This window comes from Chryseobacterium indologenes (assembly GCF_002025665.1).
In the GTDB taxonomy this organism is placed as follows: domain Bacteria; phylum Bacteroidota; class Bacteroidia; order Flavobacteriales; family Weeksellaceae; genus Chryseobacterium; species Chryseobacterium metallicongregator.
Genome location: NZ_CP018786.1, coordinates 3,056,305 through 3,113,975 on the forward strand (window position 1 = coordinate 3,056,305; position 57,671 = coordinate 3,113,975).

At 36.0% G+C, this 57,671-nt stretch carries 62 protein-coding genes (1 of these 62 running past the window's edge); 17 read left to right on the top strand and 45 right to left on the bottom strand.

The window, feature by feature from the left end:
• Window positions 1-1,833: the 5' portion of an alpha/beta hydrolase family protein gene (locus tag BUE84_RS13875; protein WP_079242143.1), read on the bottom strand. Its footprint begins 168 nt before the window's first position; only the first 1,833 of its 2,001 coding nucleotides appear in the window; it begins with the start codon at window positions 1,831-1,833; its stop codon lies off the left edge, out of view.
• Window positions 1,834-2,001: 168 nt separating this feature from the next.
• On the opposite strand from BUE84_RS13875, the gene BUE84_RS13880 reads away from it, so the two are divergent.
• Both BUE84_RS13880 and BUE84_RS13885 read left to right on the top strand, forming a co-directional pair.
• The gene (locus BUE84_RS13880) at window positions 2,002-3,342 is read left to right on the top strand and encodes a sensor histidine kinase (protein ID WP_079242144.1); all 1,341 of its coding nucleotides are present in this window, start codon (window positions 2,002-2,004) and stop codon (window positions 3,340-3,342) included.
• Window positions 3,332-4,015, top strand: a complete 684-nt coding sequence (locus tag BUE84_RS13885; RefSeq protein WP_079242145.1) for a response regulator transcription factor — start codon at window positions 3,332-3,334, stop codon at window positions 4,013-4,015. Before BUE84_RS13880 ends, BUE84_RS13885 begins: the two co-directional genes overlap by 11 nt.
• 40 nt (window positions 4,016-4,055) lie before the next feature.
• Here the strand turns inward: BUE84_RS13885 and BUE84_RS13890 are convergent, their stop codons facing one another.
• The 23 genes from BUE84_RS13890 to tpx (BUE84_RS14000) form a co-directional block, all read right to left on the bottom strand.
• Entirely contained in the window at window positions 4,056-5,009 is a 954-nt protein-coding gene (locus tag BUE84_RS13890) for a pepsin/retropepsin-like aspartic protease family protein (RefSeq protein WP_158521367.1), read from the bottom strand.
• A 152-nt stretch (window positions 5,010-5,161) separates the two neighbouring features.
• The gene (locus tag BUE84_RS13895) at window positions 5,162-7,165 is read right to left on the bottom strand and encodes a S9 family peptidase (protein WP_079243946.1); all 2,004 of its coding nucleotides are present in this window, start codon (window positions 7,163-7,165) and stop codon (window positions 5,162-5,164) included.
• A 173-nt stretch (window positions 7,166-7,338) separates the two neighbouring features.
• The gene (locus tag BUE84_RS13900) at window positions 7,339-7,797 is read right to left on the bottom strand and encodes a DoxX family protein (RefSeq protein ID WP_079242147.1); all 459 of its coding nucleotides are present in this window, start codon (window positions 7,795-7,797) and stop codon (window positions 7,339-7,341) included.
• A gap of 109 nt (window positions 7,798-7,906) precedes the next feature.
• Window positions 7,907-8,365 (bottom strand): SRPBCC family protein, encoded by a 459-nt coding sequence (locus tag BUE84_RS13905; RefSeq protein ID WP_079243947.1) that lies wholly within the window; start codon window positions 8,363-8,365, stop codon window positions 7,907-7,909.
• 90 nt (window positions 8,366-8,455) lie between these two features.
• The gene (locus BUE84_RS13910; protein WP_079242148.1) at window positions 8,456-8,884 is read right to left on the bottom strand and encodes an ATPase; all 429 of its coding nucleotides are present in this window, start codon (window positions 8,882-8,884) and stop codon (window positions 8,456-8,458) included.
• A 119-nt stretch (window positions 8,885-9,003) separates the two neighbouring features.
• Window positions 9,004-9,870 carry a VOC family protein gene (locus BUE84_RS13915; protein WP_079242149.1) on the bottom strand — a complete coding sequence of 289 codons (867 nt, stop codon included), beginning with the start codon at window positions 9,868-9,870 and terminating at the stop codon, window positions 9,004-9,006.
• A 141-nt stretch (window positions 9,871-10,011) separates the two neighbouring features.
• Window positions 10,012-10,251 carry a hypothetical protein gene (locus BUE84_RS13920; protein ID WP_238594261.1) on the bottom strand — a complete coding sequence of 80 codons (240 nt, stop codon included), beginning with the start codon at window positions 10,249-10,251 and terminating at the stop codon, window positions 10,012-10,014.
• Between the two features lie 34 nt (window positions 10,252-10,285).
• Window positions 10,286-10,699, bottom strand: a complete 414-nt coding sequence (locus BUE84_RS13925) for an SRPBCC family protein (RefSeq protein WP_079242150.1) — start codon at window positions 10,697-10,699, stop codon at window positions 10,286-10,288.
• A 75-nt stretch (window positions 10,700-10,774) separates the two neighbouring features.
• A complete protein-coding gene (locus BUE84_RS13930) occupies window positions 10,775-11,206 on the bottom strand; it encodes a VOC family protein (RefSeq protein ID WP_079242151.1) in 432 nt (143 codons plus the stop codon).
• Between the two features lie 89 nt (window positions 11,207-11,295).
• Window positions 11,296-12,075, bottom strand: coding sequence for an alpha/beta fold hydrolase (locus tag BUE84_RS13935; protein ID WP_238594262.1), 780 nt, complete (start codon window positions 12,073-12,075; stop codon window positions 11,296-11,298).
• The gene (locus tag BUE84_RS13940; protein ID WP_238594263.1) at window positions 12,075-12,575 is read right to left on the bottom strand and encodes a DinB family protein; all 501 of its coding nucleotides are present in this window, start codon (window positions 12,573-12,575) and stop codon (window positions 12,075-12,077) included. The genes BUE84_RS13935 and BUE84_RS13940 overlap by 1 nt, the downstream gene beginning before the upstream one ends.
• Window positions 12,576-12,801: 226 nt before the next feature.
• Window positions 12,802-13,263: a hypothetical protein gene (locus BUE84_RS13945; protein WP_079242153.1), complete on the bottom strand. Its 462-nt coding sequence runs from the start codon at window positions 13,261-13,263 to the stop codon at window positions 12,802-12,804.
• A 29-nt stretch (window positions 13,264-13,292) separates the two neighbouring features.
• Window positions 13,293-13,703, bottom strand: coding sequence for a VOC family protein (locus BUE84_RS13950; protein ID WP_079242154.1), 411 nt, complete (start codon window positions 13,701-13,703; stop codon window positions 13,293-13,295).
• 97 nt (window positions 13,704-13,800) lie between these two features.
• Window positions 13,801-14,208, bottom strand: coding sequence for a VOC family protein (locus tag BUE84_RS13955; protein ID WP_079242155.1), 408 nt, complete (start codon window positions 14,206-14,208; stop codon window positions 13,801-13,803).
• 77 nt (window positions 14,209-14,285) lie between these two features.
• Window positions 14,286-14,876 (bottom strand): Crp/Fnr family transcriptional regulator, encoded by a 591-nt coding sequence (locus BUE84_RS13960; protein WP_079242156.1) that lies wholly within the window; start codon window positions 14,874-14,876, stop codon window positions 14,286-14,288.
• Between the two features lie 255 nt (window positions 14,877-15,131).
• Window positions 15,132-16,343, bottom strand: coding sequence for a DUF763 domain-containing protein (locus tag BUE84_RS13965; RefSeq protein ID WP_079242157.1), 1,212 nt, complete (start codon window positions 16,341-16,343; stop codon window positions 15,132-15,134).
• Between the two features lie 63 nt (window positions 16,344-16,406).
• Entirely contained in the window at window positions 16,407-17,537 is a 1,131-nt protein-coding gene (locus BUE84_RS13970) for an FAD-dependent oxidoreductase (RefSeq protein WP_099049846.1), read from the bottom strand.
• A 49-nt stretch (window positions 17,538-17,586) separates the two neighbouring features.
• Window positions 17,587-18,420: a helix-turn-helix domain-containing protein gene (locus BUE84_RS13975; RefSeq protein ID WP_079242159.1), complete on the bottom strand. Its 834-nt coding sequence runs from the start codon at window positions 18,418-18,420 to the stop codon at window positions 17,587-17,589.
• A 36-nt stretch (window positions 18,421-18,456) separates the two neighbouring features.
• Complete coding sequence (locus tag BUE84_RS13980) at window positions 18,457-18,861, bottom strand: glyoxalase superfamily protein (RefSeq protein WP_079242160.1); 405 nt, start codon at window positions 18,859-18,861, stop codon at window positions 18,457-18,459.
• A gap of 11 nt (window positions 18,862-18,872) precedes the next feature.
• Window positions 18,873-19,220 (bottom strand): VOC family protein, encoded by a 348-nt coding sequence (locus BUE84_RS13985; protein ID WP_079242161.1) that lies wholly within the window; start codon window positions 19,218-19,220, stop codon window positions 18,873-18,875.
• A gap of 86 nt (window positions 19,221-19,306) precedes the next feature.
• Window positions 19,307-19,996, bottom strand: a complete 690-nt coding sequence (locus BUE84_RS13990) for an alpha/beta hydrolase (RefSeq protein WP_079242162.1) — start codon at window positions 19,994-19,996, stop codon at window positions 19,307-19,309.
• 77 nt (window positions 19,997-20,073) lie between these two features.
• On the bottom strand, window positions 20,074-20,649 hold the full coding sequence (locus BUE84_RS13995) for a Crp/Fnr family transcriptional regulator (RefSeq protein ID WP_079242163.1): 576 nt from the start codon (window positions 20,647-20,649) through the stop codon (window positions 20,074-20,076).
• 84 nt (window positions 20,650-20,733) lie between these two features.
• Entirely contained in the window at window positions 20,734-21,234 is a 501-nt protein-coding gene (tpx, locus tag BUE84_RS14000) for a thiol peroxidase (RefSeq protein ID WP_079242164.1), read from the bottom strand.
• A gap of 356 nt (window positions 21,235-21,590) precedes the next feature.
• Here tpx (BUE84_RS14000) and BUE84_RS14005 point away from each other — a divergent pair, with 356 nt between their 5' ends.
• Window positions 21,591-23,810 (top strand): NADP-dependent isocitrate dehydrogenase, encoded by a 2,220-nt coding sequence (locus BUE84_RS14005; RefSeq protein ID WP_079242165.1) that lies wholly within the window; start codon window positions 21,591-21,593, stop codon window positions 23,808-23,810.
• Between the two features lie 209 nt (window positions 23,811-24,019).
• On the opposite strand, the gene BUE84_RS14010 is transcribed toward BUE84_RS14005, so the two are convergent.
• Entirely contained in the window at window positions 24,020-24,355 is a 336-nt protein-coding gene (locus BUE84_RS14010; RefSeq protein WP_047377604.1) for a winged helix-turn-helix transcriptional regulator, read from the bottom strand.
• 101 nt (window positions 24,356-24,456) lie between these two features.
• On the opposite strand from BUE84_RS14010, the gene BUE84_RS14015 reads away from it, so the two are divergent.
• The 7 genes from BUE84_RS14015 to BUE84_RS14045 all read left to right on the top strand — a co-directional run bounded on the left by BUE84_RS14015 (window position 24,457) and on the right by BUE84_RS14045 (window position 30,162).
• A complete protein-coding gene (locus BUE84_RS14015) occupies window positions 24,457-25,203 on the top strand; it encodes an SDR family oxidoreductase (RefSeq protein ID WP_167595392.1) in 747 nt (248 codons plus the stop codon).
• 172 nt (window positions 25,204-25,375) lie between these two features.
• Window positions 25,376-26,347 carry a heme-binding domain-containing protein gene (locus BUE84_RS14020; protein ID WP_079242166.1) on the top strand — a complete coding sequence of 324 codons (972 nt, stop codon included), beginning with the start codon at window positions 25,376-25,378 and terminating at the stop codon, window positions 26,345-26,347.
• Window positions 26,344-26,787, top strand: a complete 444-nt coding sequence (locus tag BUE84_RS14025; protein ID WP_079242167.1) for a hypothetical protein — start codon at window positions 26,344-26,346, stop codon at window positions 26,785-26,787. The genes BUE84_RS14020 and BUE84_RS14025 overlap by 4 nt, the downstream gene beginning before the upstream one ends.
• Window positions 26,788-26,867: 80 nt before the next feature.
• Window positions 26,868-27,881 carry a sensor histidine kinase gene (locus tag BUE84_RS14030; protein WP_079242168.1) on the top strand — a complete coding sequence of 338 codons (1,014 nt, stop codon included), beginning with the start codon at window positions 26,868-26,870 and terminating at the stop codon, window positions 27,879-27,881.
• Window positions 27,862-28,620: a LytR/AlgR family response regulator transcription factor gene (locus BUE84_RS14035; RefSeq protein WP_079242169.1), complete on the top strand. Its 759-nt coding sequence runs from the start codon at window positions 27,862-27,864 to the stop codon at window positions 28,618-28,620. Before BUE84_RS14030 ends, BUE84_RS14035 begins: the two co-directional genes overlap by 20 nt.
• 336 nt (window positions 28,621-28,956) lie before the next feature.
• Entirely contained in the window at window positions 28,957-29,733 is a 777-nt protein-coding gene (locus BUE84_RS14040) for a DUF1223 domain-containing protein (RefSeq protein ID WP_079242170.1), read from the top strand.
• A gap of 36 nt (window positions 29,734-29,769) precedes the next feature.
• A complete protein-coding gene (locus BUE84_RS14045) occupies window positions 29,770-30,162 on the top strand; it encodes a DoxX family protein (RefSeq protein WP_079242171.1) in 393 nt (130 codons plus the stop codon).
• 341 nt (window positions 30,163-30,503) lie between these two features.
• Here the strand turns inward: BUE84_RS14045 and BUE84_RS14050 are convergent, their stop codons facing one another.
• The 4 genes from BUE84_RS14050 to BUE84_RS14065 all read right to left on the bottom strand — a co-directional run bounded on the left by BUE84_RS14050 (window position 30,504) and on the right by BUE84_RS14065 (window position 34,148).
• Entirely contained in the window at window positions 30,504-31,496 is a 993-nt protein-coding gene (locus BUE84_RS14050; RefSeq protein ID WP_079242172.1) for an MBL fold metallo-hydrolase, read from the bottom strand.
• A gap of 85 nt (window positions 31,497-31,581) precedes the next feature.
• Entirely contained in the window at window positions 31,582-32,583 is a 1,002-nt protein-coding gene (locus tag BUE84_RS14055) for an aldo/keto reductase (RefSeq protein WP_079242173.1), read from the bottom strand.
• A gap of 86 nt (window positions 32,584-32,669) precedes the next feature.
• On the bottom strand, window positions 32,670-33,575 hold the full coding sequence (locus BUE84_RS14060; protein WP_079242174.1) for a helix-turn-helix domain-containing protein: 906 nt from the start codon (window positions 33,573-33,575) through the stop codon (window positions 32,670-32,672).
• Between the two features lie 114 nt (window positions 33,576-33,689).
• On the bottom strand, window positions 33,690-34,148 hold the full coding sequence (locus BUE84_RS14065) for a hypothetical protein (RefSeq protein WP_034697280.1): 459 nt from the start codon (window positions 34,146-34,148) through the stop codon (window positions 33,690-33,692).
• 529 nt (window positions 34,149-34,677) lie between these two features.
• Here BUE84_RS14065 and BUE84_RS14070 point away from each other — a divergent pair.
• Window positions 34,678-34,965 carry a GNAT family N-acetyltransferase gene (locus BUE84_RS14070; protein ID WP_034697278.1) on the top strand — a complete coding sequence of 96 codons (288 nt, stop codon included), beginning with the start codon at window positions 34,678-34,680 and terminating at the stop codon, window positions 34,963-34,965.
• Here the strand turns inward: BUE84_RS14070 and BUE84_RS14075 are convergent, their stop codons facing one another.
• Entirely contained in the window at window positions 34,966-36,063 is a 1,098-nt protein-coding gene (locus BUE84_RS14075; protein ID WP_079242175.1) for an MBL fold metallo-hydrolase, read from the bottom strand.
• 172 nt (window positions 36,064-36,235) lie between these two features.
• Between BUE84_RS14075 and BUE84_RS14080 the strand changes: the two genes are divergently transcribed.
• On the top strand, window positions 36,236-37,774 hold the full coding sequence (locus BUE84_RS14080; protein WP_079242176.1) for a S41 family peptidase: 1,539 nt from the start codon (window positions 36,236-36,238) through the stop codon (window positions 37,772-37,774).
• 41 nt (window positions 37,775-37,815) lie between these two features.
• Here the strand turns inward: BUE84_RS14080 and BUE84_RS14085 are convergent, their stop codons facing one another.
• The 6 genes from BUE84_RS14085 to BUE84_RS14110 form a co-directional block, all read right to left on the bottom strand.
• Entirely contained in the window at window positions 37,816-38,406 is a 591-nt protein-coding gene (locus BUE84_RS14085) for a hypothetical protein (RefSeq protein WP_079242177.1), read from the bottom strand.
• A 13-nt stretch (window positions 38,407-38,419) separates the two neighbouring features.
• Window positions 38,420-38,929, bottom strand: coding sequence for an RNA polymerase sigma factor (locus tag BUE84_RS14090; RefSeq protein WP_079242178.1), 510 nt, complete (start codon window positions 38,927-38,929; stop codon window positions 38,420-38,422).
• 269 nt (window positions 38,930-39,198) lie between these two features.
• Complete coding sequence (locus BUE84_RS14095) at window positions 39,199-39,558, bottom strand: hypothetical protein (RefSeq protein WP_079242179.1); 360 nt, start codon at window positions 39,556-39,558, stop codon at window positions 39,199-39,201.
• A gap of 62 nt (window positions 39,559-39,620) precedes the next feature.
• Entirely contained in the window at window positions 39,621-40,436 is an 816-nt protein-coding gene (locus tag BUE84_RS14100; protein ID WP_079242180.1) for a hypothetical protein, read from the bottom strand.
• Between the two features lie 10 nt (window positions 40,437-40,446).
• Complete coding sequence (locus BUE84_RS14105; RefSeq protein ID WP_079242181.1) at window positions 40,447-40,956, bottom strand: RNA polymerase sigma factor; 510 nt, start codon at window positions 40,954-40,956, stop codon at window positions 40,447-40,449.
• Between the two features lie 155 nt (window positions 40,957-41,111).
• On the bottom strand, window positions 41,112-42,740 hold the full coding sequence (locus tag BUE84_RS14110; RefSeq protein ID WP_079242182.1) for an NADP-dependent glyceraldehyde-3-phosphate dehydrogenase: 1,629 nt from the start codon (window positions 42,738-42,740) through the stop codon (window positions 41,112-41,114).
• 283 nt (window positions 42,741-43,023) lie between these two features.
• Here BUE84_RS14110 and tpx (BUE84_RS14115) point away from each other — a divergent pair, with 283 nt between their 5' ends.
• Complete coding sequence (tpx, locus tag BUE84_RS14115) at window positions 43,024-43,593, top strand: thiol peroxidase (protein ID WP_185116994.1); 570 nt, start codon at window positions 43,024-43,026, stop codon at window positions 43,591-43,593.
• Window positions 43,594-43,893: 300 nt separating this feature from the next.
• Here tpx (BUE84_RS14115) and BUE84_RS14120 read toward each other — a convergent pair whose 3' ends face one another.
• The gene (locus BUE84_RS14120; protein WP_158521368.1) at window positions 43,894-44,349 is read right to left on the bottom strand and encodes a TonB-dependent receptor plug domain-containing protein; all 456 of its coding nucleotides are present in this window, start codon (window positions 44,347-44,349) and stop codon (window positions 43,894-43,896) included.
• 12 nt (window positions 44,350-44,361) lie between these two features.
• The gene (locus BUE84_RS14125) at window positions 44,362-44,625 is read right to left on the bottom strand and encodes a hypothetical protein (protein ID WP_079242185.1); all 264 of its coding nucleotides are present in this window, start codon (window positions 44,623-44,625) and stop codon (window positions 44,362-44,364) included.
• 135 nt (window positions 44,626-44,760) lie between these two features.
• Here BUE84_RS14125 and BUE84_RS14130 point away from each other — a divergent pair, with 135 nt between their 5' ends.
• Window positions 44,761-46,563: an ATP-dependent nuclease gene (locus BUE84_RS14130; protein ID WP_079242186.1), complete on the top strand. Its 1,803-nt coding sequence runs from the start codon at window positions 44,761-44,763 to the stop codon at window positions 46,561-46,563.
• A 349-nt stretch (window positions 46,564-46,912) separates the two neighbouring features.
• Here BUE84_RS14130 and BUE84_RS14135 read toward each other — a convergent pair whose 3' ends face one another.
• From BUE84_RS14135 to BUE84_RS14145, 3 genes are all read right to left on the bottom strand, one after another.
• On the bottom strand, window positions 46,913-47,674 hold the full coding sequence (locus tag BUE84_RS14135) for an MBL fold metallo-hydrolase (RefSeq protein WP_079242187.1): 762 nt from the start codon (window positions 47,672-47,674) through the stop codon (window positions 46,913-46,915).
• Window positions 47,675-47,917: 243 nt separating this feature from the next.
• A complete protein-coding gene (locus tag BUE84_RS14140; RefSeq protein WP_079242188.1) occupies window positions 47,918-48,460 on the bottom strand; it encodes a Crp/Fnr family transcriptional regulator in 543 nt (180 codons plus the stop codon).
• Window positions 48,461-48,474: 14 nt separating this feature from the next.
• Window positions 48,475-50,460 (bottom strand): urocanate hydratase, encoded by a 1,986-nt coding sequence (locus BUE84_RS14145; protein WP_079242189.1) that lies wholly within the window; start codon window positions 50,458-50,460, stop codon window positions 48,475-48,477.
• A gap of 315 nt (window positions 50,461-50,775) precedes the next feature.
• Between BUE84_RS14145 and BUE84_RS14150 the strand changes: the two genes are divergently transcribed.
• Entirely contained in the window at window positions 50,776-51,213 is a 438-nt protein-coding gene (locus BUE84_RS14150; protein ID WP_079242190.1) for an endonuclease domain-containing protein, read from the top strand.
• A 116-nt stretch (window positions 51,214-51,329) separates the two neighbouring features.
• Here the strand turns inward: BUE84_RS14150 and BUE84_RS14155 are convergent, their stop codons facing one another.
• From BUE84_RS14155 to BUE84_RS14170, 4 genes are all read right to left on the bottom strand, one after another.
• A complete protein-coding gene (locus BUE84_RS14155) occupies window positions 51,330-51,623 on the bottom strand; it encodes a hypothetical protein (RefSeq protein WP_079242191.1) in 294 nt (97 codons plus the stop codon).
• Between the two features lie 49 nt (window positions 51,624-51,672).
• A complete protein-coding gene (locus BUE84_RS14160) occupies window positions 51,673-52,659 on the bottom strand; it encodes a 2-hydroxyacid dehydrogenase (protein WP_079242192.1) in 987 nt (328 codons plus the stop codon).
• A gap of 368 nt (window positions 52,660-53,027) precedes the next feature.
• Complete coding sequence (locus tag BUE84_RS14165) at window positions 53,028-53,678, bottom strand: protein-L-isoaspartate(D-aspartate) O-methyltransferase (RefSeq protein WP_079242193.1); 651 nt, start codon at window positions 53,676-53,678, stop codon at window positions 53,028-53,030.
• 101 nt (window positions 53,679-53,779) lie between these two features.
• Entirely contained in the window at window positions 53,780-54,427 is a 648-nt protein-coding gene (locus BUE84_RS14170) for a hypothetical protein (protein ID WP_079242194.1), read from the bottom strand.
• A 133-nt stretch (window positions 54,428-54,560) separates the two neighbouring features.
• Here BUE84_RS14170 and BUE84_RS14175 point away from each other — a divergent pair, with 133 nt between their 5' ends.
• The gene (locus BUE84_RS14175) at window positions 54,561-55,523 is read left to right on the top strand and encodes a Gfo/Idh/MocA family protein (RefSeq protein ID WP_079242195.1); all 963 of its coding nucleotides are present in this window, start codon (window positions 54,561-54,563) and stop codon (window positions 55,521-55,523) included.
• Window positions 55,524-55,881: 358 nt separating this feature from the next.
• Complete coding sequence (locus tag BUE84_RS14180; RefSeq protein ID WP_079242196.1) at window positions 55,882-57,612, top strand: cellulase family glycosylhydrolase; 1,731 nt, start codon at window positions 55,882-55,884, stop codon at window positions 57,610-57,612.
• Window positions 57,613-57,671: the final 59 nt, after the last annotated feature.

Here is a 57,671-nt window from a genome sequence, read left to right on the forward strand (position 1 = left end):
CCTTGGATCGTTAGCTCCCTGTACTACAAATAAAGGTTTTTTGATCTTGTCAATCTGGAAAACAGGTGAAACTTCTTTAGCAATTTTGGCTTGCTCAGGATCATCAAGATTATACCAGATTTGTTTCATCTGTTCTTTAAGTGGTTTCCAGTATTCAGGAAATGAATCAAAGAACGTGAAGATATTGGACACCCCTACATAATCTACTCCACAGGTGTATAGATCAGGAGTTTTGATCAACCCCATCAGAGTAGCGTATCCTCCATGGCTTCCACCATAAATGGCAATTTTATCTTTATCTATCCAACCTTGCTCAATGGCATATTTTACTCCATCCTCCACATCATCCATTACTTTTCTGCCAATCTCATTATAACCAGATTTTTGGAATTCTTTTCCATATCCTCCTGAAATCCTGAAGTTGACCTGAAGTGTAGCATAACCTCTGCTTGCAAAAAGCTGTGTTTCTGGATTAAATCCCCAGCTATCTCTGATTCCTTGAGGACCACCATGAGGGTTTACAATCAAAGGGACTTTTTTCCCTTCCAATGCAGCTTTAGGTAATGTAATATATCCATAAATTGTAAGTCCGTCTCTACTTTTGAATTCAATAGGTCTCATCTCTGCCATATCTTCTTCTTTAAGTTGTGGCTTAAGATTATATAGGAATTTCAATTTCTTTGTTTTTGTATCGTATTCATAATAAATTCCGGGTAGCTTATCACTTGTCACAAGTACCAGAAATTTCTCTTCAGCATCATCAGAAGAAACCATACTAAATTCTTTGTCTCCAAGCTGAGATTTTAATTGATGGTCAATTTCCTTATAAAATTTACTTACCGGAACTGTTTCTTCTTTGCTTCCTTCATAGCTGATAAAATCTAATTCATAATTCCTGTTTTTACCGGCTGTACTTATTGAACTCACATCATATACAGGATTAGAATAAACTTCTCTGATTACTGCATTTTTCTTCAGATCATACAAAACAATTCTTTTCTTATCCCCATCTAAATCTGTTTTTACAAAGGCTTCATCTTTATTTTTAGAATGATAATTAAATTCAATAATACTGAATCTATCTTTCCAGTCTACTGTTTTAATAAGATTAAATTTACCTGTCTGTAAATCTTTATAGTACGTTTTTTTTGTCAAACCATTCTCCAGAATTACATATCCACGCAGGTTGCCATCTTTATCATAAATATACTCATTAATAGGATTTTTGGGATCTTTATTCTCAAATAACTGAACCATTTCCCCTGTTTTATAATTGATTTTAAAAGGTTCAAAAATTTGTTTATTATTCTTATTCATGGTAACAATAACAAAATCTGTGTCTTTTATTATTTGGACATAACCAAGCTTAGTCCCTTCAAACGGAGTAAGATCTTTAGAATTATTTCCGTCCAGATCTGCTACATATAGATGAATGTTTTCATTTCCACCTTTATCCTGTATATAATAAAGACGGTTTTTATTCAGCCAGCCATATTGCTGAATGAGATTCTCTTTTTCTATAATAGCTGTGGTAATTTTTTCTGTATTCAGATCTTTTACATAGACATGATTTTTCCCGTCCTTATCCTTTTCTTTATAGGAGAGATATTTACCATCAGGTGAGATTTTAAATGCTGATGCTTTTGGTCGTGCAAAATAATCTTCAACTATGTATTTGAAGTTTCCCTGATCAAAAGAAATAAGTTTCTCAAGGGTTTGTTTAGAAGACGGAAGTGTGACATCACCGGGTAATTTAGCATTAGTTTGTGCCTTAATTATCATTACAGACAGTATAACCTGGGCGGCTGTAAGGATCTTAGATTTTACATTCATTATTTATATTTTTTACTATTAAACATTCTATATATCTCAATTCAATACTGCAAATTTCCTCCAAAAACATCAGGATATGGGTTATCAAAATGTTACATAGTGTTAAATAGTGTTATCAAGTCATTTTTGTATTCTATAATATGTTAATTTCGATCATTATATAATCTTATGAATAAATTTTTCACCAACTTTGGAAAGCTGCTGTTTATTATAACCATTATTGTTGTATTGGTTTTTCAGGGGTATTGGATTTGGGTTAATTTTCAAAATAAAAAAGAAGAAATTCTAAAAAACACCAAATCAGAAACCGCACAGATACTGATCCAAAACATGTTAAATCAAAGCAGTATAAAAGAAAAGTTAGCCAGCAAAAACACTACAAATCCGGATGCAAGTAAAAAAGTTGAAGTATACATCACCCAACCAAAAACCAAAAATATTATCAATGAGAAAATAAAACCTCAAGGGAATGGTGAGTTCTATGAAAGTAAAATGTTAAGTACTTTTCTGTATAACTCTTTAAAAAAATCCTTAAAACATTCGTTTAAAAAAGATGTTGAAATAGATATATATATTGAAAATAAGACAAAAAAGAAAACATACCCTAATAATCATAAAATCACTAACCAAAACACTACTGAACCTATAAACTCTTTAGTAGAAAATAATACAACCTACCGTGTTCATATTATCAATTTAACGGAAATTACTTTATATGAAATAAAGGAAATACTCTTTTTTTCTGTATTCTATGTTCTTCTTTGTGTAATCACCATTGTTATTCTTTTCAGAAACTTAAATTTTAGCCAAAAGCTATTAAAAAACAAAGAAATTTTCACAAGAAATATGACGCATGAGCTAAAAATCCCTATTTCTACACTGCTTATTGCAGCAGAAGGCCTTGAAAAGTACAATATAGCCAATGAACCTGAAGGAGCCCGAAAATACGCAAAAAGTATTCAAAGAGCTTCCCATCAGCTTTCTACTCTTGTAGAGGCAATTCTTCAAAATGCCAGAGCAGATATCAGTACAGAAAAACTGAGTTTAATTCCTATCAATTTATTAATTTTACTAGAAGAAGTAAAAGAAATTCTCTCTGATATTATTACAGAAAAAAAGGCAAAAATAATGATACGGGATATTGATGACAGTGTTCTTATTAAAGGAAATCATGATCAAATGAAACAGATACTTTTAAATCTATTGGATAATTCATTAAAGTATTCGGAACAAGAACCTGTAATTATCATTTCTGCCAAACAGAACCGAAACCGTATTCTGATCAAAATAGAAGATAATGGAATTGGAATTCCGGAAAAGTATTTTCAGGAGATTTTTAAACCTTATTTTAGAATTCCTAATGGTGATCTATATGATGTAAAAGGTTTCGGCCTGGGTCTGAGTTTTGTAAAAAACTCTTTAAAGAAACAAAACGGAAACATACGTATTATAAAACCGGAATCAGAAGGCACTGTTATGGAACTAAATATGCCATTATATGAGTCATAAATTTAAAGTACTGTATTTAGAAGACGACCCTGACCTGGGTGAAATCACTGCTGATATGCTCACCAGAGAAGGTTTTGTGGTAGAATGGGTAAAGAATGGAAGTGATGGTCTGGAAGCAATAGAAAACAAATCCTTTGATATTGTCATTGCCGATATTATGATGCCTAAACTGGATGGTTATACCTTTTTGCAAACTTTAAGGGATGATGGAAATAACATTCCTTTGATTTTACTTTCAGCCCGGGTACTTACAGAAGATGTTCTGAAAGGTTTTACGATTGGAGCAGATGATTATATGCGAAAACCCTTCAGTATTGAAGAGCTTATTGCAAGGATGAACAAGTTATTGAAGAGTACCTCTGCAAGTCCAGTTATCCATTCTATTGCCATAGGAGGTTATTTCTATAATCCGAACACCTACGAATTAACACACCAAGGAAAATCTTATAAACTATCTCCAAGATCAGGAGAAATTCTCTATCGCTTCGCAACTTATAAAAACGGTATTTTACCAAGAAAAGAAACACTTATCGACCTTTGGGGAGATGATAATTTTTTTAACGGACGAAGCTTGGATGTTTTCATCTCCAAATTGCGGAAGCAGCTTGCCGATGATCCCAGAATAAGCATCATCAATATAAGAGCTACCGGTTATCGGTTAATAATAGACTAACAGAAAACTGCTATTGAATTCAATAGCAGTTTTTTGTTCATTACTCATAAATACGGATTTCTTTAGCTTTAAAATCGATCGTTGTTTTATAGGTCTTTAAAAATTCATACCCTAACAAACCATCGAGTTTTAACGTACTGCCCTGATTGAGAGAAGTAAGCGTAGCATCTTCAAAAATAAAATTCAGCTTATTATACTCAACACCTCTTATGATTATTTTTTTAACGCGTCCTTTCTTTGCCTTCACTTTTCCACCAATTCCGGTAAGGTCAGATTCTTTATATCTGATGATAGACTCTTTCAGTTCGGGAACATATTTTTCATAAAATAAATTGGCTGCAGCACCTGTGTCCAGACCCATATTGTACATCTTTCCATTAATTTCTATCTGAAGTACAGGAATATGCTTATACATTTCAAACGGAATCGTTGCAAGAAGCTTTCCATTTCGTTCTTTTTCCTGAGATAAAGATGTCTTCAATGTTCCGGTAATCTTTGATTTTTTGTAATCAAAGGTTAAAATGTAATCATTAAATACACGATATCCTATTAATCCTAAAATCTTTCTCTTTGTAAGATGAGACATGGAAACAGAAAGCACATCTCCATCAGAAAGAGTAATTCCATACCAATCGAATGATTGTATATGGGCAGTTCCTGATTTTTTCACCTTTCCTCCCACGCCTGAAGCTTCACTTTTATTGGATGAATCATAAACCAGATTTTCTGCATCTGAATTCAATATCAGATCAGGAGCTCCACTGTCCAGTATGAATGTACCTCTTTCTCCATTGAATTGTGCCTGTACATAAATAATTCCGTTATCTACTTCAAAGGGAATTTCAATACTTTCACGGGTATTGTTCTTTAAAGGATCTGAAAGTTTTAATGGTTTTTGAGCATTGGTATTAACCTGTTCTCCAGCATTGCCCTGAGCTTTGGAATATGTTATCATAATGGTCAGAAACAATAGTAAAAATAATCTGTGTATCATAATATCTTTTTTGATTCCACAAATTTCTGCAGAAAACATTTTTTTCTGAGTTATCATACCGTTATATAGTGTTAAACAGTGTTATCACTACCTCTACAAACAAGAAACGGAAGACAAAAGCCTTCCGTTTCCATTATTATAAAATTAATAGTTTATTTATTAAAATTCTCTGCAAAGAATCCCAGCATCGACTTATAAAGCTCTATTCTGTTCGGTTCTTTTCCAAATCCGTGACCTTCATCATATTTTACCAGATAAGGAACTTCAAATCCTTTGGCACGCATTGCTTTTACAATCTGATCAGATTCATTGATATTTACTCTTGGATCATTAGCTCCCTGTACCACAAATAAAGGTTTCTTAATCTTATCAATCTGGAATACCGGAGAAACTTCTTTAGCAATTTTAGCTTCTTCAGGGTTATCAAGATCATACCAGATCTGTTTTACCATTTCTTTGTATGGTTTCCAGTATTCTGGGAAAGAATCAAAGAAAGTAAAGATGTTGGATACGCCTACATAATCTACCCCACAAGCATATAAATCAGGAGTTTTAATCAATCCCATCAATGTTGCATATCCACCATGGCTTCCTCCATAAATCGCAACTTTATTCTTGTCTACCCATCCTTGCTCAATAGCATATTTTACACCATCTTCCACATCATCCATTGCTTTTCTTCCGATCTGCTTGTAACCCGCTTTCTGGAATGATTTTCCATATCCTCCTGAAATTCTGAAGTTCACCTGAAGCGTAGCGTATCCTCTGCTTGCAAATAATTGTGTTTCCGGATTGAATCCCCAACTGTCTCTGATTCCCTGTGGCCCACCGTGAGGGTTGACAATCAAAGGAACTTTTTTACCTTCCAGTGCCGCTTTAGGCAGGGTAATATATCCATGAATAGTCAATCCGTCTCTGCTTTTAAATTCGATAGGTCGCATTTCAGCCATATCTTCTTCCTTCAACTGAGGCATCAGGTTGTAAAGAAGTTTGGTCTGCTTGGTTTTGGTATTGTATTCATAATAGGTACCATACAGCTTATCACTTCCTACAACAACCAGAAGTTTATCATTATTATCATCAGAAGAAGCAATTCCAAATTCCTTATCTCCAAACTGAGATTTTAATTGATCATGTATTTCTTTATAAAATTTACTTACCGGAACTGTTTCCCCCTTAGTACCTTCATAACTTATAAAATCAAGTTCATAATTTCTGTTTTTACCGGCAGTGCTTATTGAACTTACATCATATACCGGATTAGAATAAATTTCTTTAATCACAGCATTTTTTTTCAGATCATACAGCACGATTCTCGCTTTATCGCTATCCAGATTCGTTACCACATACGCTTCATCTTTATTTTTAGAATTTTCATTAAATTCTATAATACTGAAGGTATCAGACCAGTCTGCAGATTTAATCAGATTGAATTTTCCGGTCTGCAGATCTTTATAATAGGTTTTTGTGGTTAATCCGTTTTCAAGAACGCTATAACCTCTCAGATTTCCATCCTTATCAAAAAGATAGTCGTCAATAGGACTGTTGACATCTTTATTTTCATACAGCTGGGTCATTTCCCCAGTAACGAAATTGATTTTAAAAGGTTCAAAGATCTGCTTGTTGTTTTTGTTCATGGTAACCACAACGAAATCAGTATCTTTTATAGGAATAATTGCCTGTACCTTTACTCCATCAAATGGTGTTAAATCCTTTTGATTGCTTCCATCGATATCGGTGGCATAAAGGTGGATATTTTCATTTCCACCTCTATCCTGAGTATAGAAAAGACGTTTTTTGTTCAGCCATCCGTACCCTCTTACCAGATCATCTTTTTCTACAATGGCTTTCGTAATTTTTCCTGTACTCAGATCTTTTACATAGACATGATTTTTTTTCTCCTGATCTTTTTCTTTATAGGAAAGGTATTTCCCGTCAGGAGAGATTTTAAAGGCCGAGGCTTTTGGTCTTGCAAAGTAATCTTCAACTTTATATTTAAAGTTTCCTTTGTCATAAGAAATCAGTTTCTCAAGATTAGCCTTGGAAGATGGCAAAGTAGGATCTCCCGGCAGTTTGGCAGTAGAACTCTGTGCGTTAGTCATAATGGTGGATAGTACAATAAGGGCTGTACCGAAAATGTTGTGATTTAGGTTCATAACTTCTGTTTTAAAGGTTAAAGTTATAGAAAGCACTCATTTTTAAAACAATAGAAAACAAATGCATTTTATATAATAAGACACATTCCACCTACAAAATGTTACACTTTCATATCATTTAATTAAAAAAATCTCAATTATATAAAAAAGACAGCCTTTACAGACTGTCTTTTTTATTGTAAATAAATTCCGAAATACCAGGTCCAGAGTATCAGAATAATCTGCATGGGAATCCTTTGGATGTAAAGATATCTCATTCCCGGACCGGTGTAATCGGCTTTAAAAATATTAATCTTTTTCTTGGAAGAATTGATATTAGCTATGAAAACCAATACATAAAAAATGATCAGTAAAATAGCTGTGATCTCACGAATAGCCGGAATCATCAATCCGATTCCTGCTGCAATTTCCAGAACTCCTGTAAAGTATACCCAAAACATTCTGGCAGGGATAAAATCAGGAATCATCATCGCCATTCCCTTTTGAAATTTAAAATGGGAAAAACCTGTAAATATGATGAAAACAGCCATTCCCAAATTTCCTGAAAATATAAAGTCCGGCTTCCCCTGAAACAAAAAAGTTGCCAGCAAAGCCAGAATAAAAGTTGCGAAAAGTATGACGAGTAATTTCATTTTTTAGGGTATAGATGATAGGTTATAGGTGGCAGGTAGTAGGTGCAGGGATTAGGGATTAGGGATTAGTATTCAGGATCAAAACCTCAACTTTAAACTTTGAATTTCATTATACTGAACCAAAACTTACACCTTCGGCAAGGCTTTTCACAACCATCAGTCCTTTTGTAAAGCCTGTGTTCATATGATCCTGCCATTGTTTTTCTACCTGAACTTCAGCGTGAAGTTTTGTTTTCCCGCCAAAGTCTATCAGAAAGTATTTCTCAAAACTTCCGTTCCATTCCATGACTTCTTTACTCTGGGTATCTTCATTTCCCTCTTTATCCACCATTCCCAAGTGTTTAAATACAATCTGGTTAGGCTCATCCAGACTGTCTATGGTTGAAACCATTCCTTCCCCCTGTGCATTAAGGAAATAGGTTTTACCTCCTACTTTCCAGTCGGATTTCATAACAGATCCTGCCCCGAAATACTTGGTCCATTCACTGTACGTTTCAGGATTCCAGAGGATGTCCCATACTTTCTGTAGAGGAGCATCTATTACTGTTTCGTATGATAAAGTTTCCATTTGTTTCATTTTTTTAAGTGGTCATTGTGAGCAAAGTGAAGCAATCTCAAAGCTCAAATGATTTTTTGCTTTTAGTTCAAACCGAATTGTTTATAACTGATTTTCTGAGAGATGTTTCACAATTGACATTGCCTTTGGAAATTTCTCTTCAAAAAATTCTTTAAATTCTGCCGGAGTCTGAATTTCCGCTTTCAGTAAAGTTCCGTCTTCGTTCTCCTCAAGAAAGTAAGCTTCTGTGGCTTCTCCCCAATCCTTAGGCACTTCAATACCGTCATAAATTTCACCCAGATGCAGAAATTTTATTTCTTCATTGGGAATCACTTTTTCTACTCTGCTGTACATCCCATTGTTCTTAGGATCAAGAAATTTGACAATATTATTTTCTTCCAGCGTTCCTTCATAGAAAGAACCGTCTGTAAATGCTGTAGTCCATTGTCTGTAGGTAATATCACCCCAAAGAACACTCCATACTTTTTCAGGTTCAGCATTGATTTCTATTTCGTATGATAATTTTTCCATATATTTTTAAGGTATTTGGTTACAGGTAATTGGGTTGGAGAATTTTAGAGTGAGAGGATTTTGTACAATCACTTCTAATTTCCAACCTTTAAATAGCATCAAACAATACGCCGAAAAGTTTAAGAATTATAAGCATCTTCCAGATCCCGGATGATAATTTTCTGCATTTTCATCATGGCCTGAACTACTTTATATGCTTTTTCCTGATTAGAATCATTCATCAGCTGGATGAGCCTCTTAGGTACAATCTGCCAGCTTAGTCCATACTTATCTTTCAGCCAGCCGCACATGCTTTCTCTTCCTCCGTCTGCTGTAAAAGTATTCCAGTATTTGTCAGTCTGTTCCTGGTCATCTGTCATTACCACCAATGATATTCCTTCATTAAAGTCAAACTGATGATCATAGGAATTATCCATACAGAATAAGCTATAATTATCGATTGTAAAATGAGCATGCTGTACATTTTCTGCCGGTTCTGGTATATCATGACCTTCACTGCCTGCGTCATAGGTTAATATATTCCCGATACTTGAATTGGGAAAAGTTCTGGTATAAAGCTCCATTGCTTCTTTTGCTTTCCCATTATTCTGATGGATAAACATCAGCGTAGGAACTATTTTCTGATCACTTGCTTTTTCACCCAGAAACAACTGCCATGTTACTCCGTATTTATCCTGAACCCATCCGTATTTCGGACTCCATGAGTAAGATCCCAGTTCCATCAAAGCTATTCCGCCATCCAGTAACTGATCCCAGTATTTTTGAACTTCGTCTTCTGTTTCACAGATTACCATAAAAGATATAGAAGCATTTTTTTTGAATTGCGGGCCTCCATTTAGAAGCATGATTCTTTGTCCAAACAAATCAATGTTCATCACAACAGGAGTATCTGCTGTGATTTCGCCTCCAAAAACTTTACAATAAAATTCTGCAGACTGCTTGGCGTCTCCATCATACCAGAGACATGGGAAAATATCGTTATTCATAATTTTAAATTTTAACAAGAAAAATGTATTTATACTTTTAAATTCTCTATACAAAAGCAAAACGGATCTTATGCCTTTACATTGAAACGATACTATTACGCTTTACTGTAAGACACTGCAAGTTTTCCAGTTGTATATTTATTATGCTTCTTTAAAACAGACCTGATTTTCTTTCATATAATTCTTCAGCTTCATCATCGCATTTTTACCGAAACCATGAAGCTGCATGATTTCTTTTTCGGAATAATCTGAAAGTTTTTCCAAAGAATTTATTTTTTCTTTTTCTAAGGCTTTTCTTGCAGGTATTGCAATAACTCCGTAAAGGAATTGCTCTGCAGAGTCATAATTAAAAGCATAAATAGAGTTTAAACTCTTTGACATGATAACTAGATTGATCATGGCTACAAAAAAATTGTTAATGATTCTCAACATATTTGTGGAAGTTGTTGAGAATAGCATACCAGCCATCTCGCTGCATTTCCACAGAATTTTGTTTTTCCGGATCGAAAATTTCAATGACTTTCGTTGTATTCTCATCTATTTTATTGAAAACAACTTCTACTTTCCGTCCGTCTTCCATGTGATACTTAATGACCTCATGAGGAACTATCTCATCATATACTCCTTCAAAATCGAATCCGAAACTTTTGTCTTTCGCTTCCATTCTGTTTTTGAATTTGCCCCCTACGGTAAGGTTATTTTCAGAACTAGGACACTGCCAGGTTTCATGGGCGAAATTCCATTTCGTGATGTGTTTGGGCTCATTGAAATAATTCCAAACCTTTTCCACCGGTGCTAAAATTGTAATGTCTATTTTAATTGGATCCATAGTTCTATTTTTTAAGTTTGCATAAAGAGATGCCCATTTTTGGGCAACTCTTCATATAATTAGTTAAATATAAGATTATTTTGCGTATTCGTCATTATAGTTCACCATCCAATGAACACCGTATTTATCCTGGAAACACCCGAAATAGTCTCCCCAAAACTGATCTTCGATTGGCATTTCTACATTTCCACCATCAGAAAGTTCTTTAAAAAGTCTATCTGCTTCACTTTTGGAATCAGGGAAAATAGAAACATAATTGTTGTTTCCTACAGTAAGAGTCTGCCCAAATCCGGGTACAATATCTGATGCCATTAAAAGATCACCTCCGATAGGCAGAGCAATGTGCATTACTCTGTTTTTTTCTTCTTCCGAAAGGTTTTCTGTTCCGGGAGCATTTCCCATTTTATGAATTCCTCCAACGAATTCACCACCGAAAACAGTTTTGTAAAAATTGAACGCTTCTTCTGCTGTTCCATCAAAATTTAGGTATGGATTTAATTTAGCCATGATTTTTAATTTTAAAGTTATTATTATAAGATATTGTTTCTACTGTTGATCCATTAAGAATTAATTAATTTACTATGAATAAAAAATACTTAATGGTTTAAAAATTTCGCCACTTCTCTGACGGTAAAGTCTATTAGATTGGTATCCAGACTTCCGTCAAAATCCGGCATCATATAAGTGCCATGAGTGGCAGGAAGAATCATTAATCGTGAACCTTTTACCAGCCTCCACATTGCTGCAGTATGTTCCGGCTTCATCACATCCTGATCTCCACTGATAAATAATGTGGGTGACTTTATAGACGTCAGCACCTCATCATCCCAATCTTCAAACGTTTGCATCCTTGTGCAGTCTTTCTCAAAAAGGTTTTCCAGTTTTGAAAAATCCGGATTGAGATTTAAAAAATTAATTTTAAAAGTTTCTGGCATTGATTCGAAAGTGGCTTCCTGCATGCCTTCAAAAAAGCCATCTATCATTCCACTTCTTTTATAAAAAGCTGAAGCAATGACCAATTTTTCAACTATTCCCGGATGACGATGGCCAATCTGCATTACGGTACTTCCTCCGTTGCTAAATCCCCAAAATGAAGCTTTCCCGATAGTAAGTTCTGCTAGAATTCCGGCTACATCATCAGCATCCTGTTCAAATGTTTCTGGAATATCCCGATGCTCACTTCTTCCGTGATTTTGTAAATCGATTCCTATCAACTGAAATTGGTCAGCCATTCTTTCAATGACTTCTTTAAAATCATAGAGCATGGAAGAGCCACCGCCATGGATCAATACCAAAGGCTTTCCTGATCCATAGATCTCGTAATACAATTGGATTCCGTTGACTTTTTTATAGCCTTTTTCTATTGGATTCATCATTAATATTTAAGATTTTCATCCACATCATACTTCATTCCCGGATAATCTAAAATTCTGCGCATTAAACCTATCTGTCCGCATAAATAGTCTTCACGGCCGATACACATTCCGACAAAATTGAGTTTTGTTTCTTTAATGAAAGGGATATTCATTCCTATTTCAAATATTTCATCCAGTTCTTCATCGGTTACTTCATAAAGTTTTTCATATACTTTAGCAGAAATTGAGTGAAAATTTTCTTTCAATTCAGCCAGCGTTGGATATTTAAAGCTTTCATCCAGTGCTTTTCCCTGGAAAAATAAATCGCTGTAAGGATCTTCGTCCCGAAGCCCAAGTACCCAGCCTAATCCATAGCGCATGTTGATAAAGTTTCCTGCCATCCATACGATGTGATTGGTTTTATTTTCAATTCTTTTCAAGGCGTCTTCTTCCGAAATACCGTCCAAAACATTCATAAAGCTCTGGGAATGCATTCTGTAAGCCGGAATGACGAGTTCCATTTTTTTTGATTTTGGTGTGTTCATTTTTAATTATAGATTAGAAGTTAGAAATTAAAGGTTAGAATTTTGGAGAAACGCAAAGGCGCTAAGAGTTTTACAAACCATGCGTTTTTAAGGCGCGGGGATTTTATCTTCGATAAAATTGACTGTTCTAAAAATGTAATACTAAATATGTCAGCGATGTACTTGTCATTCCGAGCAAAGCAAGGAATCTAAAAATAACATGCTATTTTATTGCTCCAGGTTTTCCTAAAATTCTTCGGAGATAGCCCAACTGTCCGCTGTGATAGATTTCATGAAGGCTTAGCGTTGATATATCTTTAACCATTTCAGATTGAAAATGCTCAAGATTACTAAGTTTTGCTTCCAGCTTATCCTGAGATTGTTTCAGATAAGATTTTAAATCTTCAAAGTTGACTAATTCATCTTTTCGATCTAAAGGCATTTCTCCTCTGTTATAGAAAGAAAATTTTTCACTGTCCCAGACAGATTCTTCTCCTAAAATATTCAATAAAGGATTTCTGATTTGGATCAAATGCCCCAGAATCCAGTTCATACAATTGGCTTCACCATTGGGAAAAATCATAGATTCTTCGTGGGTAATACCATCTATATTCAACGTAATCACATAATAGTTACTGGTTACCTGATTTTTTATGATTTCTATATCGTTTGACTGTGTTTCCATTGGATGTATATATTTGTGATTTGAGCAGACTATTCAGCAGGGATCTGAGAGACATCTCCATGCATTACTTCCCACTGATGGCCATTGATATCCGCAAAACTGCTTTGATACATCCATCCGTAATCTACGGGTTCACTGTATTTTGAACCTCCGTTTTCGATGGCTGTTTTTACCATACTATCTACTTCATCCCGGCTGTTTGCCCCGATGGCAAGAAGTACCTGAGTAGTATCTCCTTTTGCAAAAGGTCTGTTGGTAAAGGTTTGGAAAAACTCTTCTTTGAGAAACATCGTGTAAATATGATTTTCTTTCATCACTACACATATTGCTTTATCATCTGAAAACTGTTCATTAATAGAAAAGCCAAGCTTTGTCCAGAATTCTCTAGTTTTTTGAACGTCTTTTACGGGTAAATTGACGTAAATATCGGTAATGTTCATTTTGTAAATTTTAGTGGTGATTGTTATCCAAAATTACCAGAATATGGTAAGATTATGCTTGCCATAGGACAAGATTTGATTTTAATTTGATCTGAAATTATTCTGTCGGCATTTGAGACAGATCAGCAAAAGTAATATTCCAGCCGTGTCCCTCCAGATCCCAGAAAGAATTCTGGTACATCCACCCGTAGTCCTGAGGCTCTTCATGTTGCCACGCTCCGTTCTCTACAGCGGTATTTACTATTGCATCCACTTCTTCACGACTGTTTAAGCCTACTGCTACAAGAACCTGACTGGTATTTTCTTTGGCAACAGGTTTATTGGTGAAGGTCATAAAATAATCTTCCTGCAGAAACATAGCATAGATGGTATCATTCAAAACAACACAGGTTGCTTTATCATCAGAGAATTGTTCATTGATAGAAAAACCTACCTTAGTCCAGAATTCTTTTGTTTTCTGTACATCTTTCACCGGAAGGTTCACATAAATTTGATTGATTTTCATTTTTTGTAATTTTAGTGTTAAACTGTAATCCAAAATTACCGAGGTGCAATGAAAATCTACTTGTCATAGGGCAAGATTTAAATTTTCTTAGGATGGGAAACGATTTCCTTACGGATACGGCTTAAAGAAGTGTCTGTAACTCCCAGATAGGAAGCAATTTGTTTCAAGGGTGCAAATTGGATGACTTTAGATTTCTGCTCAAGCAAATTAAGGTATCTTCTGGTGGCAGAAAGGGTAAACATCTCTACAGATCTTTGTTTATAGGCAAAAAGTTCCTGAGACATCCACGATCTTCCCCATTCTCTGAGGTTTGGAATTTTATGGAACAGCTCCTGGAAAGTGTCATAATCCAGTCTCCAGCATTCACAGTCTGTAATACAAACGATATTTTCCTGAGAGGGAACTCTCTGAAACATTGACAAGACCTCAATAATCACTTCATTCTCTACAAAAAAATGAGTGGTTACTTCGTTTCCGTTGAAATCATTCACATAGGAACGCGCCAATCCACTTTCAAGAATATAATATTCATTGGCCGTTTTTCCTTCTTCAAGAATGAAATCACCTTTCTGGAAAGATGTTTTTTCATGAGCCTGAAATATTTCAGCAAGCTCTTCCGGGAAAAAAAAGGGGAAATCATAGCAGGTTTCTAAAGCTTTATTGGTCATTGGTGTCATTTTTTTAAGTCTTTAAAAGTAAAATTTTTAATTGAATTAAAAGTAAAAAACATTAAACAAAGAATATAATATCTTTATAAAAAGCCATGTATTACACTATAATAAATACTACTTTAAGACCAAATATTTTTAAACAGTCATTTTAAAACCACCCCGTCAAAAATTCTTTGAATTCTTGCCACCCTTCCGGAGGATGGGAATGGTAAAACATTTAGTCGACGGTAATAGAATGATAAAACTTTTGCTTTAAAATAAAGAAAGCTGGATCGCTTTTGGAGGATTAGGTTTCTGGGCATCTCCAAATACGGTTTTTCCACCTAAACGCCATGAGTTTTGTCTTTCTTCTTCAATGACCTGCTGGATATCAAAATCCGGAGTGAAATCCTTTTCTGCTTCAGCTACGATCTGATGAAGCTTATTTAAAGAGTTTAATTTATCAGAATTTCCCAGTTTGGACTTTTCTATTCCTTTTCTGAGAATGCTGATACTTTCATCATAAGTATTAATCGGAACAGGGAAAGGATGTCCGTCTTTACCGCCATGAGCAAAGGAAAACCTTGCCGGATCAGCAAATCTTGAAGGCGCTCCGTGAATCACTTCACTTACCAAAGCTAATGACTGCATGGTTCTTGGTCCTACTCCTTCCAACATCAGCAAGTCTTCAAAATTCTGAGGCTGCTGTTCTCTGGTAACGTATAAAAGTGCTCCCAATCGTTTCAAATCTACATCAGAAGCCTGAACATCATGATGAGCAGGAAGAATCAGTCTTGCAAAATCCTTCATAATCTCAGCCGAATCGGTATGGGAAATATCCAGAATGCCTTTTCTGTTTTCTGAAGCTTCGGTATCAGTAAGGTTAAGAATTCGACCTCTTGAAATTCCATTGATTCCTGTGTGAGGTTTTTCTACAAATGAAGTGATGTTTTCGGAATGCCAGTGATATCTTCTTGCTGTTCCATCAGATTCATGCATTCCCTGTTGAATGACGCTCCAGTTTCCGTTATCTGACAGAATAAAATTGTGCAGATATAGTTGATAACCATCCTGAATGGCTGTATTATCTACTTTTGCAGAAAGTTTGCTGGCTCTTACAAGATCTGTCCCGTTCAATCCGGTTTTATCTGCAATCCTGATCAGTTCTGATGGAGTCTCACGGGAGAATTTCCCTTTTCCACCACAGATATAAAGTCCCAGAGATTGTGAATTAGGGTTAATAGAACGTTTCAATGCTCCCATAACGGAAGTGGTAATTCCTGAAGAATGCCAGTCCATCCCCATCACCGCACCAAAACTTTGAAACCAGAATGGATCTGCTAATCGACGCAAAACCTCATCTTTACCGTAATCCATCAGAATAACTTCAATAATGGACAGTCCCAGAACAGACATACGCTCATACAACCATGGCGGTACTTTGCCATAGTGAAGAGGTAAATCTGCTGTTCCTGAACGTTTCATTCTATTATTAAAATGTAAAGGTAAGTTTTATTCCCCTTATTTTTTAATGATCCGAATCATTAATTATTGGATAAGGCTTGTAAAGGAGAAATTGACATCACGCATTTCCAGTTCATTTTTGCTGGATTCCAGCTGTGCTTCTCCAGCATAAAGAAACATCTCTTTTTCGTAAGCGTTAATGGCTTCGGATATAGTTTGATAGGCTCCTTCAGTTAAATTCTCCGATAAAATTAAAGCATCCATCAGTCCGCTGTTCACTCCCTGTCCTGCAAAAGGAGGCATAAGATGAGCAGCATCCCCAATCAGGGTTACAGGTAAAGGGCGATTATTTTTCCAGGGTTTGTCTAATGGAATTTTCCTTGTCGGCAACCCTACAAAAAAAGAAGTTGAAAGAAATAACTGCTGATACAGCTCATTCCATGAAGACAATCTTTCAGAAAGAAACTGGCGTACCTGTTCCGTATCTTTAAAATCCAAATTACAGCCCTCTTTCCATTCCTCAGGCTTTTTGAATATGACTCCATACGTCAAAGCTCCGTTATTATAAGGATTGGCTACCAATAAATTTCCTTCAAACGCGGCCATTGGTCTTTTCCCCTCACACCAGTTGAAAAATTCGGGACAAGCTTTTTCAGGCTGTGGAACATCTCCCTGAATGATAAAAGTTCCGGTTTCTTCCACTTCTGCTTCCGTGGCGTATTTTCTTACTTTGGACATTCCACCATTGGCACCAATAACAAGATCCGCAGTCACATCAGGTTTATCTTTAAAATGAAGCAGCCATTTTCCGTCATGTTCTTCCATTCCGGTAAAATTCATTTCCCAGATTACGGTATCATCTGCCAGACTGCCAAGCAGCATTTCTCTCAGATGATTTCTGTTGATTTCAGGATTTTCATATTGATTTTCGGGAGTAATTTCTTTTGTAAACAGAACATTTCCCTGTTCATCGGATATTTTTATTCCCATAGGTAAGGCTGTAGCATAATATTGATCCAACAGACCCGCTTTTTTAATGGCTTTCTGTCCTGATTCTTTATGAAGATCCAATGTACCGCCCCAGACTCTTGTCTGTGCATTCAGATCTCTTTCATAAACATTTACTTCAACGCCTTTTTGCTGTAATAAGACTGCCATGGTTAAACCCACTGGGCCTGCGCCGATGATGGCTACTTTTTTATGATTCAGCACCATAATTTTGTGATGTATTTATTATGTCACAAAATTCAGGAATGCAGTTGTATCATGCTTGTACAAATGCGACAAAATCATTGCTTATCGCTTGTTTTCTTTTTCTTGCTTCTCTTGCAAAAGCTGCGGGTGTAGAACCGCTGTATCGTTTAAATTCTCTGCTTAAGTGAGATTGATCGGTGTATCCAAATTCCTGTGCGAGTGCCGCAATAGAAGTTTCAGGAGCATCCCATAAGCGGTTTCTTATCTGTTCAAAACGCATAATTCCGGATACATCTTTTACAGTGTGTCCCGAAGACTGTTTGAATTTTCTTTCTAATGTCCGAACTGTTGTATGGGCAGAATCAGCAACTTGATTTACTGGAATAGCTCCGTAATTTTTTCTCATAGCCGCACCGGCTTTGAAAAGCAGGCTGTCTATGGTAATCTGTGAGTGTAATTTCAGAAAATATTGTTCTACCTGAAAGATAGCGTCCTCTATTTTTCCCCGAGTAATAAAGTCATTCAAGGCAGATTGAAGCTGTGCAACGGGATGTTCAAACCTATGAACTCCGTTTTCTGTTTTTTCTGATGAAAGTCCCAATAAGTCAAAAACTGCCCATGGAAAACACCTGATTCCGATGATTTCCAATTGATTTTGAGCATGAAAAAGAGCAGGCTGATTGAGTAATCCCATGATAAACGGAGAAGGTAAAGCCTGCAAAATTCCCTGATGAGAAATACTGCATCCGCTGCCAAAGTGAAAGATAATTTCGGCATAACCATCCGGCAGTACTGTAAATTCTGACAGTTCTTCTCCATAATCTCTTCTGTTATACCAAAAACATTTTATGGTATCCCGGAGTTCTTCCGGGACTTCAAATTCCTGATGTATATTTGAAAACATAATTTACTAAAAATCAGTTATGTTGTTTGAGTGGAATCATTCATGTGAATACAATTGCAGGTCTTTGTGTTTTGCCTCATCATATTCTTCTTCGAAAGTGATTGTATTCCCAAAAGGATCAGTTACCGTAAAGGATATAGCGCCATAAAACGTTTTTTCGAGTCCCGGACGGTTGTATTTATATTTTTTTTCAATCAGTTCCTTATGATATTCCGGAACGCCTTCACCCCAGATCGACACCTTTGTTCCAGGTGTTCCATCCCCATGATGTTCACTTAAATGGAAAATGATATTCTCTTTTTTCACTTCCATATAAACAGGTGTATTTTCATCAAAATAATGTTCCCATACAATTTCAAATCCCAGCCAGTCTACATAAAATTCTTTTGTTTTCCGATAATCGAAAATTCTTAATACAGGAATAATTCTATCTGCTTTCATTGTACTTTTATTTATTGGTGAGACAGTATATTAATCAGTTTCTGAAATGGATCTTTAACGAAAAATCTGCGGACTCCCCAGTCTTCATTGGTGAGTTCGTAAGTGATTTCAAAGCCGGCATTTTTCATTTTGTCAAAGACTTCATCCACATTATCTACTTCAATGGAAAGATCAGGAACTTCTGTATCGTTTCCTCCCTGTTCAGCAAAACTGATCTGAACTTTTGCCTCCTCGTTATTACCCAATGTTTTGATCCATCCATGATCCATCAAAACATCCAGTTCCAGAATATCCTGATAAAACTGATTGGCTCTGGAAAGATCACTTGTATTGATATTGGCTACTATTCTTTTTACCATTTCTAAAGTATTTTTTCATTAAAAAAAGCCTTGTGAAATTACGTAAAATTCACAAGGCTTAATCAATTATTGTACTGTATTTTGTATTAAACGGAAGCAGCTGCCTCTAAAATTAATTGAGTAACTTCTTCCGGATGTGATGCCAATGAAGCGTGTCCTGCATCTAAAGAGATTATTTTCTTTGGTTCAAGGCGTTCTGCCATTTCTTTTTCTGTTTCTGCAGGGATCATACGATCCTGCAAAGAGATCTGATACCAACTTGGGCGCATTTTCCATGCCGGTTCACCTGCTACATCACCAAAACATTGTCCGTGAATAGGTTTTTGTGATAATGACATTACCAAAGCTTTTTCATCGTCTAAGTCCTGACAGAAAGCAGATTTAAATTCATCATATTTAATCCATAAAAAACCTTTGTTATCAGGATAAATACTTGCTCCACCTGGAGATTCTCTTCTTCCTAACAGAGATCCCAGACTGTCTCCTGCATCTGGCGCAAAAGCCGCAATATAAACCAGCCCTGCAACTTTATCATGATGTCCGGCTCCTGAAATAACAGCACCACCATAAGAGTGTCCTACCAGAAGTACTTTCCCTTCCTGGGCATCAATAAGATCTTTTGTCTTGTTAATATCGTCCTGTAACGATGTTAATGGATTCTGAACACTTCTTACTTTATACCCTGCTTTTGTCAGTGAAGGGATAATGTACTGCCAGTGTGATCCGTCTCCCCATGCTCCGTGTACCAAAATAATGGTTAAATCTTTTTGTTCCATAATGATTGTGTTAAAATTTGATGATGTTTGATGATGATAAAGCTACGGTTTAAAACATCAGTGAACGTTAACTTAAGTTAATTAACGATACGGCTTCTGATACGGCTGAGTGACTGTTCTGTTACGCCAAGGTAACTGGCAATGTGTTTCTGGGCAATTTTCTGAAAGAGTGCAGGCTGTTTTTTAACTAAATTGAGATATCTGTTTTCTGGGGAAAAGCATAAAAGATCATCGATTCGTTTTTTGGCATCCAGATAGATCTTTTCACTCATCATTCTCCCGAATTGCTGCCAGTAAGCTTCTTTCTTGTATAAATCCTGCAGACTATCTTTACTCAGCAGTAAAATTTCACAGTTTTCCAGCGCCTGAATATTCATATTAGATACAGTATCGCAGAGAATACTTTCATAATCTGTAAAAAATTCATTCTCAAAATAGAATCCGAAATTGATTTCACGTCCCTGATCGTTGATGTAAAAAGATCTGATGGTTCCTTTTTTAATAAAGCCCAGATACTTGCATTTTTCACCTTGTTTCAGAAAAAAATCAGATTTTAAAAGTTTTGTATCGTGAAGTAAAGTGTAGAATTCTTCAAAGTGATCTGAATCTACCTGAAAAAGTTCTCCATATTTCTTATAATTATTTGACGTCATTTGGTGTGATTTGATTAGGTGTTATATTCAAAAAAAGCCTCGCAAAATTTACATTCACAAGGCTTTTCTACAAAAATTATTTTATTATTTCAATGCTGCCAGAGCGGCATCATAATTAGGTTCATTGGCAATTTCCGGAACCTGCTCTGTATAAACTACTTTATTGTTTTCGTCTGTTACAATCACGGCACGGCTCAATAATCCTTTCATAGGAGAGTCTGCGATAGTCACTTCATAATCATCTCCAAAACTGCTTCTGAAGTCTGAAAGTGTTTCCACATTATTCAATCCTTCAGCTGCACAGAATCTTCCTAATGCGAATGGAAGGTCTTTAGAAACATTGATGATAACCGTATTATCAAGTTTTGAAGCCTCTTCATTGAATTTTCTGGAAGAAGCAGCACAGGTAGGTGTATCAATGCTTGGGAAAATATTGAATACTTTTTTCTTTCCTGCAAAAGTTTCAAGAGTTTTTACAGCCAGCCCTGAATCTACCAGTGTAAAGTCTTTTACTGTAGTTCCTACTGATGGCAATGTTCCTATTGTGTGTACTTCGTTTCCTTTTAAAGTGATTGTCGTGGACATAATATTATTTTTAAAGTTTTTCAAATTTAATCAAAAAAGAAAATTTTATCCGTTTTATTATGGTTAAATTAATCTTAAAGTGAAAATAAAATTTATCCATTTGATAATCAAGTTTCCAAACAAAAGTTCACTATTTCCATACTCTAAAAAATGAAGATTTTATGGGCAAAAAGTTCAGCTTATGAAAATTGTAAAATTGTTTTTAAAATAATTATGAAAGGAAGTGAAGCATAAATTATACAGATATAAAATTAAAGAGTCAAAAGCGTGTTTTTTTTATGGAAATATCTTAAATAAAACAATGATATTTACTAAATTTGTGGGACTTAAAATTTCAAATAAAAAATAACAGTATAATGTCAGAAAAATCAAAAATCTATTACACACTTACTGATGAAGCTCCAATGCTGGCTACTCACTCGTTTTTACCTATCGTAAAAGCTTTCACAAAATCAGCAGATATCGAAATTGCAGTTCCGGATATTTCTCTGGCAGGAAGAATTTTAGCTAACTTCCCTGAGTTTTTAAAAGACGATCAAAAAATCGGTGATGCTTTGGCAGAATTAGGAGAATTGGCAACACAACCTGATGCAAACATCATTAAGTTACCTAACATTTCTGCTTCTGTACCTCAATTGGATGCAGCTATTGCTGAATTACAAGGTAAAGGTTTCGCAGTTCCAAACTATCCTGCAGAGCCTAAAAATGACGAAGAAAAAGCAATCAAAGCTAAATATGCGAAAGTATTAGGAAGTGCTGTAAACCCTGTATTAAGAGAAGGAAACTCTGACAGACGTGCTCCAAAAGCTGTTAAAAACTATGCAAAAGCAAACCCTCACAGAATGGGTAACTGGGCATCTGACAGCAAAACTGACGTAGCTCACATGAACAATGGTGATTTCTACGGTACAGAAACTTCTACAACATTAGAAAATGCTACAAAATACAGAATCGTATTCAAAGGAAACGACGGTTCTGAATCTGTATTAAAAGATTTCGCTGGTCTTCAGGCTGGTGAAGTAATTGATTCTTCTGTAATGAACTTAAATGCATTAAGAGTATTTGTTCAGGAAGCAATTGAGGAAGCTAAGAAAAGAAATGTACTTCTTTCTGCCCACCTTAAAGCGACAATGATGAAAATCTCTGACCCAATTATTTTCGGGGCTATCGTTGAGACTTTCTTCAAAGAAGTATTCACTAAATATGCTGAGACTTTCAAGTCTTTAGACATCAATCCAAATAACGGTCTTGCAGATCTTTTCGACAAAATCAAAGGAAATGCTCAGGAGGCTGACATCAAAGCTGATATTGAAAAAGCTCTTGCTGAAGGACCTAGAGTGGCAATGGTAAATTCTGACAAAGGAATTACTAACTTCCACGTACCTTCTGACATCATCGTTGATGCCTCTATGGCTGCTCTTGTAAGAGGTGGAGGTAAAATGTGGAATAAGGACGGAAACGAAGAAGATACTGTTTGTATCATCCCAGACCGTTCTTATGCAGGTTTCTATCAGTCTGTAATTGACGATATGAAAGCGCATGGAAAATTAGACCCTACCACTATGGGATCTGTTCCAAACGTAGGTTTAATGGCTCAAAAAGCTGAAGAATATGGTTCTCATGATAAAACTTTCCAATTAGCAGCTGACGGAACTGTAGAAGTTCAGGATGAGGCTGGAAACGTTCTTCTTTCTCAGAAAGTAGAGAAAGATGACATCTTCAGAATGTGTCAGACTAAAGATGCTCCTATCCAGGACTGGGTAAAATTAGCGGTAAACAGATCAAGATTATCTGATACTCCTGCGATCTTCTGGTTAGACAAAGGAAGAGCTCACGACAGAGAAATCATCAAAAAAGTAGAGAAATATCTTGCTGATCACGATACAACAGGTCTTGACATCAGAATCCTTGATGTAAAAGATGCTATGACAGAAACGTTGAAGAGAGCTAGAGAAGGTAAAGATACAATCTCTGTTTCCGGAAACGTATTGAGAGATTATTTAACAGACCTTTTCCCAATCCTTGAGCTGGGTACTTCTGCAAAAATGCTTTCTATTGTTCCATTAATGAACGGTGGTGGTTTATTTGAAACTGGTGCCGGAGGTTCTGCTCCAAAACACGTTGAGCAGTTCTTAGAAGAAGGATATTTAAGATGGGATTCTCTTGGTGAATTCTTAGCACTTCAGGCTTCTTTAGAGCACCTTGCACAAACTCAGGGGAACACGAAATCTCAGGTTCTAGCTGACGCATTGGATGAGGCTAATGCTAAATTCTTAGCTACAGACAAATCTCCTGCAAGAAAAGTAGGTCAGATTGATAACAGAGGTTCTCACTTCTATTTAGCAATGTACTGGGCTGAAGCGTTAGCTAACCAGACTGCAGATGCTGAATTGGCAGCTCAGTTCGCTCCTGTTGCTCAGGCAATGCAGGAAAACGAAGAGGTAATCAATGCTGAATTAATTGGTGCTCAGGGTAAACCTCAGAACATTGAAGGGTACTACAAAACTGATACGTATAAAACGTATGCAGCAATGAGACCTAGCACTGTTTTAAATGAAATCATTGACGGAATCTAATTTTCGTTCTGATATACAATTAAAAGCTCCTTTTTTAAGGAGCTTTTTTTGTGGATATCATCTCCATGTTAAAACCACCCCGTCAAAAATTCTTTGAATTTTTGCCACCCCTCCGAAAGAGGGGAATACTGAACACATACTTACTCATCAAAGTCCAGCGCTCCCTAATCCCTAATCCCTAATCCCTAATCCCTAATCCCTACAACCCGCTACCTATCCTCTACAATCACTCTTCTATGCTCTCTCCCCCAGTTGATCATTTCCTGGATGATATTTCCAAAAGTCCGGCAGTATTCTGTAGGTTCGTATTCTATTAAAACAGGAGTTTCCGGATAAACGGTGCGTTTTAGCAGTTTATTCAGTTCCATATCTTTCAGTTCTTTTGAAAGCATTCTGGTGGTAATTCCAGGAATACTGCGTTCAATTTCCCTGAACCGTCTGTTTCCGTTACACAGTGAATTGATCACGGGAATTCGCCATTTCCCTCCGATAAAATAAAGGGTATCCTGCAGGGCTCTAAGTTCTTCTGTCTGATCTCTTTCCATAGTTGCAAAGTTAAGTGATATCATTCGTTATACTGGTATACTCTGTGATACTGGTTACAAAAGTATATCATTTTGAAATAACTTTGTCAAAAAATTTTACAATGAAAAAATTAACCCATAAACTGGCTATCGTAACAGGAGGAAACAGCGGAATCGGATTCGCTGCCGCTAAAGGACTCATTTCAGAAGGAGCAACCGTAATCATCACCGGAAGACGGAAAGAAGCTGTAGAAAAAGCAGCTCAGGAGCTTGGAGCAATCCCTTTCATCGCAGATCAGGCTAATCTTGATGATATTGATCTGTTGAAGAAAGAAGTAGAGAAAAAGTTCGGTAAGGCAGATATTCTGTTTATCAATGCAGGAATAACCGGAACTCTGACACCTATTGAAAATATGGATGTTGAAAATTTTGATCAGGTGATGAACATCAATTTCAGGGGAGCCTATTTTACGCTAAGCAAATTCATTCCTTTATTGAATGATGGAGCATCTGTTATCTTTTTATCTTCTATTGTTGCTTCTACCTATAAGCCGAACAGTTCTGCTTATCAGGCAAGCAAAGCCGCGTTGAATTCCATTGCCAAAACAGCAGCAGCAGAATTAGCTCCCAGAAAAATCAGAGTGAATATGATAAGCCCCGGTCCTATACAAACCGAAATTATGAACAAAGCTGGATTGGATGAAGAAACCTTAAAAAATCTTACCAGCCATCTTATTGCCCAGATTCCGTTGAAGAAAATGGGGACAGCTGAAGAAGTTGCAAAGCTGGTTACTTATTTATCAGATAACGAATCTTCCGGGTATATCACCGGAACTGAAATTATAATAGACGGTGGTATTACTTTATAAACTACAGTCTTCATCAAATCCCGGTAAAACAATTGCCGGGATTTTTCATGTGTATTTTCGGGGTTAAAAATTCAGGATTCGCCTTTTGATTTGTCCGGATCAGCCTGTTTTCCGTTTCACAACATACAATACCCACCTACTTTTGATCCAGAAAAATAAAACAATACTCATTATGGATATCGTAAAGAAAAAAAGAAATCCCATTGCCATTGTCTTTCTGGCTATACTAGGAATCTTCGGAGGGTTGCAGCTATTCAGCAGACCTTTGGAAGGAAAACCGGTTACAGGAAAGATTGAAGCCCCAAGGGAAGTGATAAGTATTCTTGAAAACTCATGTTTCAGCTGTCATTCCAATCAGCAGAATTTAAGCTGGTATGATAAAATAGCTCCTGTTTCATGGGCTGTGAATAAAGATATTAAAAGAGCCAGAGAAGTCCTGAACTTTTCAGAATGGGGAAAATCTCCTGCTGAAAATCAAGGAAAAATGTACGCCATTCTCAATATGATGCAAAGCGGAAAAATGCCTCTTCATGAATACACGCTGCTGCACCCTTCTGCTAAAATAACAGAAAAAGATATTGAAACAATTAAAAAATATACGCTTTCACTATCCTCAGTACAGCCATCAGCTCAAACAAAGATGAAAACACCTCAAACTGTATCAACTCCAGCATCAGCAAAGTTTCCGGTTTCTCCCAATGGAGTTCAATACACTCCTGATTTTAAAAACTGGAAGGTCATCAGCATGAGTACTCTTTTTGATAATTCTATCCGTGTAATTTATGGAAATGATATTGCTGTGAAAGCCGTGGAAACAGAAAACTTTCATCCATGGCCAGATGGAAGTATAGTCGTAAAATCGGTATGGAAACAACAGGAATTTCCTAACGGAGAAATCAGACCCGGGAAATTTATCAATGCACAGTTTATGGTAAAAGATTCTAAGCAATATCAAGATACTGAGGGTTGGGGATTTGCAAAATTCTCCGGAGAAGATCTCCATCCAACAGGAAAAACAGCATCTTTCGCCAAAGAATCATGTATTGCCTGTCACAGACAATTGGCTGAAAAAACAGGTTATCTGTTTGATGTTCCGATGAAAGTCAATACCCAAAGATTAATCCAAAATTTACAGAAAAAATGAAAAATACGATCTTCATCTTACTGGTAAGTCTTATTGCTATTACCGCTTGCAGCAAAAAAAACAATGATACAAATAATGGTCTTTCGAGGATTGTTTTTGATCCTGGCCATCTGAAATTCATCTCCAACTCTTTAAACCCTAAGAACAAAACCATGTCGGCTTTATATGGAAATGAAAAAGCTTTGGAAGCTTTATCAAAGGAAAGCCAGACCCCTGAAGCAGGTGCTGTCATGAAACTGGTAACCTGGAAATATCATGATAATCCTCAATACATTGGTGGAACCATCACCGGAGAATTGGTAAGTATTGAAACTGTTCAGGCTGACAATGCCGGAAACGTTTCTTATGATCTTAAAAATGATCTTTCACAAAACAGTCCTCTCAATAAAAAAGAAAGAGTACAGTATTTTATGAGTTACCGCCCTGCAAGCAGGCCTTAATAAAAAACTACAGTTTCACTATTTATCATAATATTTTAAATAAAAAAGATTAATTTAACCTTTTCAAATCAGCAGATTTCATGCAACAGCAAAAAATTAAAATCTCACAATCCATTATCTGGATAAGCTCCATTTTCCTGGGTATTTTATCATCCGTACCTCAGCTGGCATCCCATCAATTCAACTGGAAAGAAGCCGTGGTAAACTCAGCCATTACAGCAGCATTTTCTGTGATCATGTGGTACATTAATATTTATATGCTGAACCGCACGAAAAAACGAAGACAGCATATTTCTTATTCGAGACTGATGGTGGTACTCGCTTTTGGGATGGTAATTATGTTTGGTCTGGCATGGATTCAACAGCTGATTCTCTCCCATATTAATTTTGGTCCGGTGATGCTGATGATTGAGGTAAGAGGAATTCTGATCAATCTGGTGTGCTATATGTTCCTGAACCTACTTCAGAATAATTACACAGGACAACAGGTACAGCTTGAACTGGAAAAGGTAAAAAGCGATAATTTAGGAGCTCAGTATGAATTGTTAAAGCAGCAGATCAATCCACACTTTCTGTTCAACAGTCTGAATACGTTAAAACTAATGGCCGAAACGCGTGATGAAGAAACTGTTGATTTTATTGTAAAACTATCTGATTTTTACAGATTTACTCTTGAAAGCAGAAAACTGGATTTAATCAGCGTTCAGGAAGAAATGAGAATAGTAGATTCTTATCTGTTTCTTCAGAAAGCCCGTTTTGGAGAAGGAATTAAGTTTACCAACGAGCTTGGAACAGAAACCGCTCAAACTCTTATTCCTCCTTTTACGCTTCAGCTTTTGGTGGAGAACTGTATCAAACATAATATTGTTTCGCAGAGCAGACCATTACATATTAAAATTTATACTGCTGATAATCATATTGTGATCGAAAATCCTATCCAGCGAAAAGTAAACCCCGAAGATTCTTTGGGAGTTGGGCTGGACAACATTAAAATGCGCTATAAACACTTGCTGGAAAAAGATATCATCATTAATTCAGACGAAAAAACGTTTCAGATAAAACTACCATTAATCCATGAATATAATCATTATTGAAGATGAATTCCGGGCAGCGAAATCTCTTCAGAATTTAATCTCAGACCTAAAACCGGACTCAAAAATACTGGGTGTTTATGACAGTATTGAAACAAGTATTGAAGGCTTAAAGGAAATCAAACCTGATCTTATTTTTATGGATATCCATCTTTCGGACGGACTTTCCTTTGAAATTTTCAAATCGGTTGATATTACCTGCCCTGTGGTTTTTTGTACTGCTTTTGATCAGTATATGCTGGATGCTTTTAAAAGTAAGGGAGTTGACTATGTTTTAAAACCATTTTCAAAAGAAGATATTGCCGAAGCCCTGAGAAAAGTTGACGAACTGAAAAAATTCTTCCAGAAAAATGATCTTCCGGATCTGGAATCGATCATACAGAAAATGAATCAACCTACAGGTAAAAGCAGTTTTCTGGTTTTTAAAAATCAAAAATATACAACGATTCCTACAGAAGATATTGCCTATTTTTATATCCATAATGAGATTACTCATCTTGTTACGTTTGCCAAAGAGCAGTTTCCTCTTACCCAACCTTTGGGCCAGGTAGCAGAACAGGTTTCTGACAAGCAGTTCTTCAGGGTTAACCGCCAATATCTTGTTAATTTTAAAGCGATTAAGGAAATGGAACATTATTTTCAGCGTAAAATACTGGTAAAGCTTACCATTGAAACCCCTGAAAAACTTTTGATTAACAAAGAAAAGACCCATAGTTTTTTCACATGGCTGGAGGATAGGTAAAGGAGAAAGGAAGCTGGAGGTTGGATGCTGGAAGTACTTGAAGGCATTATGATCTATAAAAGTCTTATTTAAATAAATTATAGCCCTGATTGAGATGATCAGGGTTTTCTTTTGTTTTAATTTTTTAAGCTTCGTTGCTCATATTTTTACTATCAAAAAATATAAACATCAATTCCTCTTTGCACTCCAAAAACTTCCTTCCTCCCTCTTCCAGCATCCAGCCTTAAAATACTTCCCCTCACAATTTCCGGGTTCACCTCTTAATTTGTCCGGTTGAGCTTTTTTTGCATTTTTTTGCCTTTTCGAAGTATCTACTTTTGAATCAAATTAAATGACATGATACTAAAAAACTTAATCACAGTAAGCGCTTTCACAACATTACTATTTGCTACCTCAGCATTTATTCATCAAAATAAAGAACAAAAGACATCACAATCTCAAGCTTCTGAGAATAATGGATTTGCTGTTTTAGAACTTTTTACTTCAGAAGGCTGTTCAAGCTGCCCTCCTGCTGATGAGCTGATGGGAAAAATTGAAAAAGAATATAAGGACGAACCTGTATATCTACTCTCCTACCATGTGGATTACTGGAACCGCCTTGGATGGAAAGACCGATTCAGCAGTTCTGAAAACTCTCAACGACAACAACAGTACAGTCGTATATTAAATTCACAGGTTTACACTCCACAGCTGGTAGTCAACGGACAAAAGGAATTTGTAGGTTCTGATGAGGGCAATATCAAAAATGCTATTCAGGAAGCTTTGTTTGCCGCTAAAAAAACAAATGTAGAATTATCTGCAAATGTTTCACAGAATAAAATTGATGTGCAGTATAAAACGTCTTCCCTTGATCCTCAGAGCATGCTTCTGGTTAATCTGGTTGAAAAACATTCTTCCACTCAGGTAGGAAAAGGTGAAAATGAAGGACGTCATCTGCATCACTGGCAAATCGTACACCAGCAAAACCAGATCTCGCTGAATAAGCAACAGGGAGGAACAACAACATTCAAACTTCCGAAAGGTTTTTCACCACAGAACTGGGAAGTCATAGCCTTTATTCAGAATGTTAAAACCGGAAAAATTTCAGGATCAGCAAAAACAACTTTTCAATAATTTTTTACATCATTAACAATTAAAATTACTACAACAATGAAAACAAAAACAACAAAAATCATCTATTGGGCAGGAGCCATTTTTATGTCACTTTGGTTTGGAGCTAGTGGTTTCTTTGAACTTACAAAAAATCCGGTTGTATGGGACATTACCCAACAGCTTGGCTATCCTCCTCATTTTATTTATATATTGGGTGTTTTTAAAATTGCAGGAGTTCTGGTTCTTCTTCTTCCCAATAGATTATTAAGACTGAAAGAATGGGTATTTGCAGGAATGTTCTTTGATATTCTCTTTGCTTTCTTTTCAAAAATAGCGGTACTTGGTTTTCCGTCTACAATAGATGCTATAGTCGCTTTTTCTGTGCTCACAATGACTTATCTGATGTTCAGAAAACTCTATTCTCCTGAATTGATATTCGGAGAGGCTTAATGATAAACTCTAATTTTTTCTTATGTTAAAACAGATCCTCTCGTTGCCCGGGAGGATCTGTTGTGTAAAGCTAATGATCAATAAGTTTTGGTTAAAACCGAATGAATAAATATCTATTAAAAAAGCGGACTAAAGTCCGCTTCTATTGATTGGATTATGCGCATGATTAACCATTCCGTTTAGTTAACCACCCCGTCAAAAATTCTTTGAATTTTTGCCACCCCTCCGGAGGAGGGGAATCCTAAGCTCCTCATTACTATTGATTGAGATCACTCGTTTCTATTTATCCCCCCTAATCCCTAATCCCTGCCACCTATTACCTATTACCTATTACCTATTACCTAATTCATAAAACTTTCCGGAAACCATTCAAATGCGCCGGATTTTGTTTTTGTAAATCCAAGTCCAGGCCATGGTAAATGACTGGCAAATGCTCTGGTCTTAGTTTCTGCCAACTGCTGAAGATTTTTTCTTCTTGAAGCGGTTGCAATATCCAGATCAGTGTCTCCGGAAAAACCCCAGTCAGGATGAGGAAAAAGAATGATATCAGAATGGATAAGGTCAGCAATATACAATAGCTTTTCATTCCCCGAAGATATTGTGGTAATGGTTAAACCTGGGGTATGACCGGGAGCCAGCTGAAAACTGAAATACTTATACAGCGGATTCTCAAAATCATAGAACTTCAGTTTCGGCTGAATGGTCTTTAATATGTTTTGAAGAGCAGGAATAATCTGATTGAGAACTTCAGGGTTATTTTTCAAAGCACTGTTATTAAAATCTTTAAGGGAAGCTTTCATCCAGAAATCATGTTCAATTTTTGAAATGAAAATATTGGCATTCGGAAAAACCAGATTCTGTTTTTTATCGATAACGCCCCCAATATGGTCAGGATGTGCGTGAGAAATAAAAATATCGGTAATGTCTTTTGGAGAGAACCCTGCTTTTTGAAGGCTTTTTAGTAAAAATCCGGTTCTTTCATCAGCAAAATTCCCCATTCCGGCATCCATCATAATAAGCTTATCTTTTGTTTTAATCAAAAGGATATTCATCGCCAGATCAATATAATGATCCGGTCTGAAATGATCTTTAAGAATCGATTTCAGTTCCGAAACATTGGCTCTCGGAGCAAATGTGTTCACATTTTCTTCACGGATATACCCATCGGTAAGTACAAATAAATCAAGTTCTCCAAGCTTTAATTTTTTAAAACCGGAAAGATCATCTTCAGTTTTTTCAATAAAGGATTTCTTTTCTGCCATTAAACCGGAAAAAGGGATCATACTTAATGTTCCCGCTAATAATCCGTTCTTTAATAATTCTCTTCTGTTCATAGCTTAGCTCTGTTCATTTTAACTATCAAAACAAAAAACTGAGCTCCTTTCATGATCGGGAACTCAGTTTTTGTATTATAGTCTTTTAGTTATTGACCAATTTCATTGAACCTTCTGTATATCTTTCCCCTACGTTCGGGTATTTTTTCAGGATCGCATCAATGGTATCCAGATCTGATTGAGAAAGCTCAATATTGACAGCTGCAATATTTTCTTCAAGATATTTAATTCTTTTCGTACCAGGAATCGGGATAATATCGTCTCCCTGATTCAACACCCATGCCAGTGCAAGCTGAGTTCCTTTTACGCCTTTGGAAGCCGCCAACTCATTGATCTCATTAGCCAGTTTGGTATTATTTTCAAGATATTCTTGCTGGTAGCGTGGTAATGATTTTCTAAAGTCATCATCACCCAAATTCTGCACCTCATAAATATTGGTAAAAAGACCTCTCGCCAACGGTGAGTAAGGAACTAAAGAAATTCCAAGCTCTCTGATGGTTGGTAAAATATCTTTTTCAACATCTTTCGTAAGGATGGAATATTCTGACTGTAATGCTGCAATAGGATGAATTTTGTTAGCTTTTCTGATGGATTCTGCAGAGGCTTCAGATAATCCGATATATTTTACTTTTCCGGCTTTCACCAACTCAGCCATAGCACCTACGGTTTCTTCTACAGGAACATTAGGGTCTACTCTATGGGCATAATACAAGTCAATAGTATCGATCTTTAATCTTTGGAGGCTTAAATCTACGGCCTGTCTGATCCATTCCGGAGAACCGTCGAAATACGTTCCGGGAGCTCCACTGTGGCTTGCTTTACCATCTTTAAACCTGAATCCAAATTTGGTTGCAATAAAAATCTTATCTCTGTTTGGGACTAAAACTTTAGAGATCAGTTTTTCATTTTCTCCATTGGCATACATATCTGCTGTATCCCAAAAGTTTACTCCTAAGTCCAATGCTCTGTGCAGAGTATTGATACTTTCCTGCTCGTCTGTAGGACCATAAGCAAAGCTCATTCCCATACATCCTAAACCGATTGCTGATAACTGTTCTTCTGTGTTTCCTAATTTTTTAAATTTCATGATAGGTATGATTTAATTTTATATGACAAAATTAGAACATCCGGAAACCTGCCACGATATAGAATTCAAACTAAAAATTATAAAATTCAAACAACATCCATTCTTAATGCATTGGGAGTAATTCCGGTCTGTTTTTTAAAGTAATTGGTAAAATAGGCAGGTTCTTCAAAGCCCAATCCATAGGCAATCTCAGAGATATTCCAGTCTGTATGTTTCAATAAGGCATTGGCTTCCTGAATAATCCTTCCGGTAATCTGCTGACTGGTTGTTTTCCCTGTAATCTCTTTTACCGAACGGTTTAAAGAATTCACATGAATGGAAAGAGTCTGAGCATAATCATTCGGAGTTTTTAATTTCAAAAAAGCCTCAGGGCTGTCGATAGGAAATTGTCTTTCCAATAGTTCCATAAATAAGGACGCTACTCTTTGTGAAGCATTCTGATAAGGCTCAAAACTTTCTGCCGGCTGCATTCTCATCGTTTCATGAATCATCAGATGAAGATATGCTCTCAGTATATCATACTTGTGAATATAATCCGACTGAATCTCAGTCATCATTTTGGTATACATCTCAGAAAGTATCTTCTGCTGTTCTTCATCGACAAAGAAAACCGGAGTTCCCCCAATTTTGAAAAGCGGAGAATCCTGAAGATTTCCTATACGACTTCCGTTATGCAGAAACTGATCGGTAAAAAGGCAGAACCAACCTTTCTGATCTTCATCATCCGCTTCCCAGGAATAAGGAATAATGGGATTGGAAAACAATAAGGCGGGACGATCTACTTTGATCCATTTATCAGCATAATGAAGTTTCCCTTTTCCAATGATGAGTGAAATCTTATAATAATCTCTCCTGCTGTAAGGAGTATGTGGAGAGCAATATTCCCGTGAAAAGACATTGAAGTGCCCCATTTTATTCACCCCAACACATTGTGATGCCAGGTTAGGAGCATTCCTTTCATAAAAACCATTCAGTGATTCGTGTGATTCCATAGATCAAAGTTATAAAAATCAAACAAATTAAATCATAATAATTACGGGATTAAAAAATTAAATGGCTGACAATCCTGCCAGCCATTTAAAAGTGAATATTGAGTTGATAATAATCTAATCCCAATCATCATCATGTCCGTGACCATGATGTTTATTTTGTTTTTTGTAGTATTTCTCCTGATTTTTATAATACTTCTCCTGTTGTTTACGGTATTTTTTATAATCGTTTTTGTTTCTTCCGTAAACAATTACAGGGTTTTGTCCTCTGTAGTATTTCTTTTTAAAGATGATGTACTTTTCTCTCCCCAGAATTCTTTCCAGCTCCGAATAACGGTCGTTTCTCCATCTTCCCGGCTCTACAACATACACTCTGTTCCATGTATCATAATCATGGTATCTGTCATTCAGCACATAGATCTGATTGGCTTGTGTTGTCGAAAGAACAAGGTCGGTAATCACTCTTTGCCAGTTGATATCTGAAATACTCCTTCTGTAATCATTATAATAATCTGACTGGGCATAACTTAAACTGAATGTCCCAACCAATAATGCTGTTAATATTAACTTTTTCATTTCATTCCACTTTAAAAATAATTATCAAGTGATAGTCAATTAAAGTGCCAATTTTTAATTACAAATACTAATATTTGTTAAGAAAAACTACAAACAACTGATTATCTTTGAAATATTTTCTTTTCTTTCATCAAATTATTGAGTGTTTATTATTTTAAAATAGAATTAAAAAGTAATTAGTTTCATTAGAAAATGAAAGTGAAAAACATTAATAATCAATGGATTGAAGGTTTAAATCTGGAGGTCTAAAATTTATATTTTTAAGTTTTGGCTAAAGCCAATGGATCAATATTTTATTGTTAGATGGGTTAAAAGCCACCTCTATTGAATTTTAACAACAACATCTTTTATCTTTTATCTTTTATCTTTTATCTTTTATCTTTTATCTTTTTACTATTTATGTTATAAAATTCGTTAAGATTCCTAAAAACTATTATTTCATATGTTTTAATTTCGTAATTTTAATGGAAAGAATATTTTTAAAGAAATCTTCTCAAATTATTTTTAATCAACCAAATCTTACATTGTTATGGAAAATATAAAGTTTCAGGTATCTCAATATCAGGATGAATTGCAGCTACTTATCGATGGGAAAAAGGCAGGTTATATGTCCATAGAGGTTGACGGAAGACTGCTTATTGTATATTATACGAAACTTGACGAAGAGCGTGAGGGAAAAGGATATGCTAAACTATTGCTGGATGAGCTGGTACGTTACGCCGAAGAGAAAGATTTGCTTGTAGACCCGGAATGTGATTTTGTAAGACAACAGTTTGAAAATCACCCCGCAAGATATAAAGAAATCTGGCATGCCTGATCAGCTTTCCCACCAGGCTGTAAATTGCTGTTCTGACTGATTCAGATGTACTACCTCGCCAATCATCGGAGTGAGGATATCCAGTTTTTTGTCTTTTCCAAGAGCCGTTATTTTTTGTAAAGGTTCATTCCATGGATGAAGTGCCAATGCAAATTTGGCAGCATGAACCGGGATAATACGTTCTGCTTTCAGATCAATAGCAGCCTGAACAACATCTTCCGGCAATGTATGGATATACCTCCATGCCTCTCCATATTGTCCATTTTCAAGAACAGCATAATCGAAAGGTCCATATTGCTCGCCTATTGTTTTAAAATGGGAATCATAGCCACTGTCTCCTCCTAAGAAAAACTTCCTGGTAGGTGTTATCAGAACGTAAGAACTCCAAAGCGTATCATTCTGCCTTATTCTTCTGCCGGAAAAATGTCTGGCAGGAGTAAAAACAATTTTTATATCATTTTTCAGAGCAACTTCTGTTCCCCATTCTTCTTCAATAAGCTTGTTTTCAGCATAGCCCCATCTTTCCAGGTGCGCTCCTACTCCCAAAGGAATAATAGCCATTCCTGTTCTTTCTTCGATAGATTTTACAGTTGGGTAATCCAGGTGGTCAAAATGATCATGCGTTATCACGAGATAATCAATGTTCGGAATATCTTCAGGTTTAAAAATATCTGATCCTTTGAAGGCTTTATTAAAGTACTTAAAAGGTGAACCATAAAGACTCAGGACAGGATCTATTAAAAAGGAAACTCCATCTGTCTGCAGATAATAAGAGGAATGTCCCAGCCAGATCAATAACTCCTCATTTTTATCAATATTTTTCAAATTGGTATGAAGAGAAGGAATGGCTTTTAAAGGTTTCAACAGCGGATCTTTCTTTCCTAAAAAAAAATCGTAGGTTACTTTTGACATTTTGTAGCCTTCTGTAATGGAAGGAGTATGACTGATATTCTGAAACTGTCTGTTTTTATAGAGTTTCGACTGTCTGATACGCTTCAGCCTCTTCCCTTTTGGCACTCCACCAAACGTCTTCATATTGATCACTATAAAAAAAGTAACCGTCAAAACAGCTACGCTCGTAATAATCCAGTAAATCATCTGTACAAAATAAATATCAAATGTATTGACTTTTGCTTTTAAATGAAAATTTATTCCATTTTACTCCGTTTTTTAACTAAATTTATCATGAATTTTTAAAAATTTATTACCCGTTTAGATCGGGATTAATTTTAAACTTTCTATTTTAGCACCCTAAAAAAACTCAGATACATTGAAAAATTATTCGGTAATATTTCTTCTCGCTATTTTTTCGTCTTGTGCCTCTATAAAAAAACACAACGAACAGCGGGCCTCATGTATTCCACCGGAGCAACTGAAAGAAGATGTGGATTTTGCGTATTCAAAATTACAGCAAATGCATCCTCAATTATACTGGTACATCCCCAAGAAAGAGCTGGAACGTAAATTTGACAGCCTTAAACAGACCATCACCGAGCCTCTTACTCCTCTTCAGTTTTATTTCAAGCTTCAACCTGTCATTGCAGGAATTAGAGAAGGACATCTTTCATTGAGAATTCCCAGAAAGAAATTTACCAAAAGTGAAATAAAAAGGCTGGAACATCAGAAAGGAATGTTCAGTCGTTTTGAATATTATATTTCAGGTGATCAGATGTATATTATTCAGAACAGGGATTCTATTGAACATATACAAACGGGAACTGAAATTTTATCCATCAATAATGTTCCTGTATCCTATTATATCAGGAAGTACAGAAGCCTTATCAGCAGTGATGGTGATAATACCACCTTTCATCCGTATTTTTTAAAAGACCTGTTCTTTAATTTTTATACTGCCGAAAATGGTTTTGACAGCAAAGCTACTCTTGAAACCCTTTATAAGGGAGAAAAAAAGACATATACCTTAACCAGAGAAACAAAATCTGATACTGATCTTGAAAAGGATAAGGAAATGCAGAAAAAAACACTGGAAAAGAAACTGAACGATTATGTAGCTTCCAGTAATTCCTATAACAGAAGTTTTAAATTTCTGGACAAAGACAGTACTATTGCTTATATTAAGGTGAAAAGCTTTTCAAGAGACTATTCGGATGAGTTTTATAAAAAGACTTTTGCCAAGATCAATGATGCAAAGTCTCCTTATCTTATCATCGATGTCAGAAATAACTACGGCGGCTCACTGTATGAAATCAATAATCTGTATTCGTATTTAGCGGATACTCCGTTTACCCTGATCAAACCCTCTCAGTTAACTTCAAGGAATGCTCCTTTACGCACCAATTATTTCAGGAAAAGTACTCCTTTAGAATATGCTCTTAAAAGTATTGCCTATCCGAGCTACTTTTTTGCACAGACTTTCAGTACGTATAAAAAGGATGGAAAGGTATTCTACAAAATGAAGGCTGACAAACCTACAAAACCTAAAAAGGATGCCTTCCAGGGAAAAGTTTTCGTACTGATTAACGGAGGAAGTTTCTCGGCATCTTCTATTATTACCGCCAAACTTAAAAATGATAAAAGAGCAACGCTTGTGGGAGAAGAAACAGGTGGTGCCAATGACGGAACTGTTGCCGGTTTTTATTCCTACCAAAAGCTTCCCAATTCTGAAATCAGGTTTCCAATAGGTCTACTTTTGGTACAGCCTAATATCAGTTTTTCAGACTCACGGAAAGGAGTTGTTCCTGATGTGACTATTACTGAAAGCATGCAGGATATTATTGACAAAAAAGATCCACAGCTGGATTGGATAAAAAACGAAATTGCCAAAGAAAAAGAACATAAAGGACGGTAATGAATATAGGTTCGGCGGGCTTTCAGCCCGCCGAACTCTTTTTATCTTTTTAATTCTTCCAAAAGATCTTCAATATATTGGATATATCTTCCATAGTAGCGTTGATACCAAAATCTTCCCATAATATAAAGCAAAAATAATCCTACGATTACTGTACTAATTAAGATCACCGCTATCTTCAATTCACTAAGAGGTTTTGGCCACGGAATAAACTCCAGGACAATAAGAATCTCACATACAAGAAACGGGGCAAAACTGATGTAATACGAGAGATAATACTGTTTATTAAGATTGAGCTGCATCACGAGATCTTTCAAAGAATCATAAGTTTTAGGTGCAGGATTACTGATTTCATTATACAGTTTAAAAAACTTACTAAAAAAGAAAACGGTAACCAAAAGCATGGAAGCAATTAATACCGTGATGTACAACTGAAGTTTGAATGGCCTGCATACAGCGCACACCAGAAAAGCGAAGACAAAGATTCCTATCATCCACCAGAATTCCACGCGCATATTTTTGCGTATCTTTTCAAGAGGAAGATTCAGTTTATTTCTCTGTTCTATGCTTATTTCGGGAGTTTCCTCCACAATATCTTCGTTCCAGGTATTTTTCAATTCATCGATATTCATGGGATTACTGATTTTAATGTTGGTTGGTTTTTATTTGGCTTAAGATATCTTTAAGTTTATTTTTGGCCCGGTTCATTTTCACTCTTGCATTACCTTCTGAGATTCCCATCTGTTCGGCAATCTGCTTTCCAGAAAAATCTTCCAGATAATAGAATATAAAAGCCTTGTCAATAGGATTAAGCTGATGGATTGCTTTATACATTTCAGCCAGACGTTCTTCTTTACGATCATCATAATCTTCCTGAATAATGATCTGATTAGAAAAATCTTCATGGGAAATAAAACTTCTTCTCTTTTCTGATTTCAGGAAAATAATTGCCGTATTCAAAGCAATTCTGTATAGCCATGTAGAAAATTCACTTTCGCCTCTGAAACCAGGAAATGCTTTCCAGAGCTGATAAGTGATCTCCTGAAAAAGATCATCACGGTCGTCTTTTTCAGTCATATACATTTTAGAAATCTTAAACAGGATTCCTTTATGCTGTTCAATTTGACTGATAAACTCTTGTTCTAATGAGGTCATAGCTTGTTACTCTATAGAGTTAGTTTTCGTTTAAAAAAATTGTTACAGATTTTTACAAAAGAAATAAAAAAACCCGACAGAAAAGTACTGCCAGGTCTCATTGTGTGTTTTTTAAGCTTTTTACTATTTACTCAGAATAGTATGAGTCGAAATAATTTTTTCTGACCTGATCAGTTAGTAGAAAAAAAGTAAAAATGTTACATCCAAAAAAAACAATAACCTGATATTTTTTCACATCAGGTTATTTATTTAAGTATTTAATTCTTTCATTATTTAAAATCTAAGAAATCATCTTTTTCAAGATAATGGTTCAGAGCAGTAATAAGCTGAGAAGAAGTAACATCAGCATGCTGCCTGAAAGCAAGATCCACCACATCCTGAATATTTTCATCTGAACATATATAATGAAGCTTGTTATGAAAAACAAAATCTGGTAAGATTTCATTATCATTCTCACCAATATCCAGAGGATCTCCGATAAAAACTTTCATTTCGGGTTTAAATTCATCTGTTGAAGAATAGACTGCATAATTATATTCCGGATCAAAGGATGCTTTCCTGTCCTGTTTGCTCTTTACTAACTCCAGAAATTCTTCTATAGAATACACTTGATTTTTAAAATCATCCATGTGATATTTTTTTACAACTCAATTTTCTAAAGATAGAAATTTTACAGAAGATAGCGTAATTTCTAATTCAGTTTATTTAAAGCTCTCTGTAATGATCCGATATCCAGAAAATCAAGTTTTGCACCTACTATGATAATGATCAAAAGAACAATTGTCAGAAATAAAATGATAAAAAAATACATGGATACAAACCATATGACGGTATTCAGGACATTTCCTTTAATCCCCATTTTATTCATAAAAAATTTCTGTGAGCGTTCAAACCACGTTTTTCTCTTGTCAGGTTTTGGACTTACTTCAATTCCGTTAAGTTCATCTACCAAACGTACCACATCATCAATATACCTTCCGTACATATAATAGATCCAGTATTTGATGATAAAAGCAATCAACAGAAGAGTAATCAGAAGGCTGATTCCGAAAATTGCGAGGTTATACTCCCTGTCAAAATGAAAATTGATCTGGATCAGAGATAAAAGAAACCCAAGCGGGATATAAGCAATATAATAGGAAATATAAATTTGTTTCGAGATGAGAAGCTGCGTCTTAAGAGTAAACAAATCATAATTTGTATTCGTACTGTTTTTTCTGAGCAGCTTATACAATTTCAGGAAGCGGGAATAAAAATAAACAATAATAGCAACGGTCAGGATGGTGACAAACACTGAAATCGTTTTAATATTGGAGTCTTTAGATGCGAAAGGAAAACCCGTTAAAAGCAAAGGCAATGTTACAATCATCAGCCAGAATTCAGTTTCCATATTCACTTTCAGCATCTCCAACGGAGAATGTATTTCTTTCTGTTTTTCCAGAGAAATTTCAGGAGATTCCTGTCCTGTATCTTTATTCCAAATTTCTTTAAAATTTTCTAAGTCCATAGTGCTATTTTTAATAGGAACCTGTACCTTGCCTGATGATGATCTCTTTCAGTTTTTCTTTTGCCCTTTTCAGCTTTACCCGTGTATTCACTTCAGTAATTCCCAGCTGTACAGCAATCTCTTTTCCGGAAAAGCCCTCTAAAAAGAAGAATATAAGGGCTTTATCAATGGGGCTTAGCTGATGGATAGCTTCATACATCAGCTTCATATTCATATCATCCGTATCATTATAAGGTTCCTGGCGGGCACTCAGCCCATCTACATTCTGATTCTGTATAAAACTACGTTTTTTTTCACTTCGCAAAAAAACAATTGCTGTGTTGAGCGCAGTTCTGTACAGCCATGTGGAGAAATCACTCCTCTTTTGAAAATCACCATATGATTTCCAGGCCTGATAAATGATCTCCTGATAGAGGTCATTCTGATCGTCCTTATTATCCATATACATTTTAGAGATCTTGAAAACAACACCTTTGTGTTTTTCAATTTTCTCTAAAAATTCTTTTTCGGGTGAAGACATGATTTACACACTGATCCTTAGATGATATTTCTAAAAAACACCATCTTATTATAACACAAAACTCTAATTTCCGGCATTAAGTTAAAAAAATCCTCAACAAACCAAGGTGTTTATTGAGGATTTTTATTTTATGTTAAATACGATATCAGTCAGAATCAGAAAATATAATCTGTGCTTAAAAAGTTAGAATCATGTTCTCTGACAATAGTATTCAGTAGTTCTTTGTTGGAATCTGTTAGTTTTGCAGCCACCAGAGACCGGATAGAGAATGAGCGGAGCGCATCAAAAACGGAAAGTGTTCCTTCCGCACTGTCTTTTCTTCCGGTGAAAGGAAAAACATCAGGACCTCGCTGTGCCTGGCAGTTGATATTGACACGGCTTACAAGATTGACAAACGGATCAATCAGTCTTGCAACTTCCTGGGGATCTTCACTGAAAATACTTACCTGCATCCCATGTGAAGCATTCACCTGATATTCTATTGGTTCTTCTATATCTTCGAACGGAACAACAGGAATCACAGGGCCAAACTGTTCCTCATGATAAAGCTTCATATCACTATTTACCGGATATACAACTGCCGGGAAAACAAAAGATTCATCTGTATAGCCTCCATCTTTATTCAGTATTGCAGCTCCTTTCTGTAAAGCATCATCAATACATTCTTTTAAATAGGCAGGTTTATTGACTTCCGGAAGTGGCGTTACTTTCACGTCTTTTTCCCAAGGCAACCCAGCGTTCAAAGCAGAGACTGCTGCACTTAATTTCTCTGTAAACTCCAATGCCACTTCTTTCTGAACAAATATCAGTTTCAAGGCTGTACAGCGTTGTCCGTTGAAAGAAAGTGCCCCCAAAATACATTCACTCACCGCTACATCAAGATTCGCATTTTTAGTAACGATGGCTGCATTTTTAGCATCCAGACTCAGAATAGCTCTTAAACGGTTCACTTTCGGGTGTAGTTTTTTCAGTCCGTTGGCGACTTTACTTGATCCGATAAAGGCAAGAACATTCACTTTTCCGCTTTCCATGATTGGTGTGATAATTTCTGATCCTTTTCCATATAATGTATTCACCGTTCCTTTCGGAAATGCTTCTTTGAAAGCGTTTAATAAAGGATAATGAGCAAGGACACCATGTTTTGGAAGTTTAAACAGGATAGTATTCCCCATGATCAAAGCAGGAATCAATGTGGTAAAGATTTCATTCAGAGGATAATTGAAAGGTCCCATACTTAACACCACGCCAAGCGGTGCTCTTCTGATCTGCGCAATGGTTCCTTCAGCCTGTTGAAAACGGGAAGACTCTCTGTCAAGATCCTTAAGAGCGTCTATGGTCTGATTGATATAATCTACAGTACGGTCAAATTCTTTAGTAGAATCAGCCAGTGTTTTCCCGATTTCCCACATCAGTAACTTAATGATCAGATCTCTTTGCTGGATCATCAGGTATACGAATTTCTGCATGCATTTGATTCGTCCCTCCACAGACATGGTAGGCCACTCGCCAAGCCCATTATCATAGGCTTTTACACAGGCTTCAAGAACTTCCATCGCCTCGTTCGGGCCAATATTCGGGATGCTTCCCAGAAGCTTTCTTTCCAATCCGTTTTCTGTGGGGATGCACACCGGAGAATAAATTTCCGTGACATCACCATTCCACTCTACCAGTTCCCCATTCAAAAGATAAGTTCTCTGATGGATAACCGGAACTTTATATTCTTCCGGAATTTCGTTTTCTCCTTTAAAAATGTGATGGAAGGATGCTGTATTTTCTGAACTCATAAATCTTTCTATTTTTTTATGTGATAAGATTGAGATTGTCTCAAAATTTAAACTATTTGACTTTTGTCATTCTGACGAAGGAAAAATCTTTATTGATTTTTATATGAGATTCTTCATTACATTTTATTTCATTCAGAATGATACCTTTGAAACTATATTTTATAACATAAAGGTAGAGGTAAAATATTTTGGAAGAAACAATCTGACCATAGATTTGATCTATTTGAATTAAAATTAATCTTAGCTCCTAAAAAAAGAATAATTTAGCTTAAAAATAAATTTCATGTTTTCAAAATTAGTTTGCGGCACACTGCTATTCTTCTCTGCGGTGGGCTTTGCTCAAAAATCTAAAGCTACCAACACGGTTTTAATGGGCGGGAAAGAAGTTCATACTTATGCCAAATTACCAGCACTGAATAAACCAGCTCCTAAGTTTACCCTTACAGGTGTGAATATGAATGATCAAACGCTGGATTCCTTCAAAGGAAGGTATGTTATTCTGAATATCTTCCCAAGTGTGGACACCGGTGTTTGCTCTGCTTCTGTACATCATTTCAATGAAGAGGCTGGAAATCTTCCCAATACGGTAGTACTGTGTATTTCCAAAGACCTGCCATTTGCCCAGAAAAGATTCTGTGGAGCGGAAGGAATTAAAAATGTGATAATGCTTTCCGATTTCCGTTCAGACTTCGGATGGAACTATGGGGTGGAACTGGTAGATTCTGCAATGAAAGGTCTTCTGAGCAGAGCAGTTGTGGTAATAGATCCTTCAGGAAAGATCATCTATGAAGAACAGGTACCAGATATCGCTCAGGAACCCAATTATGAAGCAGCTATTGCCGCTGTAAAATAATAAATCATATTAAACCATTAAGATAATTTAATGCTTTGTACTTTCTTAATTACCTTAATAATAAACTCAGCGAATTGCTGAGTTTTTTCTGTATTATGGTTGGGATGAACGCAATGGCGCAAAATGATAGTAATGCTTTCTGTTTTAAGGCGCAAGGATTTTATCTCCGATAAAATTTCAACACTACCACTGTCATTGCGAACCGAAGGTGAAGCAATCTCAATGTTCTCTCGCAGATTGGGTGGATTAAGCAGATAAACATGAAAAAGATCTGTGAAATCTGTGGGAAAATAAAGAGTCTTAATTTGTTTTATATTTTTTTCTTTTTGTAGTAATTACGATTACCCCATCTTTTGCTTTTTCGCCATAATATGCTGTTGCAGAGGCTCCCTTCAGAACATTCATTGTTTTTATCAGATTAGGATCCAGAGCTTTTACTTTTTCATAATCACTGATCTTTCCATCTACAACATACAGTGGATTATAAGATCTAGCTTTGCTTGAAGGCACCCCACCAATACGTACTGAACTTATACTTTGTACTACATTGGGTAATACCTGCGTAGTCAATGGTTGGGCTAAATTGGGGACAGATGTTTTACTTTCCTTTTCTTTACGGTCTATAGCATCAGCAGGTACTACAGAAATTGATCTGAGTAGTTTCCTGTCTTTATGAGTCCCAAATTCAGCAAGGGTAATTTCTTTGATATCTTCAGTTTTTAAAATATCATTGGCGATCTTTTGCTGTGCATTCACACTTACAATTCCTCATGTTGTCAACATAAATCCTACCGCAAACTTCACAAAAAGAGCATTGATATAAGAATAATGCAGATCTCTGTTGAGCTGTGAAGGAAGAAAACTACCGCAGATCTCATCCGTTGCTTTCGTAAAAACCTCTATAAGCTCATCATCCGAAGCTCTTCTGAAATCTCTCACCGTTTTGGAACAGACTGCGCAAAATCTTCCCTTCTCATCAGGTGTCATGGCGTTCCAGTTTTCATGACAAGGTTTTGGTATGGTTATTTTCATAAAACTCTTTTCTTATAAAGATGCAGTGATACAAGAAAAGGTTGGAATGTGTATAAAAAACGGAAAACCGTAATTATGTATGAAGTTAGATTTTTATATTTGAAAATAACATAATATAAATAAACTAACACATACATGAAACTCTATTCATTAAAAATATCAGGTTATAAGAGACTTAAAGAAGTAAATCTCATTTTTGGAGATGCAACATTTCTAATTGGACAAAATAATTGTGGGAAAAGCTCAATAATTAAAGCCATAGATATTTTGCTTTCTGCAAAAAAGCAGTTGTCAACGGTTGACTTTCATTCAATAATAGATGATGAAACGCATGAAGTAAAAGTTGACACTAATACAATTACTCTTGAAGCTGAATTTAGAAATCTTCCTGCTGAAGCTAAAACATGGAGAGGTTTTAAAGGTAGAATTTTTAGTTATGATATACCTGATGATTCTGAAGAAACTGGATTATCCGTAATTTATAGAAAAACATATGAATTAGGTAAAGATGTAATTATTGAATTTAAATCTAAAGTTAGAAACATAAAAGATATTTACTCTGATTGTAAAAAGCCTCAAGATTACATTGACAATGGTCTGTCTCAAGAAACTATTGAAGAGTATTTTCCTGAGTTGCAATCTAATATAGGAAAAGGTAAAGCTGTATTAGAAAAATTAGACTTAATTGATGAGATTTGGGAGATTTCTGAAGAGGAAACTTGGTTTCAAAATCCTGGTGGAATTCCTGGAAATGTACTTAAGATGTTACCGAGGTTCTTATTAATTCCTGTTGATGTTGGATTACATGAAATTCAAGGGTCTGGTAACGGAGTTCTTAGTATAACCCTTGGAGAACTATTTCAAACTGTTAGAGAAAATTCTGAACATTTTAAAAATGCCCAAGTTCACCTAAATAACCTTGCAAAGGAACTGGACCCACAAGATGATGAATCTGAGTTCGGAAAAATGATGAATGAGCTAAACACAGTTTTATCAACTGTTTTTCCAGATTCTAAATTATATGCATCTACAAGCTTAAGTGATCCTTCTAGTCTTAAACCAGCATTTACTGTTGAAATGTCAAGTAATATAAAGACGTCTATTGATAATCAAGGTACTGGTATGATTAGAGCTGCTGTTTTTGGAATGTTGAGATACAGACAATTATGGCTATCAAAAAAAGAAGATGATCATGCTCGTTCATTAATAGTCTGTTTTGAAGAACCTGAAACATATTTACATCCAAGCGCAGCAAATCAAATGAGAGAAGCAATTTATGAATTAAGTTCTAATACATCCCAAATAATTGCTTCAACACATTCACCATATATTATTGATTTATCTCGTAAACCAAAACAAATATTAAATAGACTTTATAATTGCGGTAATCATGTTGAATGTAATACCTTTAGTGTTACCGAAAAATTTAAAGAACTCCAAAGCGTTGATAAAACCTATGTAAAAATGATAATGAAAATTGACAACTATGTATCAAGAATATTTTTTACAAAGAATGTAATAATTGTAGAAGGAGATACAGAAGATATCTTAATACGCGAAACGTTAAAACTTTTGGATAAAGCTAAATATTTTAGAATTTTATCTGACTTTGAGATTGTTAAAGCTCGTGGAAAAGCTGCTATAATTGGCCTAATAAAATATTTAACTTCAATGGGAATAAAACCAATAGTAGTTCATGATTTAGATTTAGGTGAACCAAATGCTGCAAAATACAATCAACCAATTGCAGATGCTTTAGGTGGAAATGGAAGAATTGTTGTAATGGAAAATAGTGTTGAAGAAGAATTAGGTTATGAAGCTAATTCCGAAAAGCCATACAAAGCGTATAAGCAAACATTGGAATGGGATAATAATTGGGATAATTTACCTTCTAATTGGAAAACAAAGATGTCAGAAATTTTTGGCGAATATATCTAAATAAATCACATACTTCAATAGCACACATTATAGAAACAAAAATACACCAAATATTAAAGAATTAGTATTAAAATCCAGTGAGCTCATCAATAGCATCGGGCTTTAGCCCGATATAAAAAGATAAATACCAAAGGCTTTAGCCAAAACTTAATTTTAAATTTTGGCTAAAGCCAATCTTATTATGCACAAAAAAAAACGGGCTAAAGCCCGTTCCTATTGATTTATTTTTATGTACAAAAAAGAGGGTTCCTTCGTCTACGCTCAGGATAATAACCCGTTCCTATTGATATTGAGTTTCTTCACTCCATTGCATTTCATTCAGAATGACAGCTTTCATTACAAATATCAATTAAGATTCTGTCAATGCCACTCCATCCTTCAAAACCATATACTCCTGTCCTACTTCCTCTGAAATGTTTTTCAAATCCTGATCATCAAAAATCTGAGGGATATAGCATTTCTCATGGGCAAACAATCCGTAATGGATGGGCACCATCTTTTTGGCGTGCAGAAGGTGGGCTGCTGCAAAAGCTTCTTTCAGATTGAGGGAAGCAGGAACCGGACTGTATTCCAACCCGATGATTTCAAAGTTCACTACAACTCCGTTTACCGGTAAAAAAGCATAGTCTATGTTTGGGTTTTCCTTTCCAAGCTTCCAGAACTGGTTGTGCCAGATGGTATCTCCGCCATGAAAGATCTTTGTGGTTCCATCATCAACAATCCAGGAAGACTGTATTTCTCCTACTCCATCCATGGCAAATACGGGTTTGAAGGTGATATTATTTTCTGTAAAGGTTTCGTCAAGATTCAGAGTAATAATTTCAACATCTTCAACCAGCTTTTTTACAATGGTTTCCAGTCCTGCATAGACAATCAGTTTTCCATCTTTCTTTAGGCATTTTTGGATGATCCCTTTATCAAAATGATCAAGATGCATATGCGTAAACAGGATGTAATCTGCCTGTACATGATCTGAAAACGCTAAAAGATTTTCTACAGCATCACCCAAAACAGGTTTATAGTAAGAGAAATCTTCTACTGCGTCTATTAGGATGGTTTTATTGTGAGAAGTGAGGCGGATGCCTGCCCAGTTTAGTTTTTGTATTTCCATATTCTTTTTTAGCAAAGGAATAGACTTACGGAAGGCAAGACAATAAACAAAAGATAATTAATGAATAGACATGTAGAAAGATAAAAACGCGATCTACGCAAAGAATATATTAATGACGGCTAGTTTTTCGATCGCAAGGGCATTTCATTCAGCTACAAAATTATACCATTGCTAAGCGGCAGCACCTTTGCGAACGGAAAAATAAAAGTAAAATTCTTTGCGAGCTTTGCGTTAAAAATAACACTAATGAATACGCTTCCTGATCCGGCTTAAAGAGATGGGCGTAATCCCGATATAAGAAGCGAGATATTTTAAAGGAATATTCTGTATGTAATGAGGTTTGTTTTTCAACAGATATTCATAGAGATCCTGAGGAGTGTTTTTCAGCAGAAGCATTTCTCTTTTCATAGCCGCATTGAGCTTTCTGCTCAGATAGTAGTTCTGCACAAAACGGCAGTGTGGGTTTACAGCAAATAGATCTTTTACCTCATCCAGAGTGATTTCCCATGCCAGCCCTTTATTCATGGATTCGTAAACGGCATCGGAACTTTTCTCTTCCACTGTAAAAATATCGCCGGGAAAGTAGAATTCTGCACATATTTCTGTATCAATATCTGAGGTGCTGTTGATGTAGTATTTACGGACAAGCCCATCTTCTACAAGATAGGCTCTGTTGTCAGTAAATATGTTTTTCTTTGAAAATTCAACCTCAGCAAACTTCTCCCATACAGGATCACTATCCTCTACGTTCAGATGTGAAAACAATTTTTTGTTAATCGTTGCCAATGTTGAATTTTATATTACAATAAATTTTCGTCTACAAGGTTTGGAAGAGTCACTTTCAAATTCGGTTCTGCTTCCATTGCTCTTTTAATAGCGAAAACAGCGCCTTCGTTTCTTGCCCAGCTTCTTCTTGAGATTCCGTTGTTCACATCCCAGAAAAGCATGGATTTTAATCTTCTGTCGGCATCATCGCTACCGTCAAGAAGCATTCCGAAACCTCCGTTGATTACTTCTCCCCAGCCTACTCCACCACCATTGTGAATGGAAACCCAGGTAGCTCCACGGAAACTGTCTCCAATTACGTTGTGAATGGCCATATCCGCTGTAAATCTCGATCCGTCATAGATATTGGAAGTTTCCCTGTAAGGAGAATCTGTTCCTGAAACATCGTGGTGGTCTCTACCTAATACCACCGGTCCGATTTCTCCGTTTTTAATGGCTTTGTTGAAGGCTTCCGCAATTTTCATTCTTCCTTCTGCATCTGCATAAAGAATTCTTGCCTGAGAACCCACCACCAGTTTATTTTCCTGTGCTCCTTTGATCCACTGAATGTTATCTTTCATCTGCTGCTGGATCTCTTCCGGAGAATTTTTCACCATTTCTTCCAATACTGCGCATGCAATATCATCTGTCTTCTGCAGATCTTCCGGATTTCCACTGGAACATACCCAACGGAACGGCCCGAAGCCATAATCGAAACACATTGGTCCCATAATATCTTGCACATAACTCGGATATTTGAATTCTCTTCCTAACGTCGGATTTTCTGCCATTACATCAGCTCCGGCTCTGGAAGCTTCCAGTAAAAAGGCATTTCCGTAATCAAAGAAATACGTTCCTTTTGCAGTATGTTTATTGATCGCTGCAGCATGTCTTCTTAATGTTTCCTGAACTTTTTCCTTGAATAACTCAGGATTTTCAGCCATCATGATATTAGATTCTTCAAAACTTTGTCCGGCAGGATAGTAACCTCCCGCCCAAGGATTGTGAAGGGAAGTCTGATCCGATCCGATATCAATTCTTACATCTTCCTGATCAAATTTCTCCCAAACTTCCACAATATTTCCAAGGTAAGCTAAAGACACTGTTTCTTTGCTGGCCTGTGCTTCTCTTACTCTTTTTACCAATGTATCAAGATCTTCATGAATTTCATTCACCCATTTCTGATCGTGACGGATTTTCGTGATCTTTGGATTCACTTCTGCACATACGGTAACGCAACCAGCAATATTTCCTGCTTTTGGCTGAGCTCCACTCATTCCCCCTAATCCTGAAGTTACAAAAAGACCTCCTTTCGGCTCTTTTTTGATTTTTCTGAAAGCATTTAACACTGTAATCGTTGTTCCGTGAACAATCCCCTGAGGACCGATATACATATAACTTCCTGCCGTCATTTGCCCATACTGGGTAACGCCTAATGCATTGAATTTCTCCCAGTCATCCGGTTTTGAATAGTTCGGGATCATCATTCCATTCGTTACAACCACTCTTGGTGCGTCTTTATGAGACGGGAACAATCCCATCGGATGTCCTGAATACATCACCAATGTCTGATCATTATTCATTTCCGACAGATACTTCATCGTCAACAGATATTGTGCCCAGTTGGAGAAAACCGCTCCGTTTCCACCATAGGTAATCAGTTCATGAGGATGCTGTGCCACCGCATAATCCAGGTTATTCTGAATCATCAGCATGATCGCTTTGGCCTGCTCAGATTTTCCGGGATAGTCTGTAATTGGTCTCGCTTTCATTTCATAATCCGGACGGAAACGGTACATATAAATCCTTCCGTAATCTTCCAGTTCCTGCTTAAATTCAGGAATCAGTTCTGCATGAAACTGAGGTTCGAAATAACGTAAAGCATTCTTCAATGCCAGTTTTTTCTCTTCTTCTCCTAAAATTTCTTTACGCTTCGGAGCATGGTTGATATTGGTCTCGTATGGTTTTGGTTGCGGCAGCTGATTAGGAATCCCCTGCTGTATCTGTTCTTGAAATGTCATATTACTATGTAAAGGTCTATGTTTTAAACAATGTTTGAAGTTTTAAAGATATTCAAAATAGGAAATATAGGCAAGAGGGGAAGGGAAGAATGGTTTAAAGTTTAGGGTTTAGGGTTTAGGGTTTAGGGTTTAGGGTTTAGGGTTTAGGGTTTAGGGTTTAGGGTTTAGGGTTTAGGGAAAGTTATGAAAGTTGTAAACCAGCCGCCATTTGATATTAAATACTATATTTGAATAAATGCACCTCAATTCCCCTCCCTTGGAGGGGTGGATTTCAAAGTTGATAACTTTGAAAGACGGGGTGGTCAAAACACAACAATGAAAGAAACCCTCACCGTCATCAACGGAATTCCTATCCGCAGGAATTTCGTTGAAAATCTACCCTACAATCCCTATTTAAAAGTATTATTAAAAGAAAAGCGTAAAGCCCGGATCTTAGGTGAAGTGATCTTCTGGAAGAAAGTCCGTGCAAAAAAATTTTATACCATTGATTTTGACAGACAAAGGATTATCGGAAATTATATCGTTGATTTTTATGTCAAAACACTTGGGCTCATTATAGAAATAGATGGATCAAGCCATGATGAAAATGAAGTTTATGACAGCATAAGACAGAAATATCTGGAGTCATTGGGATTATTGGTTTTCAGAATAAATGATTTTGATGTAAGGAATAATCTGAGTCTGGTGATGAAGGAGTTGGAGGATTTTATTGTGCTGCATTATGGAACCACCCCGTCTTCAAAAATTTTTTAATTTTTGAATCCACCCCTCCGAGGGAGGGGAATTGCCCTTACCCATATTAGTTGTTATTTCACATAAAAAAAAACCTTACTGAAATTCAATAAGGCTGATTTTTGTATCGTTAAAATTTAGGTTAGAACATCATCGTTTTCTTCTTCATGATCATCTTCATTATCGCTGAGACTCCAATAGTTGTTTTCTTCATCTTCCTCTCCTATTTCTTCCATTTCATCATCGTCATCAGCTCCAGGGATATCTAAGCCTTTATCAATTTTATCATCGTCAAAATCCTCATCCAAAATAGGATTTCCGTCTCCATCGAGCGAAATATGTTTTTCTCTCTTAAATATATCTTCACTGGGGTTATAATCCATTTGTTCTAACCTCTTGTTTTGCTCATTAATATTTTTCTCTGGTGCCATATTATTTAAGATTTTAGGTTTATATTATCAGAACAAAAATAATTCCAAGTTATGATGATTGAGGAGAATAAACATCAGGATTTGCACAATTGGGCATTTTCTCATTTTTTGCAAAAGCGATAATATTTCCTGCAGCTAGTCTGGCCATTCCATTTCTGGCTTCAACAGTCGCAGAACCGATATGTGGCAGAATACAGACACTTGAAAGCCCCAGAATAGGATCATCTGCAGACATTGGTTCCGGATTAGTAACATCCAGACCTGCTCCCCAGATTTTCTTGTCCACGAGTGCCTGATACAGATCTTTTTGATTGTGAAAACCTCCTCTGGCTGTATTAATGAAAATAGCATTCGGTTTCATCTGCTCAAATATAGACTCATTGAACAATTCTTTCTGTTCAGTAGTAAAGTTGGCATGTACACTCAATACATCTGATCTCCGAATCAGTTCTTCGAAAGAAACATAAGTTGCCCCCAGCTCGTTTTCTGCTTCTTCATTTTGACGACGGTTGTGGTAAATGATATTCATTCCAAAAGCCTTTCTTGATTTCTCAGCCATTTCATAGCCGATACGTCCCAATCCAAAAATCCCAAGTGTTTTTCCGTACAATTCTTGTCCCAACGCATGTAAAGGATCAAAAGCTCCCCAATTGTCATCTTTTACTTTCTGAAAATTATAGCTTGCTCTTCTGGCAACAGACTGCATCAGTAAAAAAGCAACATCTGAAGTGGCTTTGCTCAAAACATCCGGAGTATTTCCTATCGGAATATTTCTTTGCGTAGCTTCTTTAATGTCAACGTGATCAAATCCTACAGAATATAATGCAATAGCTTTGACATTCGGGCAGGTATCAAAAAAATTCTTATCATATCTGAAGTCTCCGCCTACATTAAGTATGGTATCTGTAGTTTTACAGTAATGAATCCATTCTTCATAAGAAAGGTTTTCCTTTTCCGGAAATATAAGCTCCAAACCTGCTTCTTTCAGCATTTCAATTCCTGTTTCGGGAATTCTTTTATTGATAAAAACTTTCATTCTACTGTTGTTTAATGATTTTAATTAAAAAAACCTCACTCGCAAAAAGTAAGGTTATTGAACTTTAATATTAAAAAAATTATTTCTTTTCATCTGAATGTTTGATTCAAAATCTATTTATTTTCTGTGATGGTGATTGTATACTGAGGGTTTTAATTCCATCAATTTTCATTCCGAAATGGAGTTAAAAGATTTTAAATTTTGATTAAATCAGATGAATTTTATCTATGAAAAACGGGTTCTCTAAAAAGTCAAATTATCTGGCTTTTGCCATTCTGACTGAGAAAGAATCTTATTAACTAAACTGTATAAGATTCTTCATTACATTCCATTTCATTCAGAGTGACACACTCTTTAGAAACCTCTTACTATTGATTTGTATTTCCAAGCATCGGAACAAATTTATAGGCTCCAAATTCTTCTTTTTCGAATTCTGTAGGACCTACTTTGGTAAATCTGTATAAAACCTGTTCATCTGTTGGCCCCAATGGGATCACCATTATTCCTCCGACATTCAGTTGTTTTAAAAGTTCTGTAGGCAGCGTGGAAGCACCACAGGTTACGATGATTTTATCAAAAGGAGCAAAAGTAGGAAGTCCGGCAAAACCATCTCCAAAGCTTTGAAACTTTGGAAACAGATGAAGTTCTCTGAGTTTCTTTTTAGAAAAATCAAACAGATCTTTCTGCCTTTCTACCGTATAGACATGGGCTTTCATCGCCATTAAAACTGCAGTCTGGTATCCGCATCCTGTTCCAATTTCCAATACTTTTTCACCTGGTTTTACCTTCAATAGTTCAGACTGTTCCGCTACCGTGGAAGGATGGGAAATGGTCTGATGAGCCAGAATCGGGAAAGCCCGGTCTTCATAGGCAAAATCTTCAAAAATACTTTCGATAAAAAGGTGTCTTGGAACTTCACTCATTGCCGAAAGTACATTTTCGTCTGAAATTCCAATTCTGTTTCGAAGATACTCGACTAAAATCTTTCTTTTTCCTTTATGTACAAACGAATCCTGCATTTGACAAAAGTAAGAAATTAGAAATTAGATTTCAGAAATTGAAGCAAAGAATTATCCACAAAAACAAAGCAATCCATTTTTGATTGCTTTGTTTTTATTTCTTAATTCCATTTTATCGGATAAGGTCCGTAAAAATCGCTGAAGGTATTATCAGCACATTTTTTTCTCACAAAAAAATTATAATTCACTGTTTTACTTAACCCTACATAGATGGCTTTTTGACCTGCAAACACCAAATCTCCACTTGCAGGAGGAGCTGAACTGGTGGTCAACACAGTTTCGTATGTAGAAATTCCATCATTTTCCCAGGACACTGTAGCATCAAAAACAGAAGAATTCACAGAAGAAGTTGTTTTTGAATAGGTTGCATACTCTGGTTTTACACAGGTGGTTGTATGAGTGGCCAAAACAGTAACGGGTCCCGCCCAGTTGCTCCGGCCACCAGCTATTCCGCAATTTTTTCTCACATAAAGGTCGTATTTATTATCTTTATAGAGAGGAAGGTTATAAAAATACTTGTTGGTGACCACTGTAGTTCCCTTTCCCAAAGAGAAACCCTGTTCGCCGTACTGTATTTCATAATATCCTTCGCCCTGGCTGATAAAGCTCCAGGAAAGCCGGTTAGTTCCTTTTTCAAATGTCAGATTTGTTGGCGTTCCACATTTTGCCTGCGGATCATATGGACTATCTCCTATACATCCGGCAGTACATAATCCCAAGATGAATAAAATCGAAATTATTCTTTTCATAGTTATTTTCTGACCGTGAATTTACTGTAATTTCCTTAATGAATGAACATGTTCCATCTTGAATATCTCCAAGTGAAAAGTCATGTATTTTATAAATGTACATTCACTATCTTTACAAAAATTTAATACAGCTATGTTAAAAGCAGGTTTGGTAGGTGCCGGACACTTGGGAAAAATACATTTAAAACTTCTTAATCAGTCAGATCGATATGAATTTGTAGGTTTCCATGATAAAGATGTTGAAAACGGAAAGAAATTAGAAGCCGAATTCGGATATAAATATTTTGAAAATTTTGATGAATTGCTTGAGCAGATTGACATGCTTGATATTGTCACGCCAACAGTTTATCATTATGATTATGCTTTAAAAGCCATCGAAAAAGGGCTGCATTTCTTTATTGAAAAACCGGTAACCCAGACTCTTGAACAGGCAGAAGAAATTCTTAGTTTATGCCAGGAAAAAGGAATCAAAGCACAGGTAGGACACGTTGAGCGATACAATCCAGCGTTTATTGCTACTAAGGAATACATCAGCACTCCGATGTTTATTGAAATCCACAGACTGGCTGAATTTAATCCACGTGGGACGGATGTTTCTGTAGTATTGGATCTTATGATTCACGATCTTGATATTTTATTAAGCATTGCGAAATCTAAAGTGAAAAATATTCACGCTAGCGGTGTTTGTGTAGTAAGTAAAACTCCGGATATTGCCAACGCAAGAATAGAGTTCGAGAACGGATGTGTGGCGAACCTTACGACTTCCAGAATTTCTATGAAGGCGATGAGAAAAAGCAGATTCTTCCAGAAGGATGCTTATATTTCTGTTGATTTCCTTGAGAAAAAGGCTGAAGTAATCAGAATGAAGGATGCTCCTGAAAACCCTACTCCATTTGATATGATCATTGAAAATGCAGAGGGAGAGAAGAACCAGATTCTATTTGAATATCCGAATATCCAGCCTAACAATGCTATTTTGGATGAATTAAATTCTTTCGCAGATGCTATCACAGGTGACAAAAATGTAGAGGTTTCTCTTGAAGACGGAACTGAAGCTTTGAAAGTGGCTTTAGAAATTATGAAACTGATCAGTTAAAAATATACTGTTTTCCTGAACAGTAACAGAGATAATGCTATCTTATTAATCAGAAAAAATTGGTTATGAGGTAGCATTTTCATTTCTGGGTTCACAATTGAGGCAATAAATCTCTGTTCTTAAATATCAAGAGAATAAAAACTTTTCATCAATAATTACTGATTTATTAATAAAAAATCCTTTTCAAAATAAAAAAACAATATATTTGAGGAATAATTCAATAAAGTATTGAAAGATTTTGTTTTACATATATGGATATCGGGCAAACTCAATGAACTGAATACAGGTTCATCTGGTGCTGCCATCATTCATTATAATTTCTAATATTTCCCTATTATTTTAAACCATTGAAACTACTATGAAAAGAGCCATTCTATTATCCGCACTTTTATTGTCTCAATTTGGGACATCACAATTACTGAAGACTTCAGGGCAAAAAATCGTTAATGATAAAGGTGAAAATATTCAATTGAAAGGTCTTGGACTTGGCGGTTGGATGCTTCAGGAAGGATATATGCTGAAAACTGCTGATTTTGCAGGACCTCAGTATAAGATTAAAGAGAAAATTGCTGAATTAATTGGCGAAGATGGAATGAATGAGTTCTACAAAGCTTATCTTAAAAATGGAATCACCAAGCAGGATATTGACTTTTTAGCCAAAGCTGGATTTAATTCTATCAGGCTTCCGATGCATTACAATCTTTATACATTACCGATTGAAAAGGAGGCTGTCAAAGGAAAAGATACGTGGCTGGAGGAAGGTTTTAAAATGACTGATGATCTTCTTCAATGGTGTACAGATAACAAAATATACCTGATTCTGGATCTTCATGCTGCTCCGGGAGGTCAGGGCAATGATGCGAACATCTCTGATAATGATAAGTCTAAGCCTTCACTTTGGGCCAATGAAGAAAACCAGAGAAAAACGATTGCGCTTTGGAAAAAACTGGCCGAAAGATATAAAGATAATCCATGGATTGGAGGGTATGACCTGATTAACGAGCCCAATATTAATTTCACGGGTAAAAATCCTAATGGTACGGATGAATTGTCTAATGCTCCGCTTTGGAAACTTCAAAAGGACATCACTGCAGCCATTAGAGAAGTTGATAAGAAGCATATTATTTTTATTGAAGGAAACGGCTGGGGAAATAATTATAACGGACTTCCGGCTATCTGGGATAATAATATGGCTTTCAGTTTTCATAAATACTGGAATTATAATGATGATCAAACCTTGAAATTCGCATTGGATCTCAGAGAGAAGCACAATATGCCGATCTGGCTTGGAGAAACCGGTGAGAATTCCAATGTATGGTTTACTGAGTTGATTCAGCTTTTGGGTAAGCATAATATCGGATATGCCTTCTGGCCAATGAAAAAGATTGATAATATTGCAGGAATTACCAATGTAAAAATTACTCCTGAATATGAAAAGTTATTGGATTACTGGAAAAACGGAGGTGAAAAGCCATCTAAAGAGTATGCTAAAAAAGCTTTACTACAGATTGCTGATAATTATAAACTGAACAACACTGAGATTAAAAGAGATGTGATTGACGCCATGTTCAGACAGATTACAGATGCTTCTACAAAACCTTTCAGAAATCATCAGGCTCCGGGAAGAATATTCGCTTCAGAATATGATTTGGGAAGAATGGGTGCAGCTTATCTTGATAAAGATTTCATCAATCTTTGGGTGAGTGATCCGGCAAAAAGATCGGAATGGAACTCCGGACAACAGATGAGAAATGATGGCGTAGATATTTATCAATGTAATGATAAGGTTACCAACCAATATTATGTAGGAAAAACAGAATCCGGAGAATGGCTTCAATATACAATCCAGTCAAAAGGAGATAAAAATTATACGTTTGACATCCGATATGCATCAGCCAATGATTCTAAAATAAGAATTGAAACGGCTTCCGGAAAAGTTTTAGCGACGATTTCACTTGTATCAACAGGAGGAAATGAAAACTGGAAAATGGTTTCAGCCAAAAATATCACCTTACAGAAAGGAGAAAATAAAATCAGAATTGTCTTTGAAAATGATGGTGTCAATCTGAATTATTTTGAATTAAAATAGTAATAATTGTCTTAAATTGCAGCTCTCTTCCGATCTTCAGAAGAGGGCTTTTTTAATGA

Bases quoted from the DNA above. Each gene is read 5' to 3' on its own strand.
- BUE84_RS13880 (WP_079242144.1), top strand. From the start codon at position 2,002: ATGAATAAATTTTTCACCAACTTTGGAAAGCTGCTGTTTATTATAACC.
- BUE84_RS13885 (WP_079242145.1), top strand. From the start codon at position 3,332: ATGAGTCATAAATTTAAAGTACTGTATTTAGAAGACGACCCTGACCTG.
- BUE84_RS13890 (WP_158521367.1), bottom strand. From the start codon at position 5,009: ATGATACACAGATTATTTTTACTATTGTTTCTGACCATTATGATAACA.
- BUE84_RS13895 (WP_079243946.1), bottom strand. From the start codon at position 7,165: ATGAACCTAAATCACAACATTTTCGGTACAGCCCTTATTGTACTATCC.
- BUE84_RS13900 (WP_079242147.1), bottom strand. From the start codon at position 7,797: ATGAAATTACTCGTCATACTTTTCGCAACTTTTATTCTGGCTTTGCTG.
- BUE84_RS13905 (WP_079243947.1), bottom strand. From the start codon at position 8,365: ATGGAAACTTTATCATACGAAACAGTAATAGATGCTCCTCTACAGAAA.
- BUE84_RS13910 (WP_079242148.1), bottom strand. From the start codon at position 8,884: ATGGAAAAATTATCATACGAAATAGAAATCAATGCTGAACCTGAAAAA.
- BUE84_RS13915 (WP_079242149.1), bottom strand. From the start codon at position 9,870: ATGAATAACGATATTTTCCCATGTCTCTGGTATGATGGAGACGCCAAG.
- BUE84_RS13920 (WP_238594261.1), bottom strand. From the start codon at position 10,251: ATGTCAAAGAGTTTAAACTCTATTTATGCTTTTAATTATGACTCTGCA.
- BUE84_RS13925 (WP_079242150.1), bottom strand. From the start codon at position 10,699: ATGGATCCAATTAAAATAGACATTACAATTTTAGCACCGGTGGAAAAG.
- BUE84_RS13930 (WP_079242151.1), bottom strand. From the start codon at position 11,206: ATGGCTAAATTAAATCCATACCTAAATTTTGATGGAACAGCAGAAGAA.
- BUE84_RS13935 (WP_238594262.1), bottom strand. From the start codon at position 12,075: ATGATGAATCCAATAGAAAAAGGCTATAAAAAAGTCAACGGAATCCAA.
- BUE84_RS13940 (WP_238594263.1), bottom strand. From the start codon at position 12,575: ATGGAACTCGTCATTCCGGCTTACAGAATGCATTCCCAGAGCTTTATG.
- BUE84_RS13945 (WP_079242153.1), bottom strand. From the start codon at position 13,263: ATGGAAACACAGTCAAACGATATAGAAATCATAAAAAATCAGGTAACC.
- BUE84_RS13950 (WP_079242154.1), bottom strand. From the start codon at position 13,703: ATGAACATTACCGATATTTACGTCAATTTACCCGTAAAAGACGTTCAA.
- BUE84_RS13955 (WP_079242155.1), bottom strand. From the start codon at position 14,208: ATGAAAATCAATCAAATTTATGTGAACCTTCCGGTGAAAGATGTACAG.
- BUE84_RS13960 (WP_079242156.1), bottom strand. From the start codon at position 14,876: ATGACCAATAAAGCTTTAGAAACCTGCTATGATTTCCCCTTTTTTTTC.
- BUE84_RS13965 (WP_079242157.1), bottom strand. From the start codon at position 16,343: ATGAAACGTTCAGGAACAGCAGATTTACCTCTTCACTATGGCAAAGTA.
- BUE84_RS13970 (WP_099049846.1), bottom strand. From the start codon at position 17,537: ATGGTGCTGAATCATAAAAAAGTAGCCATCATCGGCGCAGGCCCAGTG.
- BUE84_RS13975 (WP_079242159.1), bottom strand. From the start codon at position 18,420: ATGTTTTCAAATATACATCAGGAATTTGAAGTCCCGGAAGAACTCCGG.
- BUE84_RS13980 (WP_079242160.1), bottom strand. From the start codon at position 18,861: ATGAAAGCAGATAGAATTATTCCTGTATTAAGAATTTTCGATTATCGG.
- BUE84_RS13985 (WP_079242161.1), bottom strand. From the start codon at position 19,220: ATGGTAAAAAGAATAGTAGCCAATATCAATACAAGTGATCTTTCCAGA.
- BUE84_RS13990 (WP_079242162.1), bottom strand. From the start codon at position 19,996: ATGGAACAAAAAGATTTAACCATTATTTTGGTACACGGAGCATGGGGA.
- BUE84_RS13995 (WP_079242163.1), bottom strand. From the start codon at position 20,649: ATGACGTCAAATAATTATAAGAAATATGGAGAACTTTTTCAGGTAGAT.
- tpx (WP_079242164.1), bottom strand. From the start codon at position 21,234: ATGTCCACGACAATCACTTTAAAAGGAAACGAAGTACACACAATAGGA.
- BUE84_RS14005 (WP_079242165.1), top strand. From the start codon at position 21,591: ATGTCAGAAAAATCAAAAATCTATTACACACTTACTGATGAAGCTCCA.
- BUE84_RS14010 (WP_047377604.1), bottom strand. From the start codon at position 24,355: ATGGAAAGAGATCAGACAGAAGAACTTAGAGCCCTGCAGGATACCCTT.
- BUE84_RS14015 (WP_167595392.1), top strand. From the start codon at position 24,457: ATGAAAAAATTAACCCATAAACTGGCTATCGTAACAGGAGGAAACAGC.
- BUE84_RS14020 (WP_079242166.1), top strand. From the start codon at position 25,376: ATGGATATCGTAAAGAAAAAAAGAAATCCCATTGCCATTGTCTTTCTG.
- BUE84_RS14025 (WP_079242167.1), top strand. From the start codon at position 26,344: ATGAAAAATACGATCTTCATCTTACTGGTAAGTCTTATTGCTATTACC.
- BUE84_RS14030 (WP_079242168.1), top strand. From the start codon at position 26,868: ATGCAACAGCAAAAAATTAAAATCTCACAATCCATTATCTGGATAAGC.
- BUE84_RS14035 (WP_079242169.1), top strand. From the start codon at position 27,862: ATGAATATAATCATTATTGAAGATGAATTCCGGGCAGCGAAATCTCTT.
- BUE84_RS14040 (WP_079242170.1), top strand. From the start codon at position 28,957: ATGATACTAAAAAACTTAATCACAGTAAGCGCTTTCACAACATTACTA.
- BUE84_RS14045 (WP_079242171.1), top strand. From the start codon at position 29,770: ATGAAAACAAAAACAACAAAAATCATCTATTGGGCAGGAGCCATTTTT.
- BUE84_RS14050 (WP_079242172.1), bottom strand. From the start codon at position 31,496: ATGAACAGAAGAGAATTATTAAAGAACGGATTATTAGCGGGAACATTA.
- BUE84_RS14055 (WP_079242173.1), bottom strand. From the start codon at position 32,583: ATGAAATTTAAAAAATTAGGAAACACAGAAGAACAGTTATCAGCAATC.
- BUE84_RS14060 (WP_079242174.1), bottom strand. From the start codon at position 33,575: ATGGAATCACACGAATCACTGAATGGTTTTTATGAAAGGAATGCTCCT.
- BUE84_RS14065 (WP_034697280.1), bottom strand. From the start codon at position 34,148: ATGAAAAAGTTAATATTAACAGCATTATTGGTTGGGACATTCAGTTTA.
- BUE84_RS14070 (WP_034697278.1), top strand. From the start codon at position 34,678: ATGGAAAATATAAAGTTTCAGGTATCTCAATATCAGGATGAATTGCAG.
- BUE84_RS14075 (WP_079242175.1), bottom strand. From the start codon at position 36,063: ATGATTTACTGGATTATTACGAGCGTAGCTGTTTTGACGGTTACTTTT.
- BUE84_RS14085 (WP_079242177.1), bottom strand. From the start codon at position 38,406: ATGAATATCGATGAATTGAAAAATACCTGGAACGAAGATATTGTGGAG.
- BUE84_RS14090 (WP_079242178.1), bottom strand. From the start codon at position 38,929: ATGACCTCATTAGAACAAGAGTTTATCAGTCAAATTGAACAGCATAAA.
- BUE84_RS14095 (WP_079242179.1), bottom strand. From the start codon at position 39,558: ATGGATGATTTTAAAAATCAAGTGTATTCTATAGAAGAATTTCTGGAG.
- BUE84_RS14100 (WP_079242180.1), bottom strand. From the start codon at position 40,436: ATGGACTTAGAAAATTTTAAAGAAATTTGGAATAAAGATACAGGACAG.
- BUE84_RS14105 (WP_079242181.1), bottom strand. From the start codon at position 40,956: ATGTCTTCACCCGAAAAAGAATTTTTAGAGAAAATTGAAAAACACAAA.
- BUE84_RS14110 (WP_079242182.1), bottom strand. From the start codon at position 42,740: ATGAGTTCAGAAAATACAGCATCCTTCCATCACATTTTTAAAGGAGAA.
- tpx (WP_185116994.1), top strand. From the start codon at position 43,024: ATGTTTTCAAAATTAGTTTGCGGCACACTGCTATTCTTCTCTGCGGTG.
- BUE84_RS14125 (WP_079242185.1), bottom strand. From the start codon at position 44,625: ATGAAAATAACCATACCAAAACCTTGTCATGAAAACTGGAACGCCATG.
- BUE84_RS14130 (WP_079242186.1), top strand. From the start codon at position 44,761: ATGAAACTCTATTCATTAAAAATATCAGGTTATAAGAGACTTAAAGAA.
- BUE84_RS14135 (WP_079242187.1), bottom strand. From the start codon at position 47,674: ATGGAAATACAAAAACTAAACTGGGCAGGCATCCGCCTCACTTCTCAC.
- BUE84_RS14145 (WP_079242189.1), bottom strand. From the start codon at position 50,460: ATGACATTTCAAGAACAGATACAGCAGGGGATTCCTAATCAGCTGCCG.
- BUE84_RS14150 (WP_079242190.1), top strand. From the start codon at position 50,776: ATGAAAGAAACCCTCACCGTCATCAACGGAATTCCTATCCGCAGGAAT.
- BUE84_RS14155 (WP_079242191.1), bottom strand. From the start codon at position 51,623: ATGGCACCAGAGAAAAATATTAATGAGCAAAACAAGAGGTTAGAACAA.
- BUE84_RS14160 (WP_079242192.1), bottom strand. From the start codon at position 52,659: ATGAAAGTTTTTATCAATAAAAGAATTCCCGAAACAGGAATTGAAATG.
- BUE84_RS14165 (WP_079242193.1), bottom strand. From the start codon at position 53,678: ATGCAGGATTCGTTTGTACATAAAGGAAAAAGAAAGATTTTAGTCGAG.
- BUE84_RS14170 (WP_079242194.1), bottom strand. From the start codon at position 54,427: ATGAAAAGAATAATTTCGATTTTATTCATCTTGGGATTATGTACTGCC.
- BUE84_RS14175 (WP_079242195.1), top strand. From the start codon at position 54,561: ATGTTAAAAGCAGGTTTGGTAGGTGCCGGACACTTGGGAAAAATACAT.
- BUE84_RS14180 (WP_079242196.1), top strand. From the start codon at position 55,882: ATGAAAAGAGCCATTCTATTATCCGCACTTTTATTGTCTCAATTTGGG.